The organism is Bradyrhizobium sp. AC87j1, assembly GCF_002936975.1.
GTDB classification, from domain to species: Bacteria; Pseudomonadota; Alphaproteobacteria; order Rhizobiales; family Xanthobacteraceae; genus Bradyrhizobium; species Bradyrhizobium shewense.
The window spans coordinates 1-55,165 of sequence record NZ_PTFE01000003.1; the positions used below are offsets into that span (position 1 = coordinate 1).

Annotated in this window: 59 protein-coding genes (1 of these 59 cut by a window edge); 24 read left to right on the forward strand and 35 right to left on the reverse strand. The window is 64.0% G+C overall.

From position 1 onward, the window contains the following. Positions 1-207: 207 nt before the first annotated feature. From CV770_RS02700 to xoxF5, 6 genes are all read right to left on the reverse strand, one after another. Complete coding sequence (locus tag CV770_RS02700) at positions 208-2,520, reverse strand: xanthine dehydrogenase family protein molybdopterin-binding subunit (RefSeq protein WP_104461236.1); 2,313 nt, start codon at positions 2,518-2,520, stop codon at positions 208-210. 1 nt (position 2,521) lies between these two features. Further along, entirely contained in the window at positions 2,522-2,974 is a 453-nt protein-coding gene (locus CV770_RS02705; RefSeq protein WP_091966606.1) for a (2Fe-2S)-binding protein, read from the reverse strand. Positions 2,975-3,630: 656 nt separating this feature from the next. Further along, complete coding sequence (gene gfa, locus CV770_RS02710) at positions 3,631-4,194, reverse strand: S-(hydroxymethyl)glutathione synthase (RefSeq protein ID WP_104461237.1); 564 nt, start codon at positions 4,192-4,194, stop codon at positions 3,631-3,633. 32 nt (positions 4,195-4,226) lie between these two features. Further along, positions 4,227-5,336, reverse strand: a complete 1,110-nt coding sequence (locus CV770_RS02715) for an S-(hydroxymethyl)glutathione dehydrogenase/class III alcohol dehydrogenase (protein ID WP_091966608.1) — start codon at positions 5,334-5,336, stop codon at positions 4,227-4,229. Between the two features lie 60 nt (positions 5,337-5,396). Then, the gene (locus tag CV770_RS02720; protein ID WP_018320735.1) at positions 5,397-5,885 is read right to left on the reverse strand and encodes a c-type cytochrome, methanol metabolism-related; all 489 of its coding nucleotides are present in this window, start codon (positions 5,883-5,885) and stop codon (positions 5,397-5,399) included. A gap of 111 nt (positions 5,886-5,996) precedes the next feature. Beyond that, on the reverse strand, positions 5,997-7,799 hold the full coding sequence (gene xoxF5 / locus CV770_RS02725; RefSeq protein ID WP_028142707.1) for a lanthanide-dependent methanol dehydrogenase XoxF5: 1,803 nt from the start codon (positions 7,797-7,799) through the stop codon (positions 5,997-5,999). Between the two features lie 510 nt (positions 7,800-8,309). Between xoxF5 and CV770_RS02730 the strand changes: the two genes are divergently transcribed. Next, on the forward strand, positions 8,310-9,278 hold the full coding sequence (locus CV770_RS02730; RefSeq protein WP_091966610.1) for a helix-turn-helix domain-containing protein: 969 nt from the start codon (positions 8,310-8,312) through the stop codon (positions 9,276-9,278). A gap of 37 nt (positions 9,279-9,315) precedes the next feature. Here the strand turns inward: CV770_RS02730 and CV770_RS02735 are convergent, their stop codons facing one another. The 6 genes from CV770_RS02735 to CV770_RS02760 form a co-directional block, all read right to left on the reverse strand. After that, positions 9,316-9,741: a hypothetical protein gene (locus CV770_RS02735; protein WP_091966612.1), complete on the reverse strand. Its 426-nt coding sequence runs from the start codon at positions 9,739-9,741 to the stop codon at positions 9,316-9,318. A 142-nt stretch (positions 9,742-9,883) separates the two neighbouring features. Beyond that, complete coding sequence (locus CV770_RS02740) at positions 9,884-10,873, reverse strand: Bug family tripartite tricarboxylate transporter substrate binding protein (protein WP_104461238.1); 990 nt, start codon at positions 10,871-10,873, stop codon at positions 9,884-9,886. A gap of 110 nt (positions 10,874-10,983) precedes the next feature. Continuing rightward, positions 10,984-12,003, reverse strand: coding sequence for an FUSC family protein (locus tag CV770_RS02745; RefSeq protein WP_104461239.1), 1,020 nt, complete (start codon positions 12,001-12,003; stop codon positions 10,984-10,986). A gap of 290 nt (positions 12,004-12,293) precedes the next feature. Continuing rightward, positions 12,294-13,223, reverse strand: a complete 930-nt coding sequence (locus CV770_RS02750; RefSeq protein ID WP_104461240.1) for a substrate-binding periplasmic protein — start codon at positions 13,221-13,223, stop codon at positions 12,294-12,296. Next, positions 13,220-13,576: a c-type cytochrome gene (locus CV770_RS02755; RefSeq protein ID WP_091966698.1), complete on the reverse strand. Its 357-nt coding sequence runs from the start codon at positions 13,574-13,576 to the stop codon at positions 13,220-13,222. Before CV770_RS02755 ends, CV770_RS02750 begins: the two co-directional genes overlap by 4 nt. An 11-nt stretch (positions 13,577-13,587) precedes the next feature. Further along, positions 13,588-15,252 (reverse strand): methanol/ethanol family PQQ-dependent dehydrogenase, encoded by a 1,665-nt coding sequence (locus CV770_RS02760; protein ID WP_091966620.1) that lies wholly within the window; start codon positions 15,250-15,252, stop codon positions 13,588-13,590. Between the two features lie 344 nt (positions 15,253-15,596). Between CV770_RS02760 and lanM the strand changes: the two genes are divergently transcribed. The 5 genes from lanM to CV770_RS02785 all read left to right on the forward strand — a co-directional run bounded on the left by lanM (position 15,597) and on the right by CV770_RS02785 (position 18,241). Beyond that, positions 15,597-15,989: a lanmodulin LanM gene (lanM, locus tag CV770_RS02765; protein ID WP_165637881.1), complete on the forward strand. Its 393-nt coding sequence runs from the start codon at positions 15,597-15,599 to the stop codon at positions 15,987-15,989. A gap of 145 nt (positions 15,990-16,134) precedes the next feature. Then, complete coding sequence (locus tag CV770_RS02770) at positions 16,135-16,464, forward strand: hypothetical protein (RefSeq protein ID WP_245323898.1); 330 nt, start codon at positions 16,135-16,137, stop codon at positions 16,462-16,464. Positions 16,465-16,693: 229 nt separating this feature from the next. Further along, positions 16,694-16,774, forward strand: a complete 81-nt coding sequence (gene pqqA / locus CV770_RS02775) for a pyrroloquinoline quinone precursor peptide PqqA (protein WP_012029362.1) — start codon at positions 16,694-16,696, stop codon at positions 16,772-16,774. 262 nt (positions 16,775-17,036) lie between these two features. Further along, entirely contained in the window at positions 17,037-17,879 is an 843-nt protein-coding gene (locus CV770_RS02780; RefSeq protein WP_104461241.1) for a DUF6662 family protein, read from the forward strand. A gap of 152 nt (positions 17,880-18,031) precedes the next feature. Continuing rightward, positions 18,032-18,241 carry a hypothetical protein gene (locus tag CV770_RS02785; RefSeq protein ID WP_018320724.1) on the forward strand — a complete coding sequence of 70 codons (210 nt, stop codon included), beginning with the start codon at positions 18,032-18,034 and terminating at the stop codon, positions 18,239-18,241. Positions 18,242-18,250: 9 nt separating this feature from the next. On the opposite strand, the gene CV770_RS02790 is transcribed toward CV770_RS02785, so the two are convergent. Genes CV770_RS02790 through CV770_RS02810 form a run of 5 tightly spaced genes read right to left on the reverse strand, consistent with a single transcriptional unit; the run spans position 18,251 to position 21,932 of the window. After that, on the reverse strand, positions 18,251-18,598 hold the full coding sequence (locus tag CV770_RS02790) for a hypothetical protein (protein WP_026202409.1): 348 nt from the start codon (positions 18,596-18,598) through the stop codon (positions 18,251-18,253). Between the two features lie 26 nt (positions 18,599-18,624). After that, entirely contained in the window at positions 18,625-19,428 is an 804-nt protein-coding gene (locus CV770_RS02795) for a pentapeptide repeat-containing protein (RefSeq protein ID WP_201759669.1), read from the reverse strand. A 48-nt stretch (positions 19,429-19,476) separates the two neighbouring features. Next, positions 19,477-20,205 carry an ABC transporter ATP-binding protein gene (locus tag CV770_RS02800; protein WP_091966626.1) on the reverse strand — a complete coding sequence of 243 codons (729 nt, stop codon included), beginning with the start codon at positions 20,203-20,205 and terminating at the stop codon, positions 19,477-19,479. Beyond that, positions 20,195-20,932: an ABC transporter permease gene (locus tag CV770_RS02805; protein WP_104461243.1), complete on the reverse strand. Its 738-nt coding sequence runs from the start codon at positions 20,930-20,932 to the stop codon at positions 20,195-20,197. The genes CV770_RS02800 and CV770_RS02805 overlap by 11 nt, the downstream gene beginning before the upstream one ends. Position 20,933: 1 nt before the next feature. Beyond that, the gene (locus CV770_RS02810; protein ID WP_201759687.1) at positions 20,934-21,932 is read right to left on the reverse strand and encodes an ABC transporter substrate-binding protein; all 999 of its coding nucleotides are present in this window, start codon (positions 21,930-21,932) and stop codon (positions 20,934-20,936) included. An 87-nt stretch (positions 21,933-22,019) separates the two neighbouring features. Here CV770_RS02810 and CV770_RS02815 point away from each other — a divergent pair, with 87 nt between their 5' ends. Then, positions 22,020-22,379: a hypothetical protein gene (locus tag CV770_RS02815; protein WP_026202407.1), complete on the forward strand. Its 360-nt coding sequence runs from the start codon at positions 22,020-22,022 to the stop codon at positions 22,377-22,379. 120 nt (positions 22,380-22,499) lie between these two features. Here the strand turns inward: CV770_RS02815 and CV770_RS02820 are convergent, their stop codons facing one another. Together CV770_RS02820 and CV770_RS02825 are read right to left on the reverse strand one after the other, a co-directional pair. Continuing rightward, positions 22,500-23,318 (reverse strand): quinoprotein dehydrogenase-associated SoxYZ-like carrier, encoded by an 819-nt coding sequence (locus CV770_RS02820; RefSeq protein WP_201759670.1) that lies wholly within the window; start codon positions 23,316-23,318, stop codon positions 22,500-22,502. A 57-nt stretch (positions 23,319-23,375) separates the two neighbouring features. Continuing rightward, positions 23,376-24,302, reverse strand: coding sequence for a quinoprotein relay system zinc metallohydrolase 2 (locus CV770_RS02825; protein WP_104461246.1), 927 nt, complete (start codon positions 24,300-24,302; stop codon positions 23,376-23,378). Between the two features lie 126 nt (positions 24,303-24,428). Here CV770_RS02825 and CV770_RS02830 point away from each other — a divergent pair, with 126 nt between their 5' ends. Beyond that, positions 24,429-25,310: a substrate-binding domain-containing protein gene (locus CV770_RS02830; RefSeq protein WP_201759671.1), complete on the forward strand. Its 882-nt coding sequence runs from the start codon at positions 24,429-24,431 to the stop codon at positions 25,308-25,310. Then, positions 25,307-25,864, forward strand: coding sequence for a PQQ-dependent catabolism-associated CXXCW motif protein (locus CV770_RS02835; protein WP_104461248.1), 558 nt, complete (start codon positions 25,307-25,309; stop codon positions 25,862-25,864). Before CV770_RS02830 ends, CV770_RS02835 begins: the two co-directional genes overlap by 4 nt. Positions 25,865-26,031: 167 nt before the next feature. On the opposite strand, the gene CV770_RS02840 is transcribed toward CV770_RS02835, so the two are convergent. From CV770_RS02840 to CV770_RS02865, 6 genes are all read right to left on the reverse strand, one after another. Further along, entirely contained in the window at positions 26,032-26,331 is a 300-nt protein-coding gene (locus CV770_RS02840; RefSeq protein WP_028142690.1) for a copper-binding protein, read from the reverse strand. Between the two features lie 130 nt (positions 26,332-26,461). Next, positions 26,462-27,070, reverse strand: a complete 609-nt coding sequence (locus tag CV770_RS02845) for a hypothetical protein (RefSeq protein WP_104461249.1) — start codon at positions 27,068-27,070, stop codon at positions 26,462-26,464. After that, complete coding sequence (locus CV770_RS02850) at positions 27,067-27,915, reverse strand: lanthanide ABC transporter permease protein PedC (RefSeq protein ID WP_104461250.1); 849 nt, start codon at positions 27,913-27,915, stop codon at positions 27,067-27,069. Before CV770_RS02850 ends, CV770_RS02845 begins: the two co-directional genes overlap by 4 nt. Next, the gene (locus CV770_RS02855) at positions 27,912-28,718 is read right to left on the reverse strand and encodes a lanthanide ABC transporter ATP-binding protein PedB/LutE (RefSeq protein WP_104461251.1); all 807 of its coding nucleotides are present in this window, start codon (positions 28,716-28,718) and stop codon (positions 27,912-27,914) included. Before CV770_RS02855 ends, CV770_RS02850 begins: the two co-directional genes overlap by 4 nt. Then, entirely contained in the window at positions 28,715-29,683 is a 969-nt protein-coding gene (locus CV770_RS02860; protein ID WP_026202405.1) for a YVTN family beta-propeller repeat protein, read from the reverse strand. The genes CV770_RS02855 and CV770_RS02860 overlap by 4 nt, the downstream gene beginning before the upstream one ends. Positions 29,684-29,691: 8 nt before the next feature. Beyond that, entirely contained in the window at positions 29,692-30,873 is a 1,182-nt protein-coding gene (locus CV770_RS02865; protein ID WP_104461253.1) for a lanthanide ABC transporter ABC transporter substrate-binding protein PedA1, read from the reverse strand. Positions 30,874-30,933: 60 nt separating this feature from the next. Here CV770_RS02865 and CV770_RS02870 point away from each other — a divergent pair, with 60 nt between their 5' ends. Next, the gene (locus CV770_RS02870; protein ID WP_104461254.1) at positions 30,934-31,506 is read left to right on the forward strand and encodes a DUF3280 domain-containing protein; all 573 of its coding nucleotides are present in this window, start codon (positions 30,934-30,936) and stop codon (positions 31,504-31,506) included. 170 nt (positions 31,507-31,676) lie between these two features. On the opposite strand, the gene fghA is transcribed toward CV770_RS02870, so the two are convergent. Further along, positions 31,677-32,522, reverse strand: coding sequence for an S-formylglutathione hydrolase (gene fghA / locus CV770_RS02880; RefSeq protein WP_104461256.1), 846 nt, complete (start codon positions 32,520-32,522; stop codon positions 31,677-31,679). A 74-nt stretch (positions 32,523-32,596) separates the two neighbouring features. Beyond that, positions 32,597-33,217: a response regulator gene (locus CV770_RS02885; protein WP_018320706.1), complete on the reverse strand. Its 621-nt coding sequence runs from the start codon at positions 33,215-33,217 to the stop codon at positions 32,597-32,599. Positions 33,218-33,359: 142 nt separating this feature from the next. On the opposite strand from CV770_RS02885, the gene CV770_RS02890 reads away from it, so the two are divergent. The 5 genes from CV770_RS02890 to CV770_RS02905 all read left to right on the forward strand — a co-directional run bounded on the left by CV770_RS02890 (position 33,360) and on the right by CV770_RS02905 (position 38,603). After that, entirely contained in the window at positions 33,360-34,718 is a 1,359-nt protein-coding gene (locus tag CV770_RS02890; RefSeq protein ID WP_201759672.1) for a histidine kinase, read from the forward strand. A gap of 199 nt (positions 34,719-34,917) precedes the next feature. After that, positions 34,918-37,353 carry a TonB-dependent receptor gene (locus CV770_RS02895; RefSeq protein ID WP_502693583.1) on the forward strand — a complete coding sequence of 812 codons (2,436 nt, stop codon included), beginning with the start codon at positions 34,918-34,920 and terminating at the stop codon, positions 37,351-37,353. Between the two features lie 24 nt (positions 37,354-37,377). Then, positions 37,378-37,836 (forward strand): hypothetical protein, encoded by a 459-nt coding sequence (locus tag CV770_RS02900; RefSeq protein ID WP_349627960.1) that lies wholly within the window; start codon positions 37,378-37,380, stop codon positions 37,834-37,836. 147 nt (positions 37,837-37,983) lie between these two features. Continuing rightward, positions 37,984-38,136: a hypothetical protein gene (locus CV770_RS42390; RefSeq protein WP_177237433.1), complete on the forward strand. Its 153-nt coding sequence runs from the start codon at positions 37,984-37,986 to the stop codon at positions 38,134-38,136. Between the two features lie 59 nt (positions 38,137-38,195). Continuing rightward, entirely contained in the window at positions 38,196-38,603 is a 408-nt protein-coding gene (locus CV770_RS02905) for a hypothetical protein (RefSeq protein ID WP_091966659.1), read from the forward strand. 68 nt (positions 38,604-38,671) lie between these two features. Here the strand turns inward: CV770_RS02905 and CV770_RS02910 are convergent, their stop codons facing one another. Further along, positions 38,672-39,247, reverse strand: coding sequence for a YybH family protein (locus CV770_RS02910; protein ID WP_091966661.1), 576 nt, complete (start codon positions 39,245-39,247; stop codon positions 38,672-38,674). Positions 39,248-39,328: 81 nt separating this feature from the next. Between CV770_RS02910 and CV770_RS02915 the strand changes: the two genes are divergently transcribed. The 3 genes from CV770_RS02915 to CV770_RS02925 all read left to right on the forward strand — a co-directional run bounded on the left by CV770_RS02915 (position 39,329) and on the right by CV770_RS02925 (position 44,363). Further along, positions 39,329-40,282 (forward strand): LysR family transcriptional regulator, encoded by a 954-nt coding sequence (locus CV770_RS02915; protein WP_104461259.1) that lies wholly within the window; start codon positions 39,329-39,331, stop codon positions 40,280-40,282. A gap of 304 nt (positions 40,283-40,586) precedes the next feature. Next, positions 40,587-41,009, forward strand: coding sequence for a helix-turn-helix domain-containing protein (locus CV770_RS02920; protein ID WP_245453657.1), 423 nt, complete (start codon positions 40,587-40,589; stop codon positions 41,007-41,009). Positions 41,010-41,537: 528 nt separating this feature from the next. Then, positions 41,538-44,363, forward strand: a complete 2,826-nt coding sequence (locus tag CV770_RS02925; RefSeq protein ID WP_104461261.1) for an ATP-binding protein — start codon at positions 41,538-41,540, stop codon at positions 44,361-44,363. A 64-nt stretch (positions 44,364-44,427) separates the two neighbouring features. Here the strand turns inward: CV770_RS02925 and CV770_RS02930 are convergent, their stop codons facing one another. Continuing rightward, entirely contained in the window at positions 44,428-44,826 is a 399-nt protein-coding gene (locus CV770_RS02930; protein ID WP_104461262.1) for a putative quinol monooxygenase, read from the reverse strand. A gap of 47 nt (positions 44,827-44,873) precedes the next feature. After that, positions 44,874-45,713 carry a VOC family protein gene (locus CV770_RS02935; RefSeq protein ID WP_245453658.1) on the reverse strand — a complete coding sequence of 280 codons (840 nt, stop codon included), beginning with the start codon at positions 45,711-45,713 and terminating at the stop codon, positions 44,874-44,876. 199 nt (positions 45,714-45,912) lie between these two features. Here CV770_RS02935 and CV770_RS02940 point away from each other — a divergent pair, with 199 nt between their 5' ends. The 3 genes from CV770_RS02940 to CV770_RS02950 all read left to right on the forward strand — a co-directional run bounded on the left by CV770_RS02940 (position 45,913) and on the right by CV770_RS02950 (position 49,526). Continuing rightward, positions 45,913-47,376: a GH1 family beta-glucosidase gene (locus CV770_RS02940; RefSeq protein ID WP_104461264.1), complete on the forward strand. Its 1,464-nt coding sequence runs from the start codon at positions 45,913-45,915 to the stop codon at positions 47,374-47,376. Between the two features lie 257 nt (positions 47,377-47,633). Further along, entirely contained in the window at positions 47,634-48,866 is a 1,233-nt protein-coding gene (locus tag CV770_RS02945; RefSeq protein WP_104461265.1) for an acetyl-CoA C-acetyltransferase, read from the forward strand. 357 nt (positions 48,867-49,223) lie between these two features. After that, the gene (locus tag CV770_RS02950; RefSeq protein WP_018320691.1) at positions 49,224-49,526 is read left to right on the forward strand and encodes an HU family DNA-binding protein; all 303 of its coding nucleotides are present in this window, start codon (positions 49,224-49,226) and stop codon (positions 49,524-49,526) included. 71 nt (positions 49,527-49,597) lie between these two features. On the opposite strand, the gene CV770_RS42395 is transcribed toward CV770_RS02950, so the two are convergent. From CV770_RS42395 to CV770_RS02970, 5 genes are all read right to left on the reverse strand, one after another. Continuing rightward, positions 49,598-49,765, reverse strand: coding sequence for a hypothetical protein (locus tag CV770_RS42395; RefSeq protein WP_201759674.1), 168 nt, complete (start codon positions 49,763-49,765; stop codon positions 49,598-49,600). Between the two features lie 5 nt (positions 49,766-49,770). Further along, the gene (lon, locus tag CV770_RS02955) at positions 49,771-52,152 is read right to left on the reverse strand and encodes an endopeptidase La (RefSeq protein ID WP_104461266.1); all 2,382 of its coding nucleotides are present in this window, start codon (positions 52,150-52,152) and stop codon (positions 49,771-49,773) included. An 8-nt stretch (positions 52,153-52,160) separates the two neighbouring features. Continuing rightward, entirely contained in the window at positions 52,161-52,544 is a 384-nt protein-coding gene (locus CV770_RS02960) for an Hsp20/alpha crystallin family protein (RefSeq protein ID WP_028142669.1), read from the reverse strand. Positions 52,545-52,723: 179 nt separating this feature from the next. Next, positions 52,724-53,290: a YciE/YciF ferroxidase family protein gene (locus CV770_RS02965; protein ID WP_091966673.1), complete on the reverse strand. Its 567-nt coding sequence runs from the start codon at positions 53,288-53,290 to the stop codon at positions 52,724-52,726. 113 nt (positions 53,291-53,403) lie between these two features. Next, complete coding sequence (locus tag CV770_RS02970; protein WP_091966675.1) at positions 53,404-53,610, reverse strand: hypothetical protein; 207 nt, start codon at positions 53,608-53,610, stop codon at positions 53,404-53,406. A gap of 88 nt (positions 53,611-53,698) precedes the next feature. On the opposite strand from CV770_RS02970, the gene CV770_RS02975 reads away from it, so the two are divergent. The 3 genes from CV770_RS02975 to CV770_RS02985 all read left to right on the forward strand — a co-directional run. Then, positions 53,699-54,325, forward strand: a complete 627-nt coding sequence (locus CV770_RS02975) for a MarC family protein (RefSeq protein WP_091966677.1) — start codon at positions 53,699-53,701, stop codon at positions 54,323-54,325. Positions 54,326-54,482: 157 nt separating this feature from the next. Then, positions 54,483-55,136, forward strand: coding sequence for an L-fuculose-phosphate aldolase (locus CV770_RS02980; protein ID WP_104461267.1), 654 nt, complete (start codon positions 54,483-54,485; stop codon positions 55,134-55,136). Positions 55,137-55,148: 12 nt separating this feature from the next. Continuing rightward, positions 55,149-55,165: the 5' portion of a chloride channel protein gene (locus tag CV770_RS02985; protein ID WP_091966681.1), read on the forward strand. It continues 1,771 nt past the right edge of the window; the window shows 17 of its 1,788 coding nt (coding positions 1-17); it begins with the start codon at positions 55,149-55,151; the stop codon falls past the right edge of the window.

Consider the following 55,165-nt stretch of genomic DNA (forward strand, 5'->3'; position numbering starts at 1 on the left):
GTTCTGGTCCGGCGCGGTGGGGCGTGTCGCGGTGGCGGGCGGCGTCGTGTTGCTCTGGGCGAATGCGCCGGAGGCCGTCACAAGAAAGGCGCCCGACAGCAACGAGACTGCGAGCGCCTTTGAGATATTTGTCATCGATCTGCTCCTGTCAGATCGATGGAAACGGCGCGAGACCGCTTGTGTTCCGTCTCGCGCCTCTGTTCCGTCTCACGCCTCCAATTGATTGCCGATCGGAAGCGAGCGGATGCGTTTTCCGGTCGCCGCAAAGATCGCATTGATCAGCGCCGGTGCGAACGGCGGAACACCGGGCTCGCCGACGCCGCTCGGCGGCGTGTCGGGTCCTGGCGGCACGATGTAGACGTTGGTCACCACAGGAGAGTCATCCATCCTGACGACCTGGAAGTCGTCAAAGTTCTTCTGCTGCACCTTGCCGTCCTTGAAGGTGATCTCGCCGTATTTGGCGAGGCTCAGCCCCATGATCGCCGCGCCTTCGATCTGCGAGGCGATACGTTCGGGGTTGACATAGGTGCCGCAATCGATCGCGGTGTCGACCCGTGGCACCGTCAGCTTGCCCTTGTCGTCGATGGCGACCTCGACGATGGTCGCGATGTAGCTGACGAAGCTGCGGTGCACTGCGATGCCAAGGCCGCGGCCCTTCGGTACCTTGCGTCCCCACTCACCCTTCTCGGCGACCAGTTCGACCACCTTGCGCAAGCGCGCGGTGTCGATCGGGTAGCTGTCCTGGGGCTCGCCGTAGTTCCAGAGGTCTTTCACCTCCGGTTTGACGATGCGCGGGCTTCCGATCAGCGCGAGCAGCGTCTCCTTCTGGTCGCGGCCGGTCGCTTGCGCGATCTCGCCGACCATTGATTGCACCGCGAAGGCGCGCGGGATGTTCGAGACCGAGCGGAACCAGCCGATGCGGGTGAACGCCGCGGCTTCCGGATTCTCACACGAGATGTTGGCGATCTCGAACGGCATGTCGACGAGGCCCATGCCGATCTCGAACGGGGCCTGGTGCACGGTCCCGGCAGCGAACGTCGAGGCGATGCTGGGGGCCACGCTGCGATGGCGCCAGGCAACCACCTTGCCGCTCTTGTCGAGGCCGGCCTCGATCCGCTCGACCGAGACCGTGTGCAGGAAGCCGTTGTGGATGTCGTCCTCGCGCGTCCACTGCACCTTCACCGGTGCGCTGAGCTCTTTCGAGAGCAGCGCGGCCTCGAGCGCAAAGTCGCATTTCGACTTGCGTCCGAAACCGCCGCCAAGAAGCGTGACGTTGACGGTGACGTTGCCCTCGGGAATGCCGAGTGTCTTGGCGACGTCCTCGCGGGTGCCGCCGGGGCTCTGCACCGGCGCCCAGATCTCCGCCTTGTCGCCCTTGACGTCGGCGACCGCCACCGGCGGCTCCATGCTGACATGAGCAAGATGCGGGACGTAGTACTCGCCGACGATCACCTTGTCCGCGCCCTTCAGGGCAGCGTCCGCATCGCCCTCCTTGCGCAAGACGAGGCCCGGCTTGCGCGAGGCCTCCTCGAGCTCCTTGCGGTAGGCGACGGAGTCGTATTTGCCGTTGGGACCATCGTCCCAGACCAGCTTCAGCGCGTCGCGGCCCTTGATCGCCGCGCCGGTGTTGCGGGCGATCACCGCGACCCCGCCGAGCGGCTGGAATTTGGACGGCCACGGCCAGCCTTGAACCTTCAGCACCTTCTCGACGCCGGGGACCTTCAGCGCCGCATCGGGATCGAACGAGACCAGCTTGCCGCCGGTCACGGGCGGGCGGGCGATCACGGCATATTTCATGCCGGGCAGCCGCACATCGGCGCCGTAACGCGCCTTGCCGGTGGTGATGTCGTGGAGATCGACGATGCCGACCTGGCCCTTGCCGAGATACCGGAAATCCTTGGGGTCCTTCAGCTTGAGGCCTTCGATGCTGGGCACCGATTCCTTGGCCGCATCAGCGGCGAGCTCGCCGAAACCGAGCTTGCGGCCGCTGGCGCTGTGGACGACCTCGTGATTGACGGCCTTGACCTCGGTGGCCGGAACGCCCCAGCGCTTCGCCGCGGCCTGCTCCAGCATGGTGCGGGCCGAGGCGCCGATCTGGCGCATCGGGATCAGATAATGCCGCGTGCTGCGCGAGCCGTCGGTGTCCTGGTTGCCGAACTTGACCTCGTCGCCATGGGCCTGCTGCACCTTGACCCTGGACCAGTCGGCCTCCATCTCCTCGGCCACGATCAGCGGCAGGCTGGTGCGGACGCCGGTGCCCATTTCTGAACGGTGACCCACGATGGTCACGATGCCGTCCGAGCCCACCGAAACGAACACGCGCGGATCGACCACGACACCGTGCGGCATCTTGCCGGCACCGGTCTCGTAGGCCAATGCCTGGCGCGACATCACGGGTGCGGCGAGCACGAAGCCGCCGGTGATGCCGAGCCCTTTCAGGATGCTGCGGCGTGAGACCTTCTCGACCTTGATGTTCTTTTCGAAGCCACGGAGCTTGCCGGGATTGTCGATGAAATTCATGTCACACCCCCGTCGATGCGAGATGGACCGCGTTCTCGATGCGCTGGTAGCAGCCGCAGCGGCAGATGTTGCCCGCCATCCCTTCGCGGATCTGGTCGTGCGAGGGTTTCGGATTGTCCATCAGCAGGGCCGCAGCCTGCATGATCTGGCCGGCTTGGCAGAAGCCGCATTGCGGCACGTTGACCTGCCGCCAGGCCTTCTGCACCGGATGATCGCCAGTTGGATGCAGCCCTTCGATCGTGGTGACCTCGCGTCCGGCGACGTCATTGACCGACGTGATGCAGGCGCGCACGGCCTGCTTGTCGACGATGACGGTGCAGGCGCCGCACAGGGCCTGGCCGCAGCCGTACTTGGTGCCGGTCAGTCCGGCCTCGTCACGCAGGAACCAGAGTAGCGGGAGATCCGGGTCGCCGTCCCAGTTCTGTTCCTGGCCGTTGATCTTCACCTTGATCATGATCGTCCCTCGCTCTTCATAAGCATGCCAAATTCAAAACTTGCCGACGCCGGTCGGCGCCGGTTCGTGCCTGGTCGCGCCACATCCCGCCCTCGTCCCGCGCGGGCAAATCCCGGAGGGAGCAGGAACGCCGATGGCGATGTCTGGATGTGCTCGATACCTCCCGTTTTTGTTTTTAATTGATCGAACGTCGTGCGGCATCGTGACGGCGCGATCGTAGCAGAGGTCGCGCCGGCCCGGCGTTCACAGCCGGGTGTTCTCACCGGGAAAAGATTGCATCGATGGTTTGTCAAAAGCAGGGCGCGTCATCGCGCCGCGTGGACCGCGCGTTCGCAAACAGAGGTTGCGATGAAAAAAGCTTCGTCCGCCAGAAAGACTGCGCGGACGAAGCAAGGTGCCTCAGTCGAGGGAGGGAGAAACGCAGGGGCCGGGAACTTCAAGACGGGAGTTGGCGGCGCTGCGCAGTCATTCAGAGACCAGGACTGAGGGAGCCAATCACGCTCGCATACGCGTAGCTTGCAGAGGCGGCGGCATCGCCGCGACTGTCCCGGGGCCGGGCCCGTCCGGCTCGCTGGCGCTGATCGAGGCCAGCGAGCGGATAGGGCACGGCGAACGTCCGACCGCCTTGGTCAGGCGGCCCTGCTCAGGCGGCCCTGTTAGGCGGCCTTGGCTTTGGCGACGTGGGTCGCGATCGCGTCCATCAGCGCCGGTGACAGGCAATCATAGGGCTCGAGCCCGATTTCCTTCAGCCGCGAACGGATGCCCGCCATCTGCTCCGGCTTCACGCCCGCTTCGATCACCGAGGAGACGAAGGCGGCGAATTGCGGCGCCTGCGAGCCCTGCTCCTGGAACAGCTCGGGATGAATGAAGTCGAGACCGTAGAACGGGTGGCCCTTGTTCTCGATGCGGCCGTACATGTGGGTGCCGCACGCCTTGCAGGCATAGCGCTGGATCACTGCGGAGGGATCGACGATCTGGAGCTTGTCGCCGTTCTCGAGCACGGTGACGTTCTGGCGCGGCACCACGGCGACGACGGAGAACGTCGCGCCCTGCGGCTTCCAGCATTTGGTGCAGCCACAGGCGTGATTGTGGGCGACGTCGCCCTTGATGCCGACCTTGACCTGGTGGTCCTTGCATTTGCAGGCCAGCGTGCCGCCGGCAAAGCTGCCGGTGCCTTGTTTGAGGCCGTTGTCGATCGATGGATGGAGTGCAACAGTCATGGGTCGATCCTCCTTGGGGTGACGCTTTCGAGCTAGAACACGACGACTGAACGGATGGATTTGCCCTCGTGCATGAGGTCAAAGCCCTTGTTGATCTCCTCGAGCTTGAGCACGTGGGTGATCATCGGATCGATCTGGATCTTTCCGTTCATGTACCAGTCGACGATCTTCGGCACGTCGGTGCGGCCGCGGGCGCCACCGAAGGCCGTGCCCCGCCAGTTGCGCCCGGTGACGAGCTGGAACGGGCGGGTGGCGATCTCCTTGCCGGATTCGGCAACGCCGATGATGATCGAGGTGCCCCAGCCGCGATGGCAGGCTTCCAGCGCCTGGCGCATCACCGTGGTGTTGCCGGTGCAATCGAAAGTGTAGTCGGCGCCGCCATCGGTGAGGCCGACGAGGTGCTGGACGATGTCGCCCGTGATCTTCTTGGGGTTGACGAACTCGGTCATGCCGAACCTGCGGCCCCAATCCTCCTTGGAGTCGTTGATGTCGACACCGATGATCTTGTCGGCGCCGGCCATCTTGGCGCCCTGGATCACGTTGAGGCCGATGCCGCCGAGGCCGAACACGACCACGTTGGAGCCCGGCGTGACCTTCGCGGTGTTGACGACGGCGCCGACGCCGGTGGTGACGCCGCAGCCGATGTAGCAGCTCTTGTCGAAGGGGGCGTCCTCGCGGATCTTGGCGACCGCGATCTCCGGCAGCACGGTGAAGTTCGAGAAGGTCGAGCAGCCCATGTAGTGATAGACCGGCTTGCCCTTGTAGGAAAAGCGGCTGGTGCCGTCGGGCATCACGCCCTTGCCTTGCGTCGCGCGGATCGCGGTGCAGAGATTGGTCTTCTGGCTGAGGCAGCTTTTGCACTGCCGGCATTCCGGCGTGTAGAGCGGGATGACGTGGTCACCCGGCTTCACCGAGGTCACGCCAGGACCGATCTCGCGGATGATGCCCGCGCCCTCATGCCCCAGGACCGACGGGAAAATTCCCTCGCTGTCGAAGCCGTCGAGCGTATAGGCGTCGGTATGGCAGATGCCCGTCGCCTTGATCTCGACCAGGACCTCGCCGGCCTTCGGTCCTTCCAGATCGAGCTCGACGATCTCGAGCGGCTTCTTGGCTTCGAAAGCGACGGCGGCACGTGTCTTCATTGGTAGCTCCTCAAATTCTCGCAAGATGCCAAGAGGTGGTCTCGGCAGCCTCAGCAACGTTCATTTATGGCCCATGCAGGCGTCTTCCGCCTTGGTGTAGGCCTCCGTTTTCTCCTCCTTCTTGGAGGGACGCTGCCGGCCCCATGCTTCGGTGGAGCGGGCGCGCAGATAGACGTACAGATCGTCCATGTAGCAGGCGACGTTCGGATTATCGCCGAAGGCGGGCATGACGTTCTCCTGCGCGGTCGAGATGTTCTTGCGACCGGAGGCGACCACGCCGAGGAAGTCGCCATAGCTCATGGACTTGACGGAATCCTTGAGCGCCGGCGCGTAGGTGGAGCCCATGCCGTCAGGCCCATGGCAGACGTGGCAGTCAGAGTGATAGCGGCGGTATCCGGAATAGGTGAACCAGTCCACGGTGCCGTCGGAAATCTTGTAGGTCGGAGTGCCTTCCTTATCGAGCCACTTTCCGTCGTCTTCCTTCTTCACGGCGGTCGGATCGCCCGGACCGTCCGCGACCGCAATTCCTCCGGACGCAACCAAGATCATCGCAGCAATGACAGAGCAGATTCTACGCAAGAGATTCATCCTCGAAGGAGCCCGGGGGAGACGAGCCGGCGCGTGGAGTTTATTCCACGCGCCGGAGCGATGCTGATAGGCCTAGTTCGGCAGCGCGAACACGGTCAGCGTACCGCCGAGTGCCGTGTAGTTGCTGAGGGCCGCATAGCCACCGACCGCGCCGAGACCTGCGGTCGGATCGGTCAGGCCTGCCGCCAGACCGATGCCGGCCCAGCCGCCGACGCCGGAGAGCACTGCGACATACTGCTTGCCGCCGTTCTCATAGGTGGTGACGTTGCCGATGATGCCGGAGGGAGTCTTGAACTTGTAGAGCTCCTTGCCGGACTTGGCGTCGACTGCCTTCAGGTAGCCTTCGAGCGTGCCGTAGAACACCACGCCGCCGGCGGTTGCGAGCGCACCCGACCAGACCGAGAACTGCTCCTTGTTCGACCAGACGATCTTGCCGGTCTTGCCGTCCCAGGCGATGAAGTTGCCCATGTGGGTTTCACCCGCCGGCGGATACATCGAGAGCGTCGCACCCACATAGGGCTGGCCCGCGGTGTAGCTCACCTTGAACGGCTCGTAGTCCATGCAGACGTGGTTGGTCGGAACGTAGAACAGCTGCGTGTCCGGCGAGTAGGCTGCCGGCTGCTCGTCCTTGGTGCCGAGCGCGGCCGGGCAGATGCCCTTCACGTTGACGTCCTCGCCCGCCTTGTCGGTCGAAGCTGCGTCGAGCACCTTCGGACGGCCGTAGGTCGGCGAGTTCTTGTCCATGTCGACGCCGGAGGTCCAGTTCACCTTCGGATCGTACTTTTCGGCGACCAGCAGTTCGCCGTTGGTGCGGTCCATGGTGTAGGCGAGGCCGTTACGGTCGAAATGCGTCAGCAGCTTGCGCGGCTGGCCGTTGATCGACTGGTCCGAGAGGATCATCTCGTTGACGCCGTCATAGTCCCATTCGTCGTGGGGCGTCATCTGATAGACCCACTTGGCGACGCCGGTATCCGGGTTGCGCGCCCAGATCGTCATCGACCATTTGTTGTCGCCGGGACGCTGCTTCGGATTCCAGGTCGAGGGGTTGCCCGATCCGTAGTAGACGAGGTTCAGCTCGGGATCGTAGGAGATCCAGCCCCAGGTGGCACCGCCGCCGATCTTCCACTGATCGCCTTGCCAGGTCTTCAGGCTGGAATCCTTGCCGATCGGCTTGCCGAGCGCGGTGGTCTTGTCGTCGACCAGGAGCTGGTTGTCCGGTCCTTCCGAATATCCGCGCCATGCCAGCTTGCCGGTCTTGATATCGTAAGCCGACATATGGGCCTGGACGCCGAACTCGCCGCCGGAGATGCCGATCAGCACCTTGTCCTTGACGACCATGGGGGCCGACGTGCCGGTCTCGCCCTTGCTCGGATCGCCATTCTTGACGGTCCATGCAACCTGACCGGTCTTGACATCGAGCGCGACGAGGGTGGTGTCGGCCTGATGCAGGAAGATCTTGCCGTCGCCGAAGGCCAGGCCGCGGTTGACGGTGTCGCAGCACATCACCGGGATGACGTTCGGATCCTGCTTCGGCTCGTACTTCCAGACGATCTTGTTCTCGTTGGAAAGGTCAATGGCATAGACCTTGTTCGGGAACGGCGTGTGGACGTACATCATGTTGCCGATGATCAGCGGGCCGCCTTCATGGCCACGCAGCACGCCGGTCGAGAAGGTCCAGGCCACCTGGAGCTTGCCTACGTTCTGTGCGTTGATCTGGTTGAGCTTGGAATAGCGGGAATTGGCGTAGTCGCCGGTCGGCATCACCCAGTCTTTCGGGTTCTGCGACATCTTGACCAGCTCGTCATTGGCTGAGGCGCCCCCGACGGCGAGCGCCGCCGCGGAGCCAAGAAAGGTCGCCAGTAGCACCTTGCGCATAGTTATTCCTCCGTTGGTCTCGTTTATTGTTTCCGAAGCAATACTGATTCACCGGGCTTCTCGTCCGGCGTCTGCTCGTGCAGGGCGGTCACGATTGGGACCAGAAACGATGCTGTGCTGTTTCCTCCTCCTGATGAGAGCCACGGGTCCACGTGCAGGAGTGGCCCGTTCTTGTTGTTCCTGCCGCAATCCCTAACGACTTCGTCATCGGGAAACTTGCCCAAGAGAGAAGCCGGTTTGCTTGATAGCGCACGGACGCGAAGATTTTGATTTTGCAGTAGCGAATTCAGCGGCTTCGCATCGCTTTGACAGCGCTTTCAACACTCAGGTTCCCCTTGACGGCGCTGCAACTAAGGCGGAGGATTAAGTTTCAAGGGTGGCAATGGAACGATGGCGCTCGTACCAAAAGACCGCTCAAATTCGAGGTAAACGTCACGCAATCACGGCTGAGGGCTCCGGCAGCGCTGGTCGCGATTCGCGTCTCTCCGGATCAAACCAGTGGCTGGATTAATGTCCGACACCATTCACACGCTCTCGACGACCGGCATGACGCCGAAGCGCCAGATCCAGAGCTGGATCGACGGGCTGACGAGTCTGTGTGGGCATTTTGACGTCGATCCGCTGGAGGCGTCCTCGCTCGAGGGCCGCATCGACTACACCAGCGTCTCGCGCCTGAAGCTCTGCCAGATCGAAGTCAGTCAGCATCGCATTGCCCATACGCTGGCGCGCGCCAAGGCCAACGAGCATCCGTACATCAAGATTCACTTCCAGACTTACGGCGTGTCCTATTTCGAGCAAGAAGGCCGCCACATCGAGATCAACCCGGGCGACATCATCGCCTATGACGTCTCCTGCCCGCATTCGATCATCAGCCCGGCCTTCACCCGTCACGACGTCGTGATCGTGCCGAAGGCGCTGCTGCGCGACCGCGGATTCCCGTCGCAGCGGATGCCCGCCTGCAAGCTGTCGTCGAAGACAGGGACGGGGCGGATCGCCCACGATTTCGTTCATGCGACCTTCGACGAGGCGGCAAAGCTGTCGGCAAACAGCGCGGTCGGCGTCGCCGATTCGCTGATCGACCTGTTGCTGCTGCCGCTGCGCGAAGCCGACACGATGTTCGACCGTGTCGGACCGGAAGCGATGTATGTGCGCGCGCAGTTCTTCATACGCGAGCACCTGCGCGATCCGGATCTGTGCATTGACCAGATCTCGACCGAGCTCGGCTGCTCCAAGCGCTATCTGCACATGCTGTTCTCGGAGCGCGGCACCACGGTGAGCGACTACATCTGGCAGGCGCGCCTGCAGAACTGCCGCCAGGAGCTCGAGGCCCACGCCGGCAAGACCATCACCGACGTCGCGTTCTCCTGGGGCTTCTCCAGCTCATCGCATTTCAGCCGGGTGTTCCGGAAATATTTCGGCGTGGTGCCGTCCTCGATCCACAAGGCGCAGCAGGGCGCCGCGAGTTCGGGCGAGCACTAGGCCGGGCGCAAGGGGCTTCCAGCGATTGCGATCCCGCTCACGCCGACGTCGCAATGTAGGGAATGCTGACCACGAGAGCGACGAGCAGCACCGCGTTACCTAGCATTCCGCTCCAATGTAGCCTGCGCAATCGACGCGGGGCTTCGGCATCGCCGGCGTCCCTCGCGCTGAGCTGGTCGTCCATCCGCCGCATGAACCAGCTGCGCCCCCAGATTGCCAGGGCAGCGAGCATGCCGACGCCCATCGCAGCCGCCAGGCGGCCGTCGAGGAGGAAGGCCACCGTTCCGATCACGGCGGCGACCCGCATCACCAGAAAATGGGCGTTGAACATTCCGCGCAGCAGCTGGCCGACGGGCTGGATATCGAGTTTCACCAGGAGGAAGGCGGGCGATGCCAGCGTGAAATAGCCCATCGGAAAGAGCAGGATGACCATGACGGCGACAGCGACTCCATCCGGTGTCATGCAATCGGCCCTTCTTGTCCGCCCCGATGAAGGCTTTCAGCGGTGGCGCACAATCATAGCGTGAAATTGCGTTTCCGACACTAGGCTTTGGTCGGAAGCCGGGCCGGGAAGGGCGGTGGGGCGCTGCGCCGCGCCTCGAGGCTCAAGCCGGCTCGAGGCCCAGTGACTTCGCGCTCTCGATCCAGATCGGCAGTTCGCGCTGATACAAGGCGTTGCTCTCCTTGAAGCCGATTGCGGGTTCGAGCACGAAGGTCGTGAGAACTTCCTTCACTTTCGGATCGTTGTTGGCGGCAACGCAGAGCTCAGCCAGGCGGTCGACGACCGCTTGCGGCGTCGCCTTCGGCACGGCCCAACCGGAGAAGCCGCTCACGGTGAAGAATTTCGAGGTCGCGCCCTGCTCCGGGAGGGTCTTGATAGCAGGGATCGCGTCGACCTTCTTCGAATGCACCGCGAACACGGTGCCGCGGTCGCTTTGCAGGACCGACTGCGCCGCCGTGTAGCTGCCCATCGCGGCATCCAGCGTGCCTTCGAGCATCCCCGTCCACATTGGGGCCTCGCCGCGGTAATGGACCGGCTCCATGGACAGGCCATACTGCTTGTTGAGCTCGTTGATCGTCATGTGCGGGGCCGAACCCGCGCTATAGGTGCCGAAGTTCACCTTGCCGCTCTTGCGTGCGAACGCGACGAAATCCTCCAACGTCTTGACCCCGGTCTTGGGGTTCGCGACCAGCAACAGGCCGGCACCCGGAATGACGCTGACGAGCGCCAAATCCTTGTCCATGTCGTAGCCGGGATTCTTCATCACCACCCGGTTCATGATGTAGGTGGTCGAGATCGAGCACAGCATGGTGTGGCCGTCGGGCTCGGCGCGGGCGACCTCGGCCGTGCCGATCGCGCCGGAGGCGCCGGGCTTGTTCTCGACGACGACGGTCTTGCCGACCTGCTTGGAGATGAACTCACCATAGGCGCGCGCGAGCAGGTCGGTCTGCCCACCGGCGGGATAGCTGCAAATCATGCGAATCTGCCGCGACGGCCACGCGGCTTGCGCCGAGGCGCTGCGCATGACGAAGGGCATCGCAAGTGCGGTGGTACCGGCGGCGACGAAGTGGCGGCGATCGAATTTGGCGGTCATGATTCCCTCCTGATTTTGGCCGAACCTACTGCATCAGGCTGGCGCCGCCATGGCCGGCGAGCGAGACAGATTGGCGCATTCGACAGAGCGGCGAGATGCCCATTCGCGCCTCACCCGGGCGAGCGCGCCTTACGCATGACGCGCAGCCAGACGATCTCGGTCAGGGCCACGGCAATCAGGCCAAAGCTCCCGCCGATCAGCACGTTGACGATGCGCTCCTCGGCGATGCCGCTGGCGCCGCCGGCAAAGGAGGCCGCCAGCGCGATGAAGAAGCAGCGCAGGCCGAAGCCGAGGATGTAGCGGGAAAACGAGATCAGCGTGAGGGTGGCCGCCAGCACCGCGAGCGCGTAGCCGACGCGGCTCTGCGGCAATACGATGCCGGCGAGGAAGCCCAGCGGCACGCCGACGAAGGCGCCGATCGTACGTTGCTTCAGCTTGTCGGTGGACGCCGAGAGATCGCCGACCACGACGCTGGCGGCCGACCACATCACCCATTGCCCCTGCGCAAGGTTCAGGATTTCGACCAGCGCCGCCGCGGCGAACACCGCCATGGCGGTTGCCAGCGCGGGCAGGAACCATTCGGCCGCGGGCGGTCCGAACGAGGTCGCGGCATCGCCTTGCCCTCGCTGGTCGTAAATCCGGATGACGCAGACCAGCGCCAGCGCGATCGGCGAGGAGGCGATGATCACGCCGGCGTGGCGCAGCGCTTCGGCGGTGCTCACGCCCTCCCGCACCTCGCAGGCGAGATAGACGGCGGGGATGAACACCCAATTGCCCAGCGTGCGGAAATGCTCGCCATAGCGGGTCCCGGCCACTGCAAGGAATCCGGCAAGCGCCGTCAGCACTGCGAATAGCGGCTTGATCGGGGCTGCCAGGAAGAGTGCGGCAAAGGTCACGAGGATGGCGAGGTAGTGCCAGACGATGACTTTCGGCGGAAAGTGCTGCCTGAGCGCGGGAATGAGCAGCGAGACCGCGACCAGCCCGAGATTGAGCAGCGCCATTTCGCGCGCGATGAAATAGGCGGCCACCATCGGGCCGACGACGATCAGCGCGCGCAGCAGCTCGGCGGTCTTGACCTCGCGGGAGAGGACGTCACGCAGGCTGGTGGCGGTGATCGTCGGAGGATTCACGGGGGCACCGAAGGGGCGAAGGAAAATGCGAGCAGTATACGTTCCGCACTCCGTCATTGCGAGCGCAGCGGAGCAATCCAGACGGCTACTTGCGGAAAGACCCTGGATTGCTTCGCTGCGCTCGCAATGACGATGCAATTGCGTGCGAACCTGGTCTCGTGCCCCGGACGCGGCGCAGCGCTACTTTAGCGGTGCGCTGCAGAGCCGGGGCCCATGTAGCCGCGAGTTGCGTAGCCTGCTGGGTCCCGGCTCTGCGCAGCAACGCTCGCGCGTCCGGGACACGAGAGCCCTCACCGCTGAATGATCTTCATCCAGACATCGCCCAGGATCGCAGGCTCGCGCGGTGGCAGGTAGGTGAGCCCAGCCTCCTTGCCGAATTCTGCGATCCTGCCTTCGGCCGCGAGCCCCGTCAGCGCCTTGTTGACGGCGTCGATCAGCGCGCCATCGCTGGCCAGTCCGACATAGCCGCGATTGGCGCCGATCGGATAATAGTATCCGGACGCCGTGATCGCCGTGTCCGGATGCGCGGCGCGATGGGCGTCGAAGCGGCCGAGGTCGATCAGCGTCGCGTCATGGTCGCCGCGCTGGAGTGCGCCCAGCAGATCGTCGCGGCCGGGGACGAGATGGGTGATGTTGTCGATCAGCCGTCCCTTGTCGAAGGTCATCAGGATGGCGTCGCCGAGCGAGCCGCTTTCGATGACGAGACGAAGGCCTGCGAGATCGCCGATGTCGCCGATCTTGCGCCCGCTTGCCTTCGGCCCGAGCACGACCGTCATCGGCGAATAGACGTAAGGCTGGCTCGGCGCGAGCACGCCGAGTACGACGCGGCGCCGCCGATCGTCGCGCGTGGCCCCGGCGAAGTCAGGCAAGCGCGCCGTCTTCATCCCGGGGGCGACGAGCGAATCCTGCGTCAGCGCGTAGCCGCCGACGAGCGAGCAGCGGCCATCCGAGAGCAACGCGTTGGCCTCGAGCTGGGGGCTCGAATCCTCGTCCAGCTTGCTCTCGAACCACTGGATCGTGAGTTTCCGTCCGAGCCGCTCCGCCATTGCCTGCGCAAGCAGCACGTCGAAGCCGGCATCCGGCTTGCCGCGGTGGTGCATCGAGAACGGTGGCCGGTCCTCGTCGAGACAGATCTTCAGGGGATCGTCGGCCGCAACAGCGACCGTCGCCATCATCGAAAGAACGGCCGCAATGCTCCACGCAGCACGCCGGCCCCTCATGGCTTCCTCCGGCTGGAGATGAAGGCCCAGAGGGAGCCGATCTCCTCGTCGTTGAGGATATCGCCCCACGGCGGCATCTTGTTGTTCTTGCCGTTCTTCACCGTGGTGACGAAGCGCGTCTTGTCGTCGGGGATGGCGCGGAGGTCCGGCGTGATCGTGCCGGAGTTCATCAGATTGGGGCCATGGCAGTGCGAGCATTTCGAAGCATAGGTCGACTTGCCGTGGTCGATCTGTGCCTGCATGGGATTGCCGGTGGCGTCGTCCGCGGCGCGAACGGTCGCCGCAAGCGCGACCGTCAGCCCCGCGACGGCGGCGAGGACCGCCGCCGTCTTGTGAGATGGCTTTCTCAGCATCATGCCGTGGATTACTGCTTGACCGCAAAGACCCACAGCGAGCCGCCGGGCGGCACGTTGGCAAGCCGCTCGTCACCCGAGAACAGCGAGTAGACGCCGCCATAGCCGCTGGTCACCGCGACATACTGCACGCCATCCTGCTGCCAGGTCACCGGCTGGCCCTCGATGCCGGACCCGGTCTGGAACTGCCAGAGCTTCTTACCGGTGTCGGCATCGAAGGCCTCGAACTCGCCGGTTAGAGCACCCGAGAACACGACGCCGCCCGCAGTCGACAGCACGCCCGAGAAGCGTGGAATGTCGCTCGGCGCTTCCCATTTCGACTTGCCGGTCATGGGATCGATCGCCTTGAGATGACCGCGCGGCCCGTCGCCGTACTCCCAGAGGTCGGTCAGGTCCATCCCGAGATACCATTCACCCTGCTTGAAGGTGACGGGCTCCGTCTTGTACCTGCCGCCGAAGGCGAGCGTGTTGGCATAGGCAAGGCCGGTCTGCGGGTTGAAGGACATCGGCTCCCAGTTCTTGCCGCCGAGGATCGACGGATAGACCGTGACCTTCTTGCCCTCGCGCGCGTCCTTCGACACGTCGGTCTCGATCGGACGTCCCGTCTTCATGTCGATGCCGGTCGCCCAGTTGACCTTCACGTAAGGGTTGGCCGCGAGCAGCTTGCCGTTGGTGCGGTCGAGCACGTAGAAGAAGCCGTTGCGGTTGGCGTCCATCAGCACCTTGGTCGGCTTGCCCTCGACATTCATGTCGGCGAGGACCATCTCGGCCACGCTGTCATAGTCGAACGGGTTGTTCGGCGAGAACTGGTAGTGCCATTTGATCTTGCCGGTCTTGGGATCCATCGCCAGCACGGAGCAGGTGTAGAGATTGTCGCCGGGACGCACCGCCGAATTGAACGGTCCGGGATTGCCAATGCCCCAATACACGGTGTTCAGCTCGGGGTCATAAGACCCCGTGATCCAGGTCGAGCCGCCGCCGAGCTTCCAGGTATCGCCCTTCCAGGTGTCGCCGCCGGGCTCTTCCGGCGAGGGGATCGAATGGGTGCGCCAGAGATGCTTGCCCGTCGCGGGATCCCAGCCGTCGATGAATCCCCTGGTGCCGAACTCGGCGCCGGAGATGCCGGTGATGACGACGCCGTCGGCAACCAGCGGGGCCACCGTCATCGAATAGCCTTCCTTGATGTCGGCCGCCTTCTGCCGCCACAGCTCCTTGCCGTTCTTGGCGTCGAGCGCGATCACGTTGGCGTCGAGCGTGGTGCGGAACACCTTGCCGTCATAGAGCGCCGCACCGCGGTTGATGATGCCGCAGCAGACGATGCGCGGCGTCTCGGCGGGATATTCGACCTTGGTCTTCCAGATCTGCTTGCCGGTCTTGGCGTCGACCGCCATGGTCGCGTTGTGCGAGGTTACGTAGATCACGCCCTGGTACACCAGCGGCTGCGATTCCTCGCTGCGATCGTCGTTGAAAGAGTAATTCCAGACCGGGACGAGGTTCTTGACGCTGTCCTTGTTGATCTGGTTCAGCGTCGAGAAGCGCTGCAGATTGTAGCCCATCCCGTAATTGAGAACGTTCGATGTATCAGTCGCGCCCTTGACCAGTTGCTCGGTGGTCTGTGCGCTTGCACAAGTCGATGCAAGCATGACGAGGCTCGCGGCCATCGCAAAGCGTTTCATCCGTTCCTCCCAATATGCGCGCCTTTTGACGCCGCGGGAGCAACACTCCGTCGGAAACCAAAACGCGTCAATACGAAAGTCGTAAGTGTCGTGCCGATATCGTTGAACAGGCGCCGGTCACCTTACGGAAACCTGACGGCCGCAGACTCCCACTTGCGTGGAGACGCTAAAAAAATTCCCGCAACGCGAAGCTGCTCCGGGCCTCGGTCGTTCGAGGGCGCAAGCGGGCGTCCCCGGGGTTGTCGCGCGCGCAAGTTGCAATTCCGGACTTGAACCTGGGACCGCTTGTGGATTTATGTCGTTATGCCCCGCCCGAACCGGGGGTCTTCATCTGGGAGGTCTTGATGATTTCGCGTCGCTCAGTTGCGCTTGCGCTCACCATTGCATTGTTGTCCGGTCCGGCGTGGTCGGCCTCCGGCAACGCGGTCAAGTTGTTCGACACCGACAATGACGGCACGCTCGATCTTGCCGAGGTGAAGAAGGCGGCCGCGGTATTATTCGCAAAGCTCGATCCCGATCATGACGGCACGCTCGATGCGCGCGAATTGCGCGGACGGTTGACGGCGAAAGAGCTCGCCGCGGCCGATCCCGATCGCGACGGGACTCTTACGCTCGACGAATATCTCTCCGTGGTCGAGCAGCGCTTCAACGCGGCCAATCCCGACAAGGACGGAACGCTGGATGCGAAGGAGCTGAACTCGCGCGCCGGCCGGTTGCTGCTGCGATTGTTGCGGTGAGCGGTGCGATCGGAACAGACGTGACGAGGTGGCGTTTGCGAGCAGTTCCGCTCCGAACACTCGGAACATCAGGCTGTTCGGCCTGTTCTCTTCGCGATGTCCTGCTCGGCGCCGGGGCAGCGCCGCGGGAGAAGAGGAGATTCAGATGAACACGAAACGTTCCGTTCTTGCTGCCTGCGCGATCCTGGCGTTGAGCGCCGGCGTCGCGGTCGCCGGCCCGTGCAACACGGGCAGCGCCAGCACTGACAAGGATGCTGGTTCTGGTCCCGTGACGGTGGGCGCAGCGCAGTCGCACTCGTCCAGTTCAGCGGGCGACACCAGCCAGCATCCACCGACCAGCACGATGAATCGTGCAAGTGGCGAAACGCCGGCTTCAGCCGAAGATGCGCAGCGGCAGATGCAGAGCCAGCCGACGGCGGCTCAGCGCGCCGAAGGTGCCAAGCCGGACGCTGCAATGGCCGACAAGGGCTGCTGACGGCGACGGTGCCATTCGTGTCGATTCGACGTGCGGTGCGTCGCACAAGACGGTGTCTCGCAGGTCGTGTTTGACCAAGAGGGAACTGGCTTTGTCCGAGAGAGAAATGCAGCCGCGAAGAATCGACACGGACGCGCTCGGCAGGCGAATCGAGGCTTGAACTGCAACTGACGCAGCCCTAGGTTTTGCGCCGCGCGATGTCGCGCTCAATACCTTGGGGAGACCCCGAATGGCTTGGAAAGCTCCGAAGATCGTGGAAGTGCCGGTCGGCATGGAAATCAACATGTACGCCTGCGCTGCGCGCAAGTAAGACTGACGACCTGCCGCGGCTTTGACGGTGAACGCCGTCGAAGCCGTGGCAGTGTCGGATCTCGAGCCGGGTATCGCTTGCTTCGTGCTTTTGCCATCGACGCGATGAAGCACCTGTGCAGGCTTCAATCATCTTCCATCAAAATCTCGACCACGCTCTTGCTGCAGTGTGTTACGCTGATGGCCGGTCAGCGCTGCTGCCGCATCAAAGCGGCGCGCGCCTTCGGGGCATAGGGATGGGCGGCGGAGTTCGCAGATTTCTGATGGTGATTGCCTGCGCGGTCGCGCTGACACCGACGCATGGGCACGCCGAGGAGGGCTTCGATACCGAGCACATCTTCGGCTTCATGATCGGCACCGATGTCGGCAATCCCGGCGAGCGCGAATTCCAGAGCCAGACGACGGGGCGCTTCGGCAAGGGCGGCGGCACCTATCGCGCTCTTGAGAAAGAGGTCGAGATCGAGATCGTGCCGCTGCCGAACTTCCGCATCGAGGTCGGCGCCGCCGCCAGCTTGCACGACATCACCGGTGTTCCCGACATCGACGACCGTCGCCAGATCAACTTCCAGGGCGCCTCGCTCGACCTGCGTTATCGCCTGCTCAACCGCGAGCACGCCCCGTTCGGCCTCACCATCGCCGCCGAGCTTCACGGCGACCGCATCGACGAGACCAGCGGCGCGAAGGGGCGGATGTACGGCACGGAATTCACCCTCGCCATCGACCGCGAGCTCATCCCGAACTTTGCCATCGGCGCGCTCAACCTGATCTATCAACCGGAATGGGCGCGCTTCGAGGTGGCGGGGCAGTCCGAGAAGAGTTCGACGATCGGTGCGGCGTTCGCCGGCCTGGTGCGTGTGCGCCCCAACATGCTGCTCGGCGGCGAGCTGCGCTATTTCCGGCAATACGAAGGCATCGGCCTCGGCGAGTTTTCAGGCCAGGCCCTGTTCGTCGGCCCGACCGCCTATTTCCAGCTCTCCGAGCGCTCGCGGCTGACCTTGAGCTGGAGCATGCAGGCCTGGGGGCGCCCGGCCGGATCGGGCGGCAATCTCGACCTCGTCAATTTCGAACGCCACCAGGCCCGGATGGTGTTCGGGGTTAATTTTTAGCAGAGAGCGTCGTCATGCCCGGGCTTTGCTTTGCCCGGGAGCACGGGAAGAGCCCAGTTCCGGCCCCATTTCTCCCGGATGTGAAACTTCCGCTTCCGTGGAACGTAACCTTTCGTGCTAATCTTGACCGCCCCTTGCGAGAGGATCTCGGCATGAACCCGATTGACCTGGTGGTGACTGTGTGTGCGGTGCTCTCGCCTGCGACCTGCGAGGAACAGCATTTGATGTTCAACTATGGTGGGTCGCCGCGGCAATGCGCGATGGCCGCGCCGCCCTATATCGCACAATGGGTCGGCGACCATCCGAAATGGCAGGCGGTGCGGTGGCGCTGCGAATATCCGCACCCGAACGACAAGGCGTGAGACGTCTCGCTACTTGCTGCAGTCCTTCAGATCCTTGTCGGCGATCGAGAACACCGCGTCTGCCCTGATCTCGATGTCGCGAACGACGCATTGCCGCGCATTGGGATAGCTCACCTTGGCATCGTAGCGGCCCGGCTCGACGCCGGTGATGCGCAGCCGCTCGTCGTGGTCGACCTCCTTGTCCTTGTCGTTCAAGCACTGGTTCGGTCCCCAATCGGTCTTGCCGGCGGGTGAGAGCTGGAATCCGGAGATCGTCTCCGTCGTCAGGTTCCAGAGCCGGATGCCCTTGCCCTTGGCCTGCGCGGCGGCTTCGCCGGCAAGCGTCAACGACGCGATCAAAGCTAGAACCCAACGCATCAGCCAGTCCTCCCAAAGGCGGGCCATCATTCCCTGATCAGGCGCTCGCGGTTCTTTGCCTTGTCGAAATTTTTGGCGCGGTCAAGGCCATTCAGTGCGATCAGCTTCGCCGAGGCGAGATCGGCGCCGTCGAAATCGGCGTCGATGACGATGGCGCCCGTCAGATCGGCTCCGCCGAGTTGGGCGTTTTTCAGTGATGCGCCGCTCAGATCGGCGCCCCTGAGGACTGCGAATTCGAGGTCGACGCGCGACAAATCGGCGTTGCGCGCGTTCAGCCGTTCCAGATTGGCGGATCTCAGCACCGCGCGCATCAGCCCCATCGACTGGTTGCGCATATCGGCGCCCAGATGCGCGTCCGCGATCGAAGCGCCGACCAGGCTTGCGCCGGTGAGATCGGCAGCGATGCGCGCTCCTGACAGGTTCGCGCCGTCGAGACGCGCGCGGGCCATTTGCGAGGCGAACAGATTGGCGTCCTTCAGGCTTGCGCCGGTAAGATCCGCATCTAGCAGCCACGCCTGATCGAGGATTGCACGGTCAAGCCTGGCGTCTCGGAGTATTGTCTTGTTGAGCCGCGCGGCGCGGAAGACCGCGTTGGACAGGTCCAGCCCCGAGAGATCGAGGCCCGACAGGCGTTTGCCGGTGAAATCGGCAGGCTGCGCGGCGCTCGCTTTGGCCAGCACGGCCTCGACCTCTGGCCTGGTCATTTCGGACGAGACCATCGCGGGGGAGGTGAGGTCGACGTCGCGCATCATGTCCTGCGCGCCCGCCGTCATCGTGACGAGTGCAAGACCAAGCGTTGCCAGCGTTGAGAGGGCGACCGTCCGCGTCATCATCGACTCCGCCGCCGGCCCAGTCTAGCACGTCCGCCAGGCGACCGGCTATGAGACATCTCGCTCAGTGCGGTCGCCTTGAGTTCGTTGGGCGAGGCCGGCCTTGATCGCCGCAATCTCGGCTTCGCCGCGTCTGTCGCGCGGGATGCCGATAGGCACCTCGGCCACGATCCGCGCTGGCCGCGGCGACAGGAACAACAGCCGGTCGCCGAGGCGCACTGCATCGTCCAGGCTGTGTGTCACCAAAAGCGTCATCACCGGCCGGCTCGCGACGAGCGTTGCAATCTCATCGCGCAGGCGTCCGGCGAGAGCGTCATCGAGCGATGCCAGCGGTTCGTCGAGCACCAGAATATCCGGCTCGACGGCAAAGGCGCGGGCGAGCGCCACGCGCCGGGCCAAACCCAGCGAGAGCTCACCGGGATAGTGATTGCGATGCGCTTCCAGCTCCAGGATTTTGAACAGCTCGGCGAGCTTGGCATCAGCCACGTCGGGCGCAGCCAGCCGCACATTCTGCTCGACCGAGCGCCACGGCAGCAGTCGCGGCTCCTGGAACACCATGCCGATCCGCGCCTCCGGCGGCCGCGCGACACGGCCTGCAAAGTCGTGGTCCAATCCCAGGATGATGCGCAGCATCGTGCTCTTGCCGCAGCCGGACGGGCCGATCAGCACGCCGACCTCGCCGGATTGAAGTGCAAATCTGACCGGCGCCAGCACCTCGTGCGTTCCGCCCGCGGCACTCCTGAAGGTCTTGCCTGTGATCTCGACCTCAAGCCGCACGGGGCCGCCACCTTGTTGCGCGGGCTTCGAACGGCTGCACCAGCAAGGTTTCGATCACGAGCACGACCGCGGCGAAGGTCAGCGAATAGGCCAGCAGCCGCGGCGTGTCGAACAGCTGGAAGGCGACGCCGATTTCGAAGCCGACGCCGTTCGGACGTCCCAAGAGCTCGGCGACCAGCACGATCTTCCACACCAGCGACAGTCCGGAGCGGGCGGCCGCCGCGATATAGGGCGCAAGCTGCGGCAGCACGACATGGCGGAACGCGCGCCAGCGCGGCATCGCGAACACGCTCGCCATCTCGTCGAGCGAGCGGTCGAGCGCCCGGGTGCCCTCGCGCAAGGTGACGACCGCGGTCGGCAGCTTGTTGATGGCGATCGCCGCGATCGCGGCAGCCTCGGTGAGGCCGGCCCAGATATAGGCCAGCACGATCACGACCAGCGCGGGCAGATTGAGCAGCAGGATCAGCCAGGGATCGCCGAGCTTATCCGCGAGCCTGACCCGTCCCATCAGGTAGCCGATGGCACTGCCGAGCGACATCGCCAGCACGAAGGCGAGGGTCACGCGCGCCAGCGTGGCGCCGAGATGCAGGAACAGCGCGCCGGATGAGGCTTCCGCGATCATCACCTCGAGCACGGCCGGCGGGGAGGGCAGCTTCGCGCCGCCGACGAACAGCGCGGCAATCCACCAGGTCGCGAGAAACAGGGCGAACGACAGAAGACGCAGCACCTCAATCTCCGGGGACCGCGTGATAGAACGTGCCCGGATCGAGCTCGGCCGCCGGGCCGACGAGGTCGCGGCCGCCGATCTCGGCCAGCACGCGGTAGAGCACGCGCGCGTCTTTCTCCTCGTCGTCGATGCTCCGGCGCGGAATACCGTCGCGATAGCGGTCGCGATAGGTCTTCAGTATGGCTGCATCGCTCGTGCCGGTGAGCGGCGCGATCTTGTCCCAGGCCGCATCCGAGGTCACCAGCAGCTCCTTGGCCTTGCGCGTCATTGCGATGAAGCGCGCCACGGCGTCGCGATGGCTCGCGGCCCAATTCTCGTCGAAGACGTAGCCGACGGCGGAGACCGCGCCTTTGGCACCGAGCTTCGGCAGAATGTCCTCGATGCCGGCGAGGCGGCGAAATCCCTTGGCCTCGAGCTGGGCACAGAAATTCCAGAAATTGAGGCTCGCCTCCATCTCGCCGTCGAGCGCCTTGGCGGCGATCAGGGGCGGGGCGCCGTAGGCGATGGTCGCCTCCGACTTCAGGTCGATGCCATCCTGCTTCATGCTCGCCTGGAGCAGCAGCCAGCTCTTGTCGATCGCCCCGCCGGCGACCGCGAGCTTGCGTCCCTTCAGGTCGGCGAGCGTCTTGATCGGAGAGGATGGGGGTACCATCACTGCGCCGAGCGCGCTGGAATAGGGATAGAAGGTGAGCTTGGCACCGAGCGCGCGCTCGCGCGACACCCACAGCCAGTCTGACAGGATGATGTCGGCACTGCCTGCGCGCATCGCGATCTTGCCGGCCTCGGTGCTCGCGAGCTCGGTGACCTCGAGCGAAAGGCCCGCCTCCTTGTCGAGGCCGCTCTCGCGGATCGCGGCCAGCTCCCAGGAAAATGTCCCGGTTTTCTGCACCGCAAGGCGGATCGTATCCGCGGCGCGGCCGGGCGCGGCCAATGTCAGCGCCAGCGTCGTCGCGAGCGCAAATGTCCGACCAAGTGCCTTTATCACGCCAAATGCTCTCATCACCTTGTGAGCCGTTTCCTCTGACAGAGTGCTTTTCAGGACAATACGCATAGCATAGCTTTGGTCGCAACCCGCGGGAGGATGCGCATGAAACTGGCCGGACAGCTACGACCGATTGTCGCCGCATTGACGGTGCTGGCGGCGACCGCGTGCGTGGCGCGGGCCGAGGAGGCCAATGATTATCCGACGTCGGCGCGCGCGGAGTACGTCTATGGCTGCATGAAGGCCAATGGCGAGAGTCGGCAGTCGATCGAGCAATGTTCCTGCTCGATCGACGTGGTCGCCTCGATCGTCACCTATGAGCGCTACGTGACCGCCGAGACCGCGCTCAGTATGTCCCAGGTCCGCGGCAATCTCGGCGTCCAGTTCCGCACCTCCGAGCAGGCGAACACGGCAGTGAACGATTTGCGGCGCGCGCAGGCGGAAGCCGAGGTGAGGTGTTTTTGATTTAGTGCTGTCATTCCGGGATGGTCCGAAGGACCAGACCCGGAATCTCGAGATTCTCAGGTGCGCAATTGCGCACAATAGCTCGGTCCTGCGGACCGGCCCGGAACGACGGCCTGACTATTACGTCCCCGGCTTCTCTACATCCCACTCATTCCGGAACACGTGCCCATCCGTGTCCTTTGCTTCCGCGCGGAAACGCTTGGCGCCGTTGGAGACATAGGTGAAGCGCAGGTTGGGATCTTCCGAGATCGAGATGCCGCCTTCCATCGACAGCACGGGGCTGTCGTCCTGCGTCAGCTTCAGCTGGTTGACGAAGAAGGCGGGAATGTAGAGCTGCGTGACCTGGTCCATCTGCAGGCCGGAATTGTTGGGATGGCCGATCATGATCTGCGCTTCGCGGATGCGGCTCGCGAGCGCTTCCTCGCGCGCGAACTGCCGGTAGCGCATCTGGCCGAGCCGGTTTTGCGCTTCCTCGGCGTTCTTTCCTGCCGGTGCCGAGCAGCCGCCGGAGGCTTTCACATAGACTTTCGAGACATAGAGCTGGCCATCGCTGAGCTCGGCCACCGCGTGCACATCGGTGTAATTGTTGACACGCACGCGCGTCGAGATCTCGGTGACATTGGCGTCGGAGCCGAGCTCGAACTTCGCCGCCATCGGCGCCGGGTTACGGTCGATCACGAGCGTGATCGAACGGATACGGCGGCTATCTGCGGGTGACAGCTTGCTGCGCAGGGTCACCGGCACGATCGCCGCGTCCTCTGCGCGATACGGCATCTCGATGCCGATGACGGCGCTGCCGTCGTTCATCGCACGGCTATTGAAGATGTCCTGCACCAGGCCCGGCCAGGGATCGTCAGCCTCTTCAGCCCGCGCCGGCGCGGCGAAGGCGATGCCGAGCAGTAGGGCGATCAAGGGCAGGTGGCGTGTCCATCGGGTCATGGTCATGGTCCCCGGAGTCGGCGAAGCTGATCTCCTTCACCTATCGTAGCGCGCCTGCTACTCCCATTCAATTTCCGAAAATGCTGCAGTTGCGTTCCGGGCGTTGTAATCGCCGAACAACTCCCAGCGCGGCCACTCCTGCGCAGCCGCCTTGTCGGCCGCGGCTCGGATCGGCTCGCCGTTCTTGTTCAGCGTGCGGACGTCAGACAGCAGCGTTGACAAGTAACGCCGCTCATCGGCCAGCGCGGCAGGCCAGTCGCTCACGGGGCCGTGACCGGGAACGACGCGTTGCGCCGGGACGGTCTCCAATTCCTTCAACGTGTCGAGCCAGCCGCGAATGCTGCCGTCCATGACCGGAATGTGGCGAAGAAAGACGAGGTCGCCCGCGAACAGGGTTTTCGTCGTCTCGTCGTACACGGTGACGTCGCTGTCGCTGTGCCCGGTCCGCCAGGCGCGCAAGACGAGGCGGCGCGACCCGAGATCGAGCGTCATCGTGTCCGAAACCAAGAGGGTCGGGGCAACGATCTTCACGGGATCGATCAACGCGCTGCCCATGATGCGGTGAAAATTATCGAGATAGTAGGGGCCGCGCGTCGCGAGTGCCTGCGGCAGCTTGCTGTGACCGACGAAGCTGGTGTCTCCGGCGGCGAAGGCCGCGTTGCCGAAGACATGGTCGGGATGGCCGTGGGTGTTGATGACGTAGCGAATCGGCTTGGGCGTGTGGGCCCGCACCGCGGCCAGCAGGGCCTCGCCTTCGCGGAGGCTGCCGCCGGTGTCGATGACGGCTACGGCATCATCGCCCACGATGAAGCCGACATTGGCAATGTCGCCCTCGTTCTCGCGGGTCATCAGGGCAATGGTCCCGGAGTGTACGAAGATTCCCGGTGCGACTTCGCTCACAGGCAATTCGGCCGCCCCGGCCCGTGCTAGCGTTACGATCCCCAGCAGGGACAAGGCTGCGATCACTCGAGCGATGCGAGACACTTTTCCGCCTCAGTTCAAAGGGTTGCTGCATTGCACTGCAACAAAGCAAAGCCAGCAAAGTCTGGCAAAACATGGCGCGTCATGCGTTGCATGGATAGCATTCAAACAAAACGAGGAGGAAGCGCGATGACGGAGGCCGGACGACATCGTCGCTGGTTGTTTTCACTGGGGGTCCTGGTTGCGTCCTGTGCGTTCGGCGATGTCGCCATCGCGCAGACCAATGACAGCGGCGACCTCTCGTTCGAGCTGGTCGACCCGAACGTGCTGCGCGTCTGCGCCGATCCGCGCAATCTGCCGTTCTCGAACGAGAAGGGCGAGGGGTTTGAGAACAAGCTGGCCGAGCTGTTTGCCGACAAGCTCAAGAAGAAACTCGACTACGTCTTCTTCCCGCAGGCCACCGGCTTCGTGCGGATGACGCTGGGCGCGCATCGCTGCGACGTCATCATGGGCTTTCCGCAAGGCGATGACGTCGTGCAGGGCACCAACCCCTATTACCGCACGTCCTACGCGCTGGTCGCCAAGGCCGGCAGCGGGCTCGAGGAGGTCGATACGCTCGAGGCCCCGAAGCTGAAGGGCAAGCACGTCGGCATCGTCGCCGGAACGCCGCCGGCGACCAACATGGCCATTGCCGGCCTGATGAGCGATGCAAAACCCTATCCGCTGATGATCGACACGCGCTACGACAATTCGGCGCAAGCGATGATCGACGACCTCGCCGCCGGCAAGATCGACGCCGGGGTGCTGTGGGGACCCATGGCCGGCTACTACGCGAAGAAGGTCGGCTCGCTTCACGTCACGCCGCTGGTGAAGGAAACCACGGGACCGAAGCTGGTCTATCGCATCGGCATGGGCGTGCGCCCCGCCGACCAGAACTGGAAGCGACAGCTCAACAAGCTGATCCAGGAGAACCAGGGCGAGATCAACAAGATCCTGGTCGACTTCGGTATACCGCTGCTCGACGAGAGCGATCGGCCGCTCAGCGCGGAGACGGCCAAGAAGTCACCATGAGGCGGCGTCTTGCCGCTGCGCTCGTCGTTGCCGCGTTGGCGGTGCCGGCATCCGCGCAGCAGCAGGAGCCGTTCGAGCCCGAGGGTTATCGCGGCGACAATTATCGCGCACCGGTGCCGGCGACGCTCGTCGGCGCGCGCGTGCTTAACACGGTGGAAGCCGAAGCGATCTGGCGCGCCAAGAGCGGTGCGTTCGTCGACGTGCTGCCGCGCCCGCCGAAGCCGAAGAACCTTCCCGCAGGCACGGTGTGGCACGATGCGCCGCGCAAGAACATTCCGGGCAGCATCTGGCTGCCGGATACCGGCTACGGCAGTTTGCCGCCGGCCATGGACGATTATCTCCAGCGCGGCCTCGCACAGGCCTCGCGTGGCGACAAGGCCGCGCTACTGGTGATCTATTGCCTCGCCGACTGCTGGATGTCCTGGAACGCCGCCAGGCGCGCGCTGGCGTATGGCTATTCCAACATCGCCTGGTACCCCGACGGCACCGACGGCTGGGAGCGCGCCAAGCTTCCCACCGACGAATCCCAGCCGGAGCCGCGGCCGGAGCAGTAGGTGTCTCGATGAGAGGCGCGCAGCCTCTCCTCGCCGTTGCGAGCCAACGGGTCCGCGCGAAGCGCGGCCCGATGACAGGCTCCGCGAAGCGATCCAGAATCTTTCCCCGGAGGGACTGGATTGCTTCGTCGCAAGAGCTCCTCGCAATGACGAGGTGAGACTCAGCCCTACTGCTTCTGCAGCTTCGTCAGCGTGCCCGTGCCGTTGTTGTCGGTCGCAGAATAGTTCACCCTGTCGCCGGCATGAACGGCCTCCAGCATCGCGGCGTCCTTGGTTTTGTACTCCTGGAGCGCGCCGGCGCCGCCAGCGCTGCCACCGACGGTGCCTTTCTGCGTCTGCTGGATCGAGATCGTGCCGTTGAGCCGATCGATCCGCATGACCATTCCGGTCATGTCGTCAGCAAGAGCGCTGGTTGCGAGCATGCTGAGGGCCGCAGCGCCCGCAAATATGAATCTTGTGGTTCCCATCGAGGCCTCCCGACGTCTTGGAGTTCACTTCGACAAGCCATCCTAGATCGATTTGGTTCCGGCAGATAGCAGGCCAAAGGTTAACCGGGCCGATCCGGGAACCTGTCCTGGCCCGCCAGCGAGGCGGGCGCTATTCCATTTCCTGCTGGATCACGCGGCCAAGTGCGAACAGGCGCTGGTCGATCGTGGTTGGAACCTCGCAGACGAATCGCACGACCTTGTGACGGTCCTCGAAAATGCGGGTCTTCCAGATCAGTTCGTTGCCGAGCGCTTCGACCTTGGCCTCGTCGCGCGGCGTCGCGCCCTGCAGCGCGTGAAGGGCGATCGTCTCCTCGCGAATCTTGTCGGCGGACTCGCGCTGCTTGCGGCTGACGCGTTCGAGCCCGGCCATCACCTGGGAGCGCTGGGCATTGAGCGTGTCGAACAGGCCGGCGAACAGGAGCTTTGCCTTCGCGGTCTTGTCAGTGGCGGAGGCGGCCAGAAATTCCTTCACGGACTTTTCGGCCTCATCGAGCGGCGTTTTGCGCGCCGACAATTTTGCGACCAGCGCGCTGACCTTGGCGTCGTCCTTCCACTTGTTCTGGACGTCGTCGAGCGCCGGGCCGGCCCAGACGGCGGCAAGCGAAATCTCCGGCACCTTGGCTTGCGTGCAGGGCCAGTCGGGATAGCGCGGATCGGCCGCGCGCGCGGCCGTGCCCGACAGCGCCAGCGCCACTACAGCCATCGCCAGAACCTTCATCCTTCGCCTCCTGCGGGCCCCCGTCGCGCCAGCCCACGCGAGGGATCATAGGCCAAAATCGCGCCGATCATGAAGACGATTGTGCAAGCTGCGACCACCGCCAGCGAGATCCAGTTGATTTGCCCGTAGAGTGCAAAGCGTATCAGCTCGACCGCATGGGTGAACGGATTGGCCTCGCAGAGATAGTACAGATAAGGGCTGCCCTCCTGCACCCGCCACAGCGGGTAGAGCGCGGACGAGGCGAAGAACATCGGGAAAATGACAAAATTCATCACCCCGGCGAAGTTCTCGAGTTGCTTGATGCCGGAGGAGATCAGCATGCCGAGCGAGCCCAGCATCAGCCCGGACAGGATCAGCGCCGGCAGCACGGTCAGATAGCCCGATGACGGCGGGGTGATGTCCCAGAACCAGGCGATCAGCAGGAACGCATAGACCTGGAGCAGCGACACCGCCGTGCCCGCCAGCAGCTTGCAGAACAGCAGGAACCCGCGCGGCAGCGGGCTCACCAGCAGCGTGCGCATGTTGCCCATCTCGCGGTCGTAGACCATCGAGAGCGAGGACTGCATGCCGTTGAAGAGCTGGATCATCGCCATCAGCCCGGGCGCGATATAGACCTCGTAGAGGATGTAGGTCTCGTAGGGCGGGATGATGGAGATGCCGAGCACTTGGCGGAAGCCGGCGGCGAAGATGAACAGCCACACCAGCGGCCGCACTAGCGCCGAGACGAAGCGTTCGCGCTGATGCAGGAAGCGCAACCCCTCGCGCCAGACGATGCCGGTAAGGCAGGTCAGGTACTGCTGGACCGAGAATCCGCGCGAAGCGTCGCGCGTGGTGATGCTGCTCATGCGCCGCCTCCCGGCATGGTTTGCGCGCCGGTCAGGCGCATGAAGGCGGTGTTGACATCCTGCGCGCCTGCCTCGGTGACGACGCGGCTCATCGGCCCCTGCGCCAGCACCTTGCCCTGGTGCAGCACCACGAGGTCGTCACTGGGCATGATCTCGTCGAACAGATGCGTGGCCCAGAGCACGCCGATTCCTTGCTCCGTCACGAGCTGGCGGACCTGGCTGATGATGTCGGCGCGCGCCTTGACATCCAGGCCGACGGTCGGCTCATCCAGTAACAGCAGCCGCGGCCGGTGCAGCAGCGCCCGCGCGATCTCCAGTCTCCGCATCTGGCCACCGGAGAGATCGCGCACCTTGCTGCCGGCGCGGTCAGCGAGCCCGATGCGGCCGAGCAGCTCGGCGCTGCGTGCCGCGGCCTCGCTCCGGCTGATGCCGTGGAGCGCAGCGTGATAGAGCAGGTTCTGCGTCAGCGACAGGTCGAGATCGAGCGTGCGCGGCTGGAACACGACGCCGAGTAGCCGCAGCGCCTCGCCGGGGCTTTCGCTGATGTCATGGCCGAAAATGCCGACCCGGCCGCTCTGGATGCCGAACAGGCGCGTGATCAGCGAGAACAGCGTGCTTTTTCCGGCGCCGTTGAGGCCGAGCAGGGCGGTAAAGCTCGCCGGCTGCACGTTGAAGGAAACGTCGATCAACGCACGCCGCTGCCCATAGGAATGACTGACGCCGTCGATCGACAGCGCCGGCACCGCCGCCGTGTTGGGCTTCGGCGCCTCCTGTGGTTCGGGACTCGGAGCAGGGCTGGTCATGGCGCGATCGTGATGCCCCAGGGCAGTTCGCCCACCTGAATCGTCTTGATCACCTTTTGCGCGGCGACGTCGATGACGGAGACGTCGTTCGACACGCCGTTGGTGGTGAGCAGGTATTTTTCGTCGGGCGTGAACGCCATGTGCCAGACCCGCTGACCGACCAGCAGATATTTCGTCACCTTGCGCGAGGCGACGTCGACGACGGCGATGCGATTGGCGGGGCCGAGCGCGACGAAGGCGGTCTTGTCGTCCTTGGTCATGCCGATGCCGACTGGCTGGATCGCCTCTTTCCGCAGGCCCGGGATCTCGAACGTGACCTTGCCAATCACCTCATGCTTTTTCGGGTCGATCACCGAGACCGTGCCGCCGATCTCGGAGGAGACCCACACTTCGGAAGCATCGTGCTTGAACTCGGCAAAGCGTGGCCGCGCATCGACCAGCACGTTGGCGACGATCTGGCGCGACGCCGTGTCGATGAAGTGCGCCATGTTGGTCGTTTCCGACGTGTTGATCAGCGTCTTGCCGTCGGGGCTGATGGTCATGCCCTCGGGCTCGACGCCGACCTGGATGTCGCCGAGCCGGGCGCGCTTCTCGAGGTCGATCACGGTCACCGTGTTGTCGTTCTCGTTGGCGACATAGAGGATCTTGCCGGCGGCATCCTGGGCGAACAATTCCGGATCGGGGCCGGAGGGCAGGCTGTCCACCACGGCTTGCGTCTTGGCGTCGATCACCTGGATGGTGTCGTCGTCGCCGACGGCGACCATCACGAACTTGCCGTCGCGCGTGAAATCGATGCCGCGCGGACGCTGGCCAACCTTGATGGTCTTGGTCACCGTCCAGCTGTCGGTGTCGATCACCGTCACCGTATTGCTCTTCTCGTTCGAGACATAGGCGATGAACGCATGCGCGGGCGCTGCCGCCAGCGCCAATCCGGACAGGAGCCCAACACGCCACATGCGCAACATTTGCGTTCTCACTTCAGCTTGCATTTGCTCTCCGGGCGGTCGTAGCCGAGCGTATCGAGCTCGGAGATCTGGTGCAAAAAACCCTCCTGCGGCGAGACCGACACCACCATGCGGCCATCGACCAGCAGGATCGGCTGGCGCAGCTGCAGATTCCAGTCGCGCAAGGTCAATCGCGTGCCCTTGAAGGCGGCGACCGAGAAGTCCGGGCCCTTGATGAAATCAGTCACCTTCTTGACGTCGCTGGAATTGGTGCGCGAGGTGGCCTCGCCGATCATGCGGGCCGCGGTCCAGGCCTGCATGTCGAGCGCGGTCATGCGCCGCGAATTCAGCTTCATGAAGCGGTTCTGCATCTGGATCGCGCCCCATTGGTCCTGCGCGGCGTCCCAGCTGCGCGGCACGAGGCCGGCCGAGCCTGCGACGGGGCGGGGATCCCAGGTGCGGTAGGGCAGGTAGGCGCCGAACACCTCGCTCTCGTCGGCGGCGACCAGCACGTCATAGGCAGGCGCGCCTTGCGTGAACACCGGTATCTGGCGCTGGATCAGCGTCACGCCGCTATCGGTGCGGCGCGCGCCGCCCTTGTCCTCGAAGGTTTTCTCCTGGACGATCTTGGCGCCGAACCGCGTGGCGGTGCGCCGGAGCGCGTCCGCGAACAGCTTGTCCTCGTCATGCGAGCCGACCACGAGCAGCCAGCGCGACCACTTTTTCCAGACCAGATATTGCCCGAGCGCATCCGCCAGCATCGCCCGTGTCGGCGCGGTGTGGATCACGTTGGCACGGCAATCGGCCTCGCGCAGCCGCTCGTCGATCGCCCCTGCGTTGAACAGAAGCGTGCCACGGTCGCGCAAGGCGTCCGAGATTTTCAGCAGCGCGTCGGCCGGCAGGTCGGTGATGATGAAGCCGTTCTTCTCCGCGAGCGCGGTCGCAGCCTGGACGACGTCCTCGCCTTCCTTGATCCGGCGCTCTTCCAGCGCGAACCGCTGGCCCAGGAATTTACCGGTGGTGTTGTTGTCCTCGATCGCGAGGCGCGCGCCGGCGACGCCGTCATTCTCCGCGGGCTGCTCGACCAGCGACAGTGTGGATCTGGTGCCGGCGAGGCCGAGATAGCCGACGCCGATCAGGGCAGGCTCCGCCGCGAGCGCGCTCGTCGCAGCAAGACCTAAGCCAATCAGGCCGACCAACCATCGGATCATGTTTCCTCCGAACGATCTCCCCGGCTTGACCGCAGGTGGAGAATTGTCTCTGCTTCAAACATGACCGATTTGTCGGGGCATGCAACCCCGCATTTCGTCCCTGCGCGCGCGAGGCCTGGAATCACGATCATGCGAGCATTGATGATGATCGCCGCTTTGTTGTTGACGCCTTCGCTCGCGCGCGCCGATCCACCGAAGCTTGCCGTGTTCGATTTCGAGCTGATCGACACCAGCCTGCCCGGGGAGTTCTACGGCTCCAGGCCCGAAGAGGCACGGCTCGTGCTCATCAGCGAGCAACTGCGCAAGGAATTGACGGAGTCCGGCAGGTTCCAGGTGCTCGACATCGCGCCGGTCAGGGATGCCGCCCGTCACGCCAACTTACAGGCCTGCGGCGGCTGCGATCTCAAGCTCGCGGGCGAATTGGGCGCTGACCTCGAGATCACCGGCATGGTGCAGAAGGTCTCGAACCTGATCATCAATCTCAACATCTATTTGCGCGACGTGAAGACCGGCAACATGATCGCCGCCGCCAGCGCCGACATGCGCGGCAACACGGATGAAGCCTGGACCCGCACGATGAGCTACCTGATCCGCAACCGGCTATTGGCGCCGAATTACGGCAAGCGGGAGTAGGATATTCTCTCACCGAATTGGGAATCGTAGGGTGGGCAAAGGCGCACTTGCGCCGTGCCAACGATCAATCAATGATTCGAGAGAAATCGTGGGCACGCTTCGCTTTGCCTACCCTACGATACTGCGCTCGCGGAGAGATACCCCTCATCACGAGGGGAGAAGAAAGCCGATCACCCCTTCAGCTTCTCCGCATGCCAATGCAAATGATCGCCCATGAAGGTCGAGATGAAATAATAGCTGTGGTCATAACCCGCCTGCCGCCGCAGCGTGAGCGGGATGCCCGCCTTGGTGCAGGCGGCTTCGAGCAGCTCCGGCTTGAGCTGTTCTTTCAGGAAATTATCGGCTTCGCCGACGTCGACTAGGAAGCCGGAAAACTTCGCGCCGTCCTCGATCAGCGCCACCGTGTCGTGGCCGCGCCAGGCGTCCTTGTTCGGTCCGAGATAGCCGGTCAGCGCCTTGGTGCCCCAGGGCACGAGCGAGGGCGCCACGATCGGCGCGAACGCGCTCGCGGCGCGATAGCGGTGCGGGTTGCGCAGCGCCACCGTCAGTGCGCCATGGCCGCCCATCGAATGGCCCATGATCGATTGCCGCTTGGCGTCGACGGGAAAATTTCCCGCCACGAGCTTCGGCAGCTCCTCGGTCACATAGCTCCACATCCGATAATTGCGCGCGAACGGCTCCTGCGTGGCGTCGACATAGAAGCCGGCCCCTAAGCCGAAATCATAGGCGTTGTTGGCGTCACCCGGCACGTCGGCGCCGCGCGGTGAGGTGTCGGGCGCGACGAAGATCAGGCCGAGCTCGGCGCAGCCTTTGCGGAATTCGCCCTTCTCGGTGACGTTCGCATGGGTGCAGGTGAGCCCGGACAGATACCAGACCACCGGCAGCTTGGCGCCGTCGGCATGGGGCGGAACATAGACCGAGAACACCATGTCGGTTCCGGTCGCCTGGCTCGCATGGCGATACACGCCCTGTACGCCGCCGTAGGATTTGTTGGTCGAGACAGTCTGAATCGTCATGCCTTCACTCCGTGGCATCTCACCACATCAATATTGCAACGCTTGTGTGACCGAATTTGTGGCAGCTGCCTGCGTCAGGCAACACCGCTGTCGATCGCCAGCCGCACCAGCTCGACCGAGGTCTTCACCCCGAGCTTCTGGCGCATGATGGACGAGGTGTTGGCGACCGTCTTATAGGACGATTGCACCAGCCAGGCGATCTCGGACAGGCTCTTGCCGGCGCTGAGCAGCCGCAGGATCTCCATCTCGCGCGCATTCAGCTTCGACAGCGGGCTTTGCGCCAGCGTCGGTCCTGCGAAGGCGATGCTGCGCGCGATCGCGCTCGGCAGGTAGGTGCCGCCGCCGCCGACGGCACGGATCGCCTCGACGAGGTCGTCGGGGTCGCCGGTCTTGGAGACGTAGCCCTTGGCGCCGCACTCGATCGCGCGCGCGGCAAAGGCCGGATCGTCGTTCATGCTGAACATGATGATGCGGGCCTCGGGCGCGCGCTCGAGGATGCGGCGTGCGAGCTCGAAGCCGGAGACGGTCGGCAGGTTGATGTCGATGATGCAGAGGTCGGGGCGCTCGACGATGAAGACGCACTCGCCGTCCTCGGCGTCGGCGGCCTCCAGAATCTCGATCTCGCCCTCGTCGGCCAGCACGGCACGGCAGCCGGAGGCGACAATGGGATGATCGTCGACGATCAGAATGCGCATAGGCGTTTCCTTGTGACAGCACCGGCCTGTTTCGCGCCCGGCCGGGATTGCTGTACGCTTCCGATTAGATATCCGCCGCTTCGCCGCTGTCAACGTCATCGGACAGCGGCGGGCGAGGCTTCGCGAGGCACGGGCGACACCAATGTGGCAAAATCTATCCTTGCGCGGGCGCATCAACCTTCTGCTGGCACTGCTGCTGGCGCTGGGGCTCGCGGTCAATATCGGCCGCCAGGTCGCGGAGGCAGGTCCCCGCGTGCAGGCCGAGGACCAGAGCGTGATCCGGCTCGCCCGCGAATTCATCGAGATGATCGTTGCCGATCTCAACGAGGCGCCCGATCCGGATGCGAGGCTGAACCAGATCGCGCGCGATCTCAGCCGCCTGCGCCATGTCAGCATCACGCTTCGGGACACCGGCGGCAATGCGCAGACGCCGCCCCGGCTTGACACTGACGCCGACACGCGCGGGCCGCCGGCCTGGTTCGTCAGCATGGTCCATCCCGAGCAGACCGCGGTGAGCGTGCCGGTCTCGATCCGTGGCAAGCCCGGCTCGCTCCTGATCACCTCGCATCCCGATGACGAGATCGCGGAGATCTGGGACGGCATCGTGACCCAGCTCGAGGTCGGCACGGCGATCGCGCTGGCGCTGTTTTTCCTGATGATGAAAGTGGTCGGCCGGGCGCTGGCCCCGCTCCAGTCTCTGGCCGAGGCAATGGGGAAGCTCGAAGGCGGACATTACGAGGTCCGCGTCGCACCGGGCGGTGCGCCCGAGCTCGCTGCAATCTGCACCAAGCTCAACCATCTTGCCGCAACCCTCGGTGAGGCGGTCGAGGACAAGCGGCGCCTCGCCGAGCGGGCGGTGTCGCTCCAGGACATCGAGCGCAAGGAGATCGCGCGCGAGCTCCACGACGAGTTCGGGCCGTATCTGTTCTCGCTGCGGGCGCATGCCGGCGCGCTGGCGAAGCAGGCGGATGGACGCGTCCCGAATGCGGAGGCGGTGCGAAAGCATGGCAGCGCCATGCTGGAGCAGATCAACGCGCTGCAGCAGTTCAACCGCCGCGTGCTGGAGCGCCTCCGCCCCGTCGGCCTTGCCGAGCTCGGGCTGCGCCAGGCGCTCGAATCGCTGTCGCGGCTGTGGCGGGAGTCGCATCCCGATGTCGCCATCGAGACCGTGATCTCGCCGTCGCTGGGGGTCACCGGGGAGACCGCCGATCTCACCATCTATCGCATCGTGCAGGAGGCGCTCACCAACGTGTTCCGCCACGCCGGCGCGACCTCGGTCAATGTCGTCATCGAGCCGGCGCAGCAGATGGCGCAGGACGGTCGCTTTTGCGCGCGGGTGCGGGTCAGCGACAATGGCCGTGGCATGGAGCCGGGCCAGAAGCTCGGCTTCGGCCTCGTCGGCATGCGTGAGCGGATTCTGGCGCTGGGCGGCACGCTCAACGTTGTCTCCGGCGACGGCGGATTGACCGTGGAAGCGCTGGTTCCGACCGCGGCCGCCTGACCGCTCCCGAAGCGATCGGGAATAATTCCCGATTTGGTCGGGAAAACGGGAGCCGATATTGCCCGACCTTTTGTGGCTGGCGGGATTGCGACTGCCGAATACACTTGTTCCGACCAATCGGCGAAAATCAAAACAGCCGGTGGTCGCGGATGGGAAGGCGGGGATGGGCAAGGTTCTTTCGTTAAGGCGTCGTTTGTTGATGGCCTCGGTGTCGACCGGTCTGGTGTCCGGGGTGGTTTTTGCGGGGCCCGCCGGCGCCGCGCAGGACGAGGAGACCAACGTCCAGAATCTGCCGCCGGTCGAAGTGGCGGCGCCGCCGCCGTCGGTGGCGAGGCGTACTGCGCCGGTGCGGCCGGTTGCGCATATCGGGGCGGCCTCGTCCGCCAGTCCCCGGACGCGCATCTATGTCTATCCGACCGCGCCCGGCACCGGCAGGGGTCTCGATGTCGACAAGGTCCCGTCGGCGATCAACGCCGTCGATGCCAGCCAGATCAAGCGCACCGGCTCGCTGAACGTCACCGACGCGCTGCGCGACAACATCGCCGGCGTCAACATCACCGAGGTCACCGGCAATCCGTTCCAGCCCGATGTCGAATTTCGCGGCTTTGTGGCTTCGCCCGTGACCGGCACGCCGCAAGGCCTTGCGGTGTACCAGAACGGCGTCCGCATCAACGAAGCCTTCTCGGACGCCGTCAATTGGGACCTGATCCCGACCGCTGCGATCAGGTCGGTGACGCTGGTGACCAACAATCCCGCCTTCGGCCTCAACGCGCTGGGCGGCGCCATCAACCTGCAAATGAAGGACGGCTTCACCTATCAGGGCGCCGAGATCGACGTGATGGGCGGCTCATTCGGCCGCGTCCAGGGCTCGGCGCAATGGGGCAAGCAGGTCGACAAGAACTACGGCGTCTATGCCGCGCTCGAAGGCTTGCGCGACAACGGTTTCCGCAATTTCTCGCAATCAACCGTGCGGCGCTTCTACGGCGACGTCGGCTACAAGGCCGGCGACAGCGAATTCCACGCCAATATGGGCGTCGCCAAGAACGATTTCGGCGCCAGCGCCACCGTTCCAGCCGAGCTGCTCGACAAATATTGGGGCGCGACCTACACCACGCCGCAGACCACCTCCAACCGCGTCGGCTATCTCAACCTGACCGGAAAGGCCGATCCGACGCCGACCTGGACGCTCGAAGGCACCGCGCATGTGCGCAGGTACGAGCAGAAGCTCGTCGACGGCAATCCGACCGACGTGCAGGAATGCGCCGCCTTGGGGCTGTTGTGCTTCGGCGACGATACGACGCCGGCGAATGGCACCAACGGCGCGCAGCTCGTCAATCCGTATCCGTTGGGGACCATCCTCGGCGAGATCGACCGCAGCACGATCCGTTCGACCAGTTTCGGTGTGTCAGGCCAAGCCACCAACACCGATCAACTGTTCGGGCATGACAATCGCTTCGTGATGGGCGCGACTTACGATGCCAGCGTGACGCGCTACAACGCCACCGCCGAGATCGGCTCGATCGGAGAAAACTACGTCGTCAGCGGCAGCGGCCTCTTCCTGGGGCCGACCGGTCAGCCGGAAACAGTTGCCGGTCCGGTCTCGCTGCGGACCGTCAACCAATATAACGGCCTGTATGCGATGGACACGTTCAACGTCACGGACGCCTTCGCCATCACCGGCGGCGGCCGTTTCAACGTGGCGCGCATCACGCTGGAGGATCAGCTCGGAACCGATCTCAACGGCGATCACACCTTTACCCGCTTCAATCCGGTGATCGGGGGCACGTACAAGATCACGCCGGGGCTGACCGCCTATGCCGGCTATTCCGAGGCCAACCGCGTGCCGACGCCGCTCGAGCTCGGCTGCTCCGATCCAGCCCGCCCCTGTCTCATCGCGGCGTTTCTGGTCTCCGATCCGCCATTGAAGCAGGTCATATCCAGGACCGTCGAAGCCGGCCTGCGCGGCACCAAGGAGCTGAACATCGGCACGCTCGGCTGGAAGATCGGCGGATTCCGCGCCACCAATAACGACGACATCGTCGCGATACCCGCGGTCGGACGGACCGGCTTCGGCTATTTCTCCAATGTTGGCCGTACCAGGCGGCAGGGCCTCGAGGCCGAAGTCAACATCAAGTCGCCCACGCTCCAGTTCCAGGCGAGCTATGCGTTTGTCGACGCGCGCTTCCTCGACCCGCTCGAGCTGGGCTCCGAAAGCCCGTTTGCCGATCCGGCCACCGAGACCATCCGGGTCTCACCCGGCAACCAGCTTCCCGCGATTCCGCGCCACCGCATCAAGGTCGGTATCGACTATGCCGTGACTGACGTCTGGAAGGTCGGTGGCAACGCGCTGTTCGTCTCCAGCCAATACCTGGTCGGCGACGAGTCGAACCAGTTCGCGAAGCTGCCGTCCTATACGGTGTTCAACCTCCACACCTCCTACCAGGTGGCGAAGAACATCCAGCTCTACGGCAAGATCGACAACATCTTCGACAAGCGCTACGCGACCTACGGACAGTTCTTCGACCGTGACGCCCTGCCCAACTTCACCAACGGCGGCGCCGAGTTTACCGACCCGCGCTCGCTGAGCCCGGCAAGGCCCCGCGCGTTCTACGCGGGGATGCGGGTGACGTTCTAGGCGCGGGTGCCGTATGCAAGGCCAGTGGCTGAAGCATCGGCTCCGAGCACCGCGGCCGGAGCCAGCGGCTCCTGTTCCGCGATAGCGCACGCTGAGCTTGCAGAATATTCCGCCTCCGGCATGATGGGCTCGGAGGCTCGCTTTGCTGTGGCGTTGAAGAATCCGGATGCCGTCGCTGCTATCGTTTCAGCGCTTCGGCACGTCTACGGTGACGAGGTCGCGCGACTTATGCTCGTCGAGGGCATGAGCCTCGCCGACCTGATCGATGCGATGTTTTCTGGGCCTTTGACGCATCGCGAGGCCGTTCGGGATATCACCGACGGATTGGACGATTTTGTCATTTCACCAGACCTGGGTCCCGTGTGGCACCTCAGGTACATCTATGGAGACGAGCCCGGCTCTCTCCACGTCGTGGATATGGAGATCGCCACGCCGAACGGCACGCTGGCAAGCAGAGACGTCTGGCTTCGTCTGGTCTCCTAGAGGAGGGCCGCCGTTGCGAGGTTGGCCCGCGGCTGCGTCGTCTTTACCAACCGGAAACCATGTCAAATGATCTGAAAATTTTAATGCAACTGCCTGGCTGTCTCCGCGTCAGTTCGTCGGAGGGCCCGTGTGATGACAGAGCGCCAATTGATGGAGCAGGAGTGCCAGATCGCGCGTTATCGGCGCTTGGAGCGGGAGGTGACGGATCCGCTTGCCGCGTGCCTGCTTCACGGCATCGTCGAGGAGCTTGAAGCCGAGCTGCGCAAGGAAAGGCCGGATTGGCACGGGCCGCGTGATTAACGGTTTCTTAGCGCTAATCATGCGGATTGTTGCGTGGGAATGTCTAGGAGACTGCTCCCATGCTGAAGGACGGCACATATGCGGCGTGGTACAAGACGCCGATCGACCAGGGCACCGGGATCGTCCATGTCGCAGACGGACAGATCTGGGGCCGTGACAGCCTGATGACTTATCACGGCTCGTGCCGGGTCGACGGAGATCGCTTCACCGCCACCGTATCAACGAAGCGTCACACCGACGGACGTGCAACGGTCTTCGGCGTGGAAGACGAACTCACCCTGGACATCGAGGGAAACTGCCCCGGCAAGATCGCGACTTACACCGCGACGGCCCAACAAGTGCCGGGAATGATCCTCAAGGGCACGCTCATTCTGACCGAACAGCAGCCGCCGGCAAGTGAACGAGCCGAGCAGTTCCCGGCATTCAATCCCGACAAGCTGCCAAAGCTGCCGAAGCGTTCGCGCTGAAAATTTTGGATCGCGATGCGTGACGTCACGAGCCAGCTGGCCGGCTGGCTCCAGCGAAGCGAGGGACATCATTTGTCCTCCAGCCAGCCCCGGGCAAGTATCGCGGCTTGTTGCAAGGTGATGCTTCGGACCAGCGGATCGGCATGACGGTGCACGAGTTGCCAATCCGTGCCATCCTTGCGGTAGACCTCGGTCACGCGCAGCGACCAGTCTTGAGCCGGCAATCCGCCCACTTCGGCCCGCTGGTGTTCGATCATGACGAGAACGACGAGCGCGTCCGATGCATAGGTTTGCAAGACTTCGAGCTCGGTTTCGCCTTCCCTGAAGTATCGTGACAGGTCGGCCAGGCGTTTGGGGCTCGCGTCGAATCCGCGACTGGCAGGCCCGCCGAAGGGCTGCATCAACGTGAAATCCGGCGCGATGCGGACGAGCCGGAGCCAGCGATCCATGTCGCCACGCATGAACGCGGCATTCTTCGCGCGAGCGCGTTCGACGAGGCTGGCTATCGCGTCGTTTGCGACGGCCTCATCGCCTGAAAGCTGAACGGACAGCGGAATTGCAGCCGTGGCGGCCATCATCGAGCGCCGCGACATCTTCTCCTGCCGGTCTGGCCAATTGTTCACACCGGGCGGTCTCTTGGTCATTTCAGGTCTCCTGATCGAACGACGAGCGACCCATCCATGAGACCTTGAACTTGATGAATCCAGCGATATGATTTCAGCATCATGCTGAACCAAATTGATCTATCCAGAATCGATCTGAATCTCCTCGTGCTCTTCCGTGTGGTTCTGGAAGAACGTCATGTCGCGCGTGCTGCGGGCCGGCTGAGCCTCACGCCGTCGGCTGTCAGCCATGCGCTTGGCCGGCTCCGTCTCCTGCTGAACGATCCGCTGTTTCTGCGGACACCCAAGGGCGTCGTTCCAACGGCGCGGGCCTTGGAGCTCGAGGAGCCCGTGACCGAGATCATCGCGCGCATCGAACAGCTGATCGGCTCGGCTGCACCGTTCGACCCCGCGAAGAGCCGCCGCCGGTTCACGATTGGCGCCCCCGATGCCGTACTGGTCTCGACATCCGTTCAGCTCCTGCGATCGATCGCGACTGCGGCCCCCCATATCGACCTCGCCCTGATCCACCTGATGCCTGCGCCGCGCGGCGGCGCGATCGGGGAGCCCTGGCACCAAAGCCTCGATATGCTCGAAAGACGCGAGCTCGATGTCGCAATGCTGCCGCTGTCGACGGTATCGCCGCGATTCGAGGCGCGCAGGCTCTACGACGAGGATTTCGTGCTGGCCATGCGCAAGGGACATCCCCTCGCAAAAGCGCCAACTCGTGCTGCATTCTCGCACTCACAGCACCTGCTGGTGTCTCTCAGCGGCGAGGCGCGCGGCTTTGTCGATGAGATGTTGGCAAAGCGGGGCCTCGAGCGCCGCATCGCCTTGACCGTCCCGAATTTCATGATGGCGCTCGTCCAGCTTTCAGGATCTGATCTGATCGCAGCATTGCCGCGCCGATTGGTGGAGCACCACGCCGGCCGTTTCGGCTTGGTGTTCGTCGAGCTGCCTTTTGCGCGTAAACCGGATGCGATCCGCGCGATCGCAACCAAGGCGGCGATGAGAGACGCCGGCATCGCGTGGCTCATGCAGGTCGTGGTCGGCGCAATCGGAGCAGGTCGGCCCTAAAGCCGCCCCTCTGACGCCGAAAGGTATTCATCCGACGCCGAAAAGTGACGCTATTGCGTCTGCCGATCCGCGCCTTACCGAAGAGTAGGATTGGAGGATTACCTAACGAAGAGAGCGACCAGCAATACGGCGACCGGCAAAAGCCCGAAACAGGTCACAATAACCGTAAAGACCGTTTCGTTCGCGAAAGTCTGTCTGAGACGCCGACGCATGAGCCATGTGCTCCCAGCTTAACAGAGCTTCATTTGCGACCAAAGCATGCGCCAGCTAAACACAATCGCGAGCGAAGACAATGGTGGCGAAAATGGCCGGAGAAATCCCAAACAATTCAGACGCAGCAGTGACGAAGCGCGAGAAGCAATCGGCGATTGTCGGCAGGTTGTTGGTGACGTGCTTCGTGGCGATGCGCAGCGGCTATCCTCGCAAGCACCTCGGCGCGGTGTTTGAAGAGCTGCTGGTCGCGATGATGATTCGCGTGAGCGACGAGCTCGGCGCACCGCCGCGTACGGCTTCCGACGTTTCCAAATATCTCGGGCTCCCGCGCTCGAACGTCCGGCGCTGCCTCAACGTGCTGATCAGCGAAGGCGTGGTCCGCAAGGTGAATGAGCACGGCCATACGGGCGAGCTGGACTGGCTCGCGTCGCGGATCGATGCGGAATATTTCGTCAAGATTCGGGGTGCGATCATCGCTGCGGCTGACGAGTTGAAGGCGCTGGACGCGGCATGACGCGGAACACGCCGGCCTGTAGATCGGGGTGGCCCTTTCCGTGCCTCTTCAGGCATATCGATACTGGATGTGGCCACGCCCTTTCGGCTGCGAAGCCCAATTGCAGGTCCGGTTGTTCGACGGGTTTGACACCGCAATTCCGCATTCTGCTACCCTGAAACCTCGCTTCTCAAACCCCTCGCCGCCCGCCATTGTGCGGTTGCAGCAATCATCTCGGGAGCAGCATCAATGTCGGACAAGGTCTCGCGTCTGCGACAAATCGCGCGACCTAATTCGTGCCAATAGAGAAGAATTTCGCTCCAGTGACTGATAGCTCCGAATATTCGTACCGGCTGAGCACTGGCCAGAACCGATGATCCTGCTTCGATCCGAATGTCGTCCGATCCTGGTTCCCAGGGTTCGGATCAATCGTTCTCTGCGCCCACGACACGTTGTTGGGTTGCTGCCGCCGGAAGGTCAGCGCTCGCTCGGTGCCTTCGCTGAACTGCCGACCGATCGACCATCAGGGCGCTGAGGGCTGGGCAGGCGATGGCGGGTCCGGAAATCACGTTTGGACCGTTTCGTTTCAGCTTGGCCAGACGCTTGCTGTTGCACGGTGAGACTCACGTCAGGCTCGGCTCGCGCGCGGCCGCGATTCTGGGCGCCCTGCTGGAAGCTCCGGGCGAGCTCGTTTCAAGGGCCGTGCTCTACGATCGCGCATGGCCCGGGCGAACCGTGACCGAGGACAACCTGAAGGTTCAGATCTCCGGCCTGAGAAAGGCTCTGCTTGAATACGGAGACCTGATCCGCGCGGAGGCGTCCTTCGGCTACCGCTTCGTCGGAGACGTCGGCGTCTATCACCCATCGAAGCGCCGATCGCGCGCGCCCGGCGCGATGCATGCGCCGATCGGCCGGGCGGCGGTGATCGGCGACATCAGCGAGCTTCTGCAGAACGACCGGCTCGTCACCATCCTTGGGCCCGGCGGCATCGGCAAGACGACCGTCGCGCTTGCCGTGGGGGGCGAGCTTGAGAAATCCTATTGCGACGGAGTCTGCCTTGTCGAGCTCGACCGCATCACTGACGGAAGTCAGATCTATGCGGCCGTCACCGGCGCGCTTGATCTGCCGGTTCAGATGGCTGCAAGTCTCGATCAGGTCCTGCTTGCCCTTCATGGCCGGCGTCTGTTGCTTGTCCTGGATTCCTGCGAGCATGTCACCGAGAGCGTCGCGCTCCTCGTTGAAAGCGTGCTCAGCGGCACCCGCGACGTCCATATTCTGGTGACGACCCGCGAAACCCTGCGGATCGAAGGCGAACTGGTCTGGCGTCTCGATCCGCTCGAAACCCCGCCGTCGTCTGTTCCGGTGACAGCCGGAAACGTTCAGGATTATTCATCGGCAGAATTGTTCACGCGAACCGTCTGCCAGAGAACGCCAAACTTCGCGATCGATGATACCGTCGCGGCCGTGATCGCGGATGTTTGCCGGCGCCTCGACGGGATGCCCCTGGCGATCGAACTCGCGGCGTCGATGGTCGACGTCCTCGGCATCGAAGAGGTTCGTCGCGGGCTCGACGAACGATTCTCCCTGCTCTGGGTGGATCGTCGGACCGCAATTCCGCGTCATCGCTCGCTCGCCGCAACGATCGACTGGAGCTACAATCTTCTTCCCAAAAGGGAGCGGGTGGTGCTCGGGCGCCTCTCCATTTTTGCCGGGCCTTTCACCCTCGGTGCTGCAATTGCGGTTGCAGGCGATGACGATCTGGACATGGGAGGTGTCCGCGAAGCGGTTGCCGCATTAGCGAGCAAGTCGTTTCTGAGCCTCGATCATCGGGCCGCGCCGCTGGAATATCGCTTGTTGGAGACCACGCGGGCCTACGCCACTCGGGCATCGGACGCGACAGACGATCGGGAACGGGTGCACGAGCGCCATGCGCGCTATTTCCTCGACATGCTGGAGCGGAGGGATTGGGACGCCTGCGATTCCGTCGCGGACAGTGCACAGCTGCGTGGTTACATCGACGAGGTTCGCGTCGCTCTCGATTGGGCGTTTTCCGTCAAGCCCGGCCTCGGAATAGCGCTGGTTCTTGCAGCCGAACGTCTATGGCTCGAGTTCACCTCACTCGCGCAAGGCGTTCCTCATCTGGAGCTGGCGTTGCGCTTTGCCGACAGCAGTCCCGATGTCGGACCCGCCGTGAGATCTCGCGTGCTGGTCGCGCTCGCGGCGGCGCAGGTCTATGTACCGGGTCTTGAGGGTGCGAGCCTCTACGAACACGCCTGGCGCGCAGCACAAATCGCGCGCGACGATCTCCTGGAGATGCGGGCGCTCTACGGCATCATCCAGAACATGCTCCTGACCAGGCGTCCCGCCTCGCCCTACATCGATGCGTTCGCGGCGGTATGCAGGAGATCGAACGATGCCGTGATGTCGAGGCTTCTCCTGCGCTGGTCCGCCTTCCAGGCCTTTGAGGCCTCCGATATGACGCTGGCGCACCAGAAGTTCGAGGCGTTCTTGAATGACCGATCGGCGATTCCCCGGAGAGTTTCGCTCTATTTCGGCGGCATCGACTCGATCATCTCCTGCAAGGTCGGGCTCGGGCTTACGAAGTTCTATTTGGGTTATCCCGATCAGGCCCGGTCTCTGCTGGCATCTACCGTCAGCCAAGCGGAAAGCCAGGGCCACGTGACGACCCTGTACTTCGTGCTCGCGCAGGGAGCTATCTGGGCCCATCTTGCATCTGGCGATTTTCAACGTGTCAGACTCTATCTGCGGAAGCTCGAAGCTGTTTCCAGCCTCTATCGTCCATGGCGCGTTCTGGTCGATGTCTTTCAGGCTCTTCTGATCCGCGAGGAAGCCCGTGACCTGGAAGCGGCAGAACGCAGCCTTACCCGCAATCTGCAGGACAGATTCATCCTGAAGACAGGGACGCTTCATCCGACCCTTTGGGTTGAGCTCGCGGATACGCGACGCAGGCTGGGCGATCTGGATGGGGCGGAGGCTGCGGCAAAGCAGGCAATGACACAATGTCTCGGTGATCGGGACGGCCGACTCATTGGACGGCATCACCCCGTCCTCGCAAGGATCCTGATGGCGCGGAATCGGCCGGGCGATCTGAGCACCGCAAGGAGCCTGTTCAGGGGCGCGATCGAGTTGACGCGCGCTCAAGGTATCTATTTCCATGAATGCGATGCCAGTGTCGGTCTCGCCGAACTGGAGTTGATGGCCGGACGGGCGGCAGTCGCGCACGCCGTGCTCAAGGAGCTGTTGGGACGTCTCGGCGATCGAGAGTGTGTGCCCGGACTTGACCGGGCACGCGAGATTCTTGACGAGCCCAGAGCGGGGTCGATCGCCCGGCGGCAGATCGCCCGCTCGTCCTGAAGGTAAATTCAGCAATCAGGTTCAAGCGCTCGCCGCGGGCTCGCTGCGACGGCGAGGCGCGACTTCAACCTCCGTTGTGGCCGAGTATCTCCAGCCGCCTGACCACGACGCCCCCCTCGGCGAGCTCGGGGAGCCGGCCGAACCACTGCTGGACGTAGGGCATGGCATTGTGGGCGTCGAAGTCGTCGCGGCTTGCGAAGATCTCATAGAAGATGAAGCGTCCTGGTGTTTCGCGGTCCTCCTGGAAGAAGTAGACCAGGTTCTTGGGATCGCTTCGGACAAGCGCGACAAGCGGCAGCGTTGCCTCTCGAAGCGCGCGTTCCTTGCCCGGTTTGGCGCGGACTTCGGCGACGACCGAATAGGCGCCATCGGGAATGGCCCGATAGCGAACGCCGTCGCGTTCCTGAGCGGTGGCTGATGCTGCGCCGGCCAGTGAAGCTGTGGCGACGAGGGCCAGGATCATTCGTTTCCGTGACACCATGGAGATCGTCCTTCTCTGCGATAATTGCTCTAGCCCCGCTGCTGGCGGGCGGCGAGCGCGTCGCTGAAGCGCTTCTTCACTGGACCCAGAGCCTTGACGAACTCGAGCTGCTCTCCCTCTGGACCCTTGCAATAAATCAGCTCCCAGCCTTCCGAGAGGCCCTGCGTGATGCGATTGGTGTTCGCCTCCATCGGGGCGGCGCGGCGCTGCTGTTCTGATGTCACGGTGATCACACGATTGGCCCGCACCTGGGTCATGCCGCGGCGCGCCGATTCTGCCTCCAGGTCGTGGATGAACTTGTTGAAGTCGACATCATCCCTCACATAGAAGCAGATGTGCATGGAGCGCGGAAACGCCGGGCTCATGTGGTCGCGCGATTCTGCGAAGCTGTCGCCGCTGCCCGATGGCTGGCCAGCGTCGCGATACTGCAGAAGCTCGATCACGACGTTGTCGAACTGGACGAAGCGTACGTCCAAGCGTTGTGTGCCTCCCCTGAGATCGGGAACCCCGATCGTGCGCGGGTTGACATGGCGTTCGCGCGCTTCGATTTCCTGATCGGTCAAAAGCGTGTTGTGGATCGGTTCACCCTGGAAATCTCCGTCGCGGAAAATCTCGGTGCCGCCGAGCACTTCGGTGTAGAACTCGAAGGCGCGATTCATGTTTTGCACGGTCACGCCGAAATGCTGAACGCCTTGCAGCCGCGCGCCGAGTGGCGCGGAATCGCGAGCAACCGAAGCGGGGCGCGGAGCGCCTTGGGCATTTGCAGCCGCCGGGTTGGTTGCCGCCATTCCTGCCAGCATGGCCCCTGCCGTAAGGAGAACATCCCGGCGTCCAATGCCGGTCGTCTCAAAGTCTGTCTCTTCGCTCATCTTCCGTCTCCATCGCTTGACCGACATGGCGCGACGTAAAACTTGCTGGAGAACGGAGGGTTTTGCAGGTTAATTGAAGTAAATTTTGCAGTGGGTCGGTGTGCCACAATTCTGCATCTGCAAATCCCGACCCCACGGCTTCTCAAACCGCCTGCGACGCGCCATTGTGCCGCAGCATCACCCTTGGAGCAGCATTACCATGTCGGACAAGGTCTCGCGTCGCCAGTTTGCCAAGCTGGCGGGATTGTCCGCGGCCGGAATGGCAAATCCTCTGGAGGCAGCCGACGCCAGGCCGGCATCGCCGCCGCGCAGCGGCAGCGGTTTCCCGGCGGGCTTTGTCTGGGGCACGGCGACCTCGTCCTATCAAGTCGAGGGCGCGGTCAACGAGGACGGGCGAGGGGCCTCGATCTGGGACAAGTTCGTGCGCATCCCCGGCAAGATCGAGGACGGCACCAATGGTGACCGCGCCAATGAGCACTATCACCGCTACAAGGAGGATATCGCGCTCATCAAGGCGCTCGGCTGCAAGGCCTACCGCTTCTCGGTGGCCTGGCCGCGGCTGTTTCCAGACGGCGACGGCAAGCCCAATCCGAAGGGGCTCGACTTCTACAACCGTCTCATCGACGAGCTCCTGAAGAACGGCATTGAGCCGTGGCTGACGCTCTATCATTGGGACCTGCCGCAATCGCTGCAGGATCGCTTCGGCGGCTGGCGCTCGACGGAAACCTGCAAGATCTTCGGCGACTACGCCGCCTATGTCGCCGAGCATCTGACCGATCGCGTCAAAAACGTGTTCACGCTGAATGAGAGCGGTCGCTTCGTCTATTTCGGTTACGGCATCGGCATCGATGCACCGGGCATGACGCTGCCGCAAGCCGAGGTCAACCAGATCAGGCACAACAGCGCGCTCGCGCACGGGCTCGCGGTGCAGGCGGTGCGCGCCCATGGCCGCCGCGGCACCAGAGTGGGGCCGGCCGAGAACATCGATGCCTGCGCGCCCGCCATCGACACGCCGGAGAACGTTCGTGCCGCCGAGATCGCGCTGCGCGAGATGAATGCCGGCTATCTCAACGTCATCATGACGGGCCGCTACACCGACGCCTTCCTGAAATTCGCCGGCCCCAACGCACCGAAATACACCGATGCGGAGCTGAAGATCATCTCCTCGCCGGTCGATTTCCTCGGCCTCAACATCTACGCACCGCAGAACTATGTGGTGGCCTCCGACCAGGGCGCGGGCTTCATGCCGCTGCCGATCCCGAAATCGTTCCCGCACATGAACTCGGACTGGCTGCGCGTCGGGCCGGAGACGCTCTATTGGGTGCCGAAGCTGGCGGCAAAGATCTGGAAGACGGATGCGATCTATATCAGCGAGAACGGCGCCTCCGGCGACGACGTCGTCACGCCGGACGGCAAGATCTACGACACCGACCGCATCATGTACCTGCGCAACTATCTCGCCCAGCTCCAGCGGGCGACCGCCGAGGGCGTGCCGGTGCGCGGCTATTTCCTCTGGAGCCTGATGGACAATTTCGAGTGGGTGTATGGGCTCAACAAGCGTTTCGGGCTGTACCACGTCAATTTCGACACCCAGGTCCGCACGCCGAAGCTCAGCGCCAGCTTCTACCGCAACGTGATCGCGAAGAACGCGGCTGGGGCGTGATGTCTTCGCCTCTCCCCGCGTGCGGGGAGAGGCCGGATTTTACGCGGAGCGGAAAATCCGGGTGAGGGGGAGCCTCCGCGAGTCCGTCTGTTACCGTTTTTGCCGAGGCAGCCCCTCACCCCAACCCTCTCAGGGCGAGCGTAGCTCGTCCCGACCCCGTAAGAACGGGGAGAGGGAGTGCAGCAGCCGCGCATTGACTCTCCTCTTCCCCTTATTCAGAACCGTCCTCAACAACCCACAACAAGAGGACAACGCCAATGGCTGACGCGCTGATCATCGATGCCTGCCGGACCCCGCGCGGCGTCGGCAAGGCCGGCAAGGGCGCACTTTCGGGAATTCATCCGCAGCAGCTCGGCGCCACCGTGCTGCGCGCGCTCGCGACGCGCACCGGCATCGACACCGCCGATGTCGACGACATCGTCTGGGGCTGCAGCGCGCAGGTCGCGACCCAAAGCGGCGATCTCGGGCGGATGTCGGCGCTCGATGCCGGCTATGACGTGCGCGCCAGCGCCGTGACGCTCGACCGGTTCTGCGGAAGCGGCATCACCAGCGTCAACATGGCGGCATCCTCGATCATGGCGGGCGCGGAAGACCTCGTCATTGCCGGCGGCTGCGAGATGATGTCGATGGAAGGACGCCGCGGCGGCGGCCCGATGATGATGGACGGCGGCAATCTGCGCCTGCGCGCGCGGCACCCGCAATCGCATCAGGGCGTCTGTGCGGATGCGATCGCGACGATGGAAGGCATCACGCGAAGGGACGTTGACGCGCTCGGGCTGGAGAGCCAGAAGCGCGCAGCGCATGCGATCACGAACGGCCACTTCAACAAGAGCCTCGTACCGGTCCATCGCGAAGACGGCAGCCTCGCGCTCGACCACGAAGAATATCCGCGGCCGCAGACGACGATGGAGGGCCTCGGCAGCCTGAAGCCGGCCTTCCCCGCGATCGCCGACTACGCGCTCGACGACAAGGGCACGACCTATCGCGGCCTGATCCTGCAGAAATATCCTGATCTCGAGATCGACTTCATGCATCACGCCGGCAATTCGTCCGGCGTCGTCGACGGCGCCGCCGCGATCCTCTTGGCCTCGCCCGCCTACGCCAGGGCGCATGGCCTTAAAGCCCGCGCCCGTGTCGTCGCGATGGCGAACATGGGGGACTCGCCGACCCTGATGCTGAACGCGCCGGTGCCGGCCACGCGCAAGGTGCTGGCGAAGGCCGGCCTGACCGTCGACGACATAGACCTGTTCGAGATCAATGAGGCGTTTGCAGTGGTTGCGGAAAAATATATCCGCGACCTCAAGCTCGATCGCGCCAGGGTCAACGTCAATGGCGGCTCGATCGCGCTCGGCCATCCCATCGGTGCCACCGGCTCGATCCTGATCGGCACCGTGCTCGACGAGCTCGAACGGCGCGACCTCAAGCGTGGTCTCGTCACCATGTGCGCCGCGGGCGGCATGGCTCCGGCCATCATCATCGAGCGTATCTAGCGCGGGCGAAGCTCGCCGCGCCCCCTGTGGGAATAGGGTGAGGGAGCAGGTGAGACGCCACAACGCGACGATCTAGCCTTATTTTCTAGGGCGAAACGCGCTTCTCCGCGCACAAAGAGGCACCTCGTCGCTTGTCGAAAGCGGCGAATCAGCTTTAGCAAGGTTGCGTGCGGGCCTTTGAAACAAGGTAAAATCCGCTGCCCGAGGCTTCTCCCGCTCCGGAAGTAGCTAAAAAGCAGGGTTTTTTGCCGCTGAGGGCCAAAAAAGCCCGTAAAACCGCGACAAAACTGTGCAGAAGGCTATAGGCCTTCGCCGGTTGGTCTAATATGCAACCGGCAACGAATCAGAGGAGACACGATGCCAACCCAAATGTCCAAATCGCAGTTGATCGAAAAGATTGCGACCGCCACCGAGCTTTCCAAGCGCGACGTCAAGAACGTCATGGAGACGCTGACCGACGTCGGTCACAAGGAGCTCAAGAAGAACGGCCTGTTCCTGGTGCCGGGCTTCGCCAAGTTCGTGGTCATCAAGAAGCCCGCGACCAAGGCGCGCAAGGGCACCAACCCGTTCACGGGTGAAGAGATGATGTTCAAGGCCAAGCCGGCCCGCAAGATCGTCCGCGCCCGCCCGGTCAAGGCGGCCAAGGACGCCGTGGGCTAACAACGCAAAGGCCCCCTCGGTCGGAGGGGGCCTTTTGATTGGGGCAGCCGCGAGGGCCTGAGACGGAGGGCTCAACCCTTGCGGCGCTTCACCCGGACCGGAATGGGTTGAAGCTGCGGCCATGAACCTAGTCCTGGCGCCGGCATCCCATCGCGAACCCGGTCGATCACGCGATCGAGCAACTGGCGCAGCCGCTGCGTTGTCCGCGATCTCTTCGCTTTCTCCAGTAGTTTCTTCATGGCCTTCACTCCGCCGCTTCGACCTTGACCTCGGCCGGCTCGAGCGCCGCGGCGATGGCTTCGTCGACGCGCTCCAGCCAGATGAATTCGAGGCTGTCCCGCGCGCTCTTCGGGATGTCGTCATAGTCCCGCTTGTTGCGCGCCGGCAGCATCACCCGCTTCAGGCCCGCCGCCGCGGCCGCCACCACCTTCTCCTTGATGCCGCCGACCGGCAGCACCAGGCCGCGCAGCGAGATCTCGCCGGTCATGGCGGTGTCGCTGCGCACCGTGCGGTTGGTGAGCAGGGACGTCAGCGCCGTGAACATCGCAACGCCCGCGCTCGGTCCGTCCTTCGGGGTTGCGCCCGCCGGAACGTGAACGTGGATGTCGCTCTTCTCGAACACCGACTGATCGATGCCGAGCTGCGTGGCCTTGCTCTTCACCAGCGTCAGCGCAGCCTGCACGCTCTCGCGCATGACCTCGCCGAGCTGGCCGGTCAGGATCATGCCGCCCCGGCCGGGCACACGCGACGCCTCGATGAACAGGATGTCGCCGCCAACAGGCGTCCAGGCAAGGCCGGTGGCCACGCCCGGAATGCTGGTGCGCTGCGCGATCTCGCCTTCGAAGCGCGGCTGGCCGAGCACGGTGGCGATGTCCTTCGCCCCCACCACGACCTTCGTGGCCGTGCCCTCGGCGACCTGCACCGCGGCATGCCGGAACAGCTTGCCGATCTCGCGCTCGAGGTTACGCACGCCGGCTTCGCGGGTGTAGCCCTTGACCACCAGCTTCAGCGCCTCCGGCTCGATCTCGGCCTGCTCGGCCGAAAGACCGTTGGCCTCGAGCTGCCGCCGCACCAGATAGCGCTTCGCGATCTCCAGCTTCTCCTCTTCGGTGTAGCCGGCGAGGCTGATCAGCTCCATGCGGTCCAGCAGCGGACCCGGGATCTGGTCCAGCATGTTGGCGGTCGCGATGAACACCACCCGCGACAGGTCGAAGGGCACGCCCAGGTAATTGTCCCGGAACGTCCCGTTCTGCTCGGGGTCGAGCACCTCCAGCATGGCGGCTGACGGATCGCCCTGCACGCCACGACCCATCTTGTCGATCTCGTCCAGCATCATGACGCAGTTGCGGCTGCCAGCCTTCTTGATGCCCTGGATGATGTTGCCGGGCAGCGCACCGATATAGGTGCGGCGGTGACCGCGGATCTCGGCCTCGTCATGCACGCCGCCAAGGCTGACGCGCACGAAGGGGCGGTCCATCGCACGCGCGATGGACTGGCCGAGCGAGGTCTTGCCGACGCCGGGCGGGCCGACGAAGCACAGGATCGGCGCCTTGCCCTGCGGGGCGAGCTTGCGCACCGCCAGATATTCGATGATCCGGCCCTTGATCTTCTCCAGGCCGAAATGATCAGCGTCGAGGATGGCTCGCGCCTCCTTGATGTCGATCGGCTTCTCCGCGGGCAGCGCCCAGGGCAGCTCGATCAGCCAGTCGAGATAGGTGCGGACCATGCCGGCTTCGCCGGCGGCCTCCGGCATGCGCTCGTAGCGGCGCAGCTCCTTCTTGGCGTGCGCGTCCGCCTCCGGCGGCATGTTGGCCTTGGCGATGGCAGACGTCAGCTCGGCGACCTCGGCCGCCTTGCCGTCGCCTTCGCCGAGCTGGCGCTGGATGGTTGCCATCTGCTCGCGCAGGATCGCCTCGCGCTGTCGCTCGTCGAAGCTGGCGCGAGTCTTCTGGCCGATCTCATTGCTGATGCGCAGCACCTCCAGCCGCTCGGCCAGATGCTTGGACACCTTCTCGACGCGCAAGGCGAGGTCGATGGTCTCCAAGACCTCCTGCTTGTCCAGCGGCTTGATGTCCATGAACGAGGTCGCCAGATCCGCCAGCGCGCCGGGCGCGGTGGTGCCCTGGAACATCGCGGCGAGCTCAGGCGGCGCCTGCGGCAACAGCTCGATCGCCTCGATCGCCTGGCGCTGCAGATTCAGCGCGCGCGCCTCGATCTCCGGCGAAGTGGTGGTCGGCTCCGGAATCTGCTGGATCCGCGCGGCCGGGAACGGCGTCCCCGGCAGGAAGTCGAGGATGCGCGCGCGCTGCACGCCCTGGCAGACGATGTGATGGGTGCCGTCGGGCGCGGTGATGTAGCGCACGATGTTGGCGATGGTCGCGACCCGATAGAGATCGTCCGGCGTGGGATCGTCGACTTCGGGATTGCGCTGCAGGACGATGCCGATCGGCCGCTGCTCGCGCAGCGCCTGCTGCGCCGCCGCGATCGATTTCGGCCGCGCGATCGCGATCGGCCCGATCGCGCCGGGAAACAGCACCATGTCGCGTACCGCGATGATGATCAGCGCGTCGTCGGGGATCTTCACGTCGTTATTGGTCTGTTCGTTGTTCATCTGTTCGGTGGCCATGATCGACCTCAGGATTTGGCGAGGCGTAGCGCGACGCAGCCGTCCATCACGAAGCGGCTGATGGCGTAGCGGCCGAGTGGAAGCGCAATGCGGCGCTCAAAACGCCCCTGCGGCAGTTCGAGCCGGTGGATGCGGGCGTTGCGAAGCTCCGGCGGAAGCGTGCGCTGGCCGGAGACGACGAGCACGCCGTCATGAATGACCGTCTCGACATTGTCCGGATTGACGCCGGGAAGCGCGACCAGGATCAGCAACTCGTGCTCGGTTTCGAGCACATCGATCGGCGGCTCCCAGCAGGCTTCCTGGCGGCCGAACTGCTGGCGCAGCCGCTCGGCGCGCGTCAACTGGTCCAGGGCTTCGGACAGCATCCAGTCGAGGGGATTTTTCGGTTGCATGATGCGGGCTCAGGGGTGGGAAAGCCTGCATATGGGGCTGGTTCCCGGGAAATCCAGTGCAGTGGCGCTGACGTGCCATGCGCCGTCGTGCGATCGCAAAAGCAAACGCCGCGGCTTTGGCCCAAAAAGCAAACGCCGCGGCTTTGGCCGCGGCGTTCTGTCATGGAGCGGGCACCGCATCAGGCCGCGGCGCGGTAATCTTCTTCTGCCTCGAGGTTGATCACCGAGGTCGCCAGCTCGGTCAGCGTATGATCGGTCGCCTCTTCTTCCTCCAGCGTCGCCTGAAGCAGCCTTGCTGCGTCCTGCATGCCGAGCTCCTCGGCCCAGGTGCGCAAGGTGCCATAGCGGGAGATCTCGTAGTGCTCGACCGCCTGCGCGGCCGCGAGCAGACCGGCATCGAGCGCCGGTGCGCCCTTGAACTCCTTCATGATCTCGGCGCCCTCGTCGGTAATGCCGTTGATGGCTTCGCAGGGCTTGCCGCGTGCAGGCTTGCCCAGCATCTTGAAGATCTGGTCCAGACGCTTGACCTGGCCCTGGGTCTCACGCAGGTGCTTGTTGAAAGCGGCCGCGAGTTCTTTCGAGTTTGCGGCCTTGGCCATCTTCGGCAGCGTCTTGATGATCTTGTTCTCGGCGAAATAGATGTCCTTCAGCGTTTCCAGAAACAGGTCGCTGAGCATTTTCGGCGCCTGACGCGGTCGGCGCGCTGCGGTCTTCTTGGGTGCGCGTTTCTTCGCTCGTTTAGCCATATGTCCTCCTCTTGAGGTGACACGGGAAGGCATCTCCTTCCCCAATCCTCAGGCGATCAAAGCCGGTTGGAGAACGAAAGTTCCAAACTGCAACCGGCGCGCGCGGCGACCGTTCAGGTCGGGCGCTTGTAGGGATCTTCCTGGCGCTGTCGGGCCTCGGTGTTGCGATCGAGCTGCGCCCGCTCGCTGCGCTTGAGGTGGCCGGCCTTCATCACGCCATAGACGAGGACCCCGCCGAGCACGAAGGCTCCGATGAACCAGAGCCAGAGCAGGTTGGCCGAGAGCTGGCCGAGAAGCATTCCGATTCCACTGTCGCTCATTGTCGCCTCCAGTGATTTCCAAAGCGGCTTTGCTGGGCTAAGTCAGGCCGGCAGCCATCGTTCCAGCCTCCAAGGACCGCACCGACACATGCTCGACTTCGCCCTGTCCGCCTTCGTGACGCTGCTGCTGGTGGTCGATCCGGTCGGCCTTGCGCCGGCCTTCCTGGCCGCGACCGGGGGCATGCCCGACAAGGTCAAACGAACTATCGCGTTGCGCGCGCCGCTGATCGCGGCCTCGATCCTGGTGGTGATTGCGCTGGTCGGAAACTGGCTGCTGCGCCAGCTCGGGATCGGCGTCCCCGCCTTCCAGATCGCCGGCGGGCTGCTGCTGTTCGGCGTGTCGTACCAGATGATCTTCGGCGATCGTCCGCATCGCGAGGCCCGCGAGGCCGACAAGGCGACGTCCGAGCACGCCTCCGATGTCGCGGTGTTTCCCCTGGCCATCCCCATGATGGCCGGCCCCGGTGCGATTGCGACCACGCTGCTGCTTTCGGGCGATGCCGGCTATGGGGCGAGGCTGGCGGTCATCATCGCAGTCGTGCTCTCGGTCTGCCTGCTCTGCATGCTGTGCTTCGTCTCGGCTCACCTGATCGCGAAGACCCTCGGACGCACCGGAAATGCGGTGCTGTCGCGCGTCCTCGGCATGCTGCTCGCCGCCTATTCCGTGCAGTTCGTGATCAACGGGATTGCGGCGGTCAGGACCAGTCTGCCATAGGGCTGCGACAATCCGTGAATTCGTTGATTTTGCCGTCGATTTCGTGGTTTGGCGGGAGGGGCGACAAGGTGGCACCGGATCCGGGCCGCTTTCGCTTGCACTGCCATATTGCTTTGACGTACTCCCGGTCTAACAAGCCCATCGTCAGGAAATCGGGATGTCGACGACAGCGGAAGAGCTCGCCAAGAGACAGGCCATCATCGACGCCTGCCGGCGCATGAACGCGCTCGGCATCAATCAGGGCACCTCGGGCAACATCTCTGTCCGGCATGTGGACGGGCTCCTGGTCACGCCGACCAGCGTGCCCTATGAGGCCATGACGCCGGACCAGATCGTCTTCATGGCCATGGACGGCACACATGCGCCCGATCAGAAGCCGTCGAGCGAGTGGCGCTTCCATCGCGACATCCTGAAGTCGCGGGATGACGTCAACGCCGTCGTGCACGCCCATCCGACCTATTGCACCATCCTGGCGATCATGGGCATGGAGATTCCGCCGGTGCACTACATGATCGCGGCGGCCGGCGGCGACAGCATCCGCTGCGCGCCCTATGCGACGTTCGGAACCGTGGATCTGTCCGAACATGCGGTGCGGGCGCTGGAGGGACGGCTTGCCTGCCTGCTGGACCATCACGGCATGATCGCGATCGGCAAGACGCTGGACAAGGCGATGTGGCTCGCCGTCGAGGTCGAAACGCTGGCACGGCAATATCACGGCTGCCTCCAGATCGGACAGCCGCCGCTGCTCGCCAGTGCCGAGATCGAGCGGGTCCGCCAGCGCATGGCCGGCTACGGCCTGTCGGAAGGGTAGGGCGGACAGAAGGTGTTCGTGCGGATCAG

Excerpts from the sequence above, each read along its gene's own strand:
- CV770_RS02700 (WP_104461236.1), bottom strand. The coding sequence starts at position 2,520 with ATGAATTTCATCGACAATCCCGGCAAGCTCCGTGGCTTCGAAAAGAAC.
- CV770_RS02705 (WP_091966606.1), bottom strand. The coding sequence starts at position 2,974 with ATGATCAAGGTGAAGATCAACGGCCAGGAACAGAACTGGGACGGCGAC.
- gfa (WP_104461237.1), bottom strand. The coding sequence starts at position 4,194 with ATGACTGTTGCACTCCATCCATCGATCGACAACGGCCTCAAACAAGGC.
- CV770_RS02715 (WP_091966608.1), bottom strand. The coding sequence starts at position 5,336 with ATGAAGACACGTGCCGCCGTCGCTTTCGAAGCCAAGAAGCCGCTCGAG.
- CV770_RS02720 (WP_018320735.1), bottom strand. The coding sequence starts at position 5,885 with ATGATCTTGGTTGCGTCCGGAGGAATTGCGGTCGCGGACGGTCCGGGC.
- xoxF5 (WP_028142707.1), bottom strand. The coding sequence starts at position 7,799 with ATGCGCAAGGTGCTACTGGCGACCTTTCTTGGCTCCGCGGCGGCGCTC.
- CV770_RS02730 (WP_091966610.1), top strand. The coding sequence starts at position 8,310 with ATGTCCGACACCATTCACACGCTCTCGACGACCGGCATGACGCCGAAG.
- CV770_RS02735 (WP_091966612.1), bottom strand. The coding sequence starts at position 9,741 with ATGACACCGGATGGAGTCGCTGTCGCCGTCATGGTCATCCTGCTCTTT.
- CV770_RS02740 (WP_104461238.1), bottom strand. The coding sequence starts at position 10,873 with ATGACCGCCAAATTCGATCGCCGCCACTTCGTCGCCGCCGGTACCACC.
- CV770_RS02750 (WP_104461240.1), bottom strand. The coding sequence starts at position 13,223 with ATGAGGGGCCGGCGTGCTGCGTGGAGCATTGCGGCCGTTCTTTCGATG.
- CV770_RS02755 (WP_091966698.1), bottom strand. The coding sequence starts at position 13,576 with ATGCTGAGAAAGCCATCTCACAAGACGGCGGCGGTCCTCGCCGCCGTC.
- CV770_RS02760 (WP_091966620.1), bottom strand. The coding sequence starts at position 15,252 with ATGAAACGCTTTGCGATGGCCGCGAGCCTCGTCATGCTTGCATCGACT.
- lanM (WP_165637881.1), top strand. The coding sequence starts at position 15,597 with ATGATTTCGCGTCGCTCAGTTGCGCTTGCGCTCACCATTGCATTGTTG.
- CV770_RS02770 (WP_245323898.1), top strand. The coding sequence starts at position 16,135 with ATGAACACGAAACGTTCCGTTCTTGCTGCCTGCGCGATCCTGGCGTTG.
- pqqA (WP_012029362.1), top strand. The coding sequence starts at position 16,694 with ATGGCTTGGAAAGCTCCGAAGATCGTGGAAGTGCCGGTCGGCATGGAA.
- CV770_RS02780 (WP_104461241.1), top strand. The coding sequence starts at position 17,037 with ATGGTGATTGCCTGCGCGGTCGCGCTGACACCGACGCATGGGCACGCC.
- CV770_RS02785 (WP_018320724.1), top strand. The coding sequence starts at position 18,032 with ATGAACCCGATTGACCTGGTGGTGACTGTGTGTGCGGTGCTCTCGCCT.
- CV770_RS02790 (WP_026202409.1), bottom strand. The coding sequence starts at position 18,598 with ATGCGTTGGGTTCTAGCTTTGATCGCGTCGTTGACGCTTGCCGGCGAA.
- CV770_RS02795 (WP_201759669.1), bottom strand. The coding sequence starts at position 19,428 with ATGACGCGGACGGTCGCCCTCTCAACGCTGGCAACGCTTGGTCTTGCA.
- CV770_RS02810 (WP_201759687.1), bottom strand. The coding sequence starts at position 21,932 with ATGAGAGCATTTGGCGTGATAAAGGCACTTGGTCGGACATTTGCGCTC.
- CV770_RS02815 (WP_026202407.1), top strand. The coding sequence starts at position 22,020 with ATGAAACTGGCCGGACAGCTACGACCGATTGTCGCCGCATTGACGGTG.
- CV770_RS02820 (WP_201759670.1), bottom strand. The coding sequence starts at position 23,318 with ATGACCCGATGGACACGCCACCTGCCCTTGATCGCCCTACTGCTCGGC.
- CV770_RS02830 (WP_201759671.1), top strand. The coding sequence starts at position 24,429 with ATGACGGAGGCCGGACGACATCGTCGCTGGTTGTTTTCACTGGGGGTC.
- CV770_RS02835 (WP_104461248.1), top strand. The coding sequence starts at position 25,307 with ATGAGGCGGCGTCTTGCCGCTGCGCTCGTCGTTGCCGCGTTGGCGGTG.
- CV770_RS02840 (WP_028142690.1), bottom strand. The coding sequence starts at position 26,331 with ATGGGAACCACAAGATTCATATTTGCGGGCGCTGCGGCCCTCAGCATG.
- CV770_RS02845 (WP_104461249.1), bottom strand. The coding sequence starts at position 27,070 with ATGAAGGTTCTGGCGATGGCTGTAGTGGCGCTGGCGCTGTCGGGCACG.
- CV770_RS02850 (WP_104461250.1), bottom strand. The coding sequence starts at position 27,915 with ATGAGCAGCATCACCACGCGCGACGCTTCGCGCGGATTCTCGGTCCAG.
- CV770_RS02855 (WP_104461251.1), bottom strand. The coding sequence starts at position 28,718 with ATGACCAGCCCTGCTCCGAGTCCCGAACCACAGGAGGCGCCGAAGCCC.
- CV770_RS02860 (WP_026202405.1), bottom strand. The coding sequence starts at position 29,683 with ATGTTGCGCATGTGGCGTGTTGGGCTCCTGTCCGGATTGGCGCTGGCG.
- CV770_RS02865 (WP_104461253.1), bottom strand. The coding sequence starts at position 30,873 with ATGATCCGATGGTTGGTCGGCCTGATTGGCTTAGGTCTTGCTGCGACG.
- CV770_RS02870 (WP_104461254.1), top strand. The coding sequence starts at position 30,934 with ATGACCGATTTGTCGGGGCATGCAACCCCGCATTTCGTCCCTGCGCGC.
- fghA (WP_104461256.1), bottom strand. The coding sequence starts at position 32,522 with ATGACGATTCAGACTGTCTCGACCAACAAATCCTACGGCGGCGTACAG.
- CV770_RS02885 (WP_018320706.1), bottom strand. The coding sequence starts at position 33,217 with ATGCGCATTCTGATCGTCGACGATCATCCCATTGTCGCCTCCGGCTGC.
- CV770_RS02890 (WP_201759672.1), top strand. The coding sequence starts at position 33,360 with ATGTGGCAAAATCTATCCTTGCGCGGGCGCATCAACCTTCTGCTGGCA.
- CV770_RS02895 (WP_502693583.1), top strand. The coding sequence starts at position 34,918 with ATGGCCTCGGTGTCGACCGGTCTGGTGTCCGGGGTGGTTTTTGCGGGG.
- CV770_RS02905 (WP_091966659.1), top strand. The coding sequence starts at position 38,196 with ATGCTGAAGGACGGCACATATGCGGCGTGGTACAAGACGCCGATCGAC.
- CV770_RS02910 (WP_091966661.1), bottom strand. The coding sequence starts at position 39,247 with ATGACCAAGAGACCGCCCGGTGTGAACAATTGGCCAGACCGGCAGGAG.
- CV770_RS02915 (WP_104461259.1), top strand. The coding sequence starts at position 39,329 with ATGCTGAACCAAATTGATCTATCCAGAATCGATCTGAATCTCCTCGTG.
- CV770_RS02920 (WP_245453657.1), top strand. The coding sequence starts at position 40,587 with ATGGCCGGAGAAATCCCAAACAATTCAGACGCAGCAGTGACGAAGCGC.
- CV770_RS02925 (WP_104461261.1), top strand. The coding sequence starts at position 41,538 with ATGGCGGGTCCGGAAATCACGTTTGGACCGTTTCGTTTCAGCTTGGCC.
- CV770_RS02930 (WP_104461262.1), bottom strand. The coding sequence starts at position 44,826 with ATGATCCTGGCCCTCGTCGCCACAGCTTCACTGGCCGGCGCAGCATCA.
- CV770_RS02935 (WP_245453658.1), bottom strand. The coding sequence starts at position 45,713 with ATGAGCGAAGAGACAGACTTTGAGACGACCGGCATTGGACGCCGGGAT.
- CV770_RS02940 (WP_104461264.1), top strand. The coding sequence starts at position 45,913 with ATGTCGGACAAGGTCTCGCGTCGCCAGTTTGCCAAGCTGGCGGGATTG.
- CV770_RS02945 (WP_104461265.1), top strand. The coding sequence starts at position 47,634 with ATGGCTGACGCGCTGATCATCGATGCCTGCCGGACCCCGCGCGGCGTC.
- CV770_RS02950 (WP_018320691.1), top strand. The coding sequence starts at position 49,224 with ATGCCAACCCAAATGTCCAAATCGCAGTTGATCGAAAAGATTGCGACC.
- CV770_RS42395 (WP_201759674.1), bottom strand. The coding sequence starts at position 49,765 with ATGAAGAAACTACTGGAGAAAGCGAAGAGATCGCGGACAACGCAGCGG.
- lon (WP_104461266.1), bottom strand. The coding sequence starts at position 52,152 with ATGGCCACCGAACAGATGAACAACGAACAGACCAATAACGACGTGAAG.
- CV770_RS02960 (WP_028142669.1), bottom strand. The coding sequence starts at position 52,544 with ATGCAACCGAAAAATCCCCTCGACTGGATGCTGTCCGAAGCCCTGGAC.
- CV770_RS02965 (WP_091966673.1), bottom strand. The coding sequence starts at position 53,290 with ATGGCTAAACGAGCGAAGAAACGCGCACCCAAGAAGACCGCAGCGCGC.
- CV770_RS02970 (WP_091966675.1), bottom strand. The coding sequence starts at position 53,610 with ATGAGCGACAGTGGAATCGGAATGCTTCTCGGCCAGCTCTCGGCCAAC.
- CV770_RS02975 (WP_091966677.1), top strand. The coding sequence starts at position 53,699 with ATGCTCGACTTCGCCCTGTCCGCCTTCGTGACGCTGCTGCTGGTGGTC.
- CV770_RS02980 (WP_104461267.1), top strand. The coding sequence starts at position 54,483 with ATGTCGACGACAGCGGAAGAGCTCGCCAAGAGACAGGCCATCATCGAC.